This is a genomic window from Paraburkholderia diazotrophica (assembly GCF_900108945.1).
Classification (GTDB): Bacteria; Pseudomonadota; Gammaproteobacteria; order Burkholderiales; family Burkholderiaceae; genus Paraburkholderia; species Paraburkholderia diazotrophica.
Window position 1 is genome coordinate 287,967 of sequence record NZ_FNYE01000001.1, and the last position, 51,131, is coordinate 339,097.

Annotated in this window: 75 protein-coding genes and 1 tRNA gene (1 of these 76 only partly in view); 53 read left to right on the top strand and 23 right to left on the bottom strand. The window is 61.0% G+C overall.

The window, feature by feature from the left end:
* Positions 1-60: 60 nt before the first annotated feature.
* From ssuC to BMW76_RS01275, 3 genes are read left to right on the top strand one after another with little or no spacing between them, the layout of a single operon-like run.
* Entirely contained in the window at positions 61-876 is an 816-nt protein-coding gene (gene ssuC / locus BMW76_RS01265; RefSeq protein ID WP_090861875.1) for an aliphatic sulfonate ABC transporter permease SsuC, read from the top strand.
* A complete protein-coding gene (locus BMW76_RS01270; protein ID WP_245763086.1) occupies positions 873-1,898 on the top strand; it encodes an ATP-binding cassette domain-containing protein in 1,026 nt (341 codons plus the stop codon). The genes ssuC and BMW76_RS01270 overlap by 4 nt, the downstream gene beginning before the upstream one ends.
* Before the next feature lie 57 nt (positions 1,899-1,955).
* A complete protein-coding gene (locus BMW76_RS01275; protein WP_087739191.1) occupies positions 1,956-2,171 on the top strand; it encodes a TOBE domain-containing protein in 216 nt (71 codons plus the stop codon).
* Between the two features lie 98 nt (positions 2,172-2,269).
* On the opposite strand, the gene BMW76_RS01280 is transcribed toward BMW76_RS01275, so the two are convergent.
* Positions 2,270-2,551 carry a hypothetical protein gene (locus BMW76_RS01280; protein ID WP_090862514.1) on the bottom strand — a complete coding sequence of 94 codons (282 nt, stop codon included), beginning with the start codon at positions 2,549-2,551 and terminating at the stop codon, positions 2,270-2,272.
* Between the two features lie 267 nt (positions 2,552-2,818).
* On the opposite strand from BMW76_RS01280, the gene BMW76_RS01285 reads away from it, so the two are divergent.
* Together BMW76_RS01285 and BMW76_RS01290 are read left to right on the top strand one after the other, a co-directional pair.
* A complete protein-coding gene (locus BMW76_RS01285; RefSeq protein ID WP_090861877.1) occupies positions 2,819-3,019 on the top strand; it encodes a hypothetical protein in 201 nt (66 codons plus the stop codon).
* Positions 3,020-3,065: 46 nt separating this feature from the next.
* Complete coding sequence (locus BMW76_RS01290; RefSeq protein ID WP_090861879.1) at positions 3,066-3,317, top strand: hypothetical protein; 252 nt, start codon at positions 3,066-3,068, stop codon at positions 3,315-3,317.
* Positions 3,318-3,621: 304 nt separating this feature from the next.
* On the opposite strand, the gene BMW76_RS01295 is transcribed toward BMW76_RS01290, so the two are convergent.
* Positions 3,622-3,888, bottom strand: coding sequence for a hypothetical protein (locus BMW76_RS01295; RefSeq protein WP_090861881.1), 267 nt, complete (start codon positions 3,886-3,888; stop codon positions 3,622-3,624).
* Positions 3,889-4,266: 378 nt separating this feature from the next.
* Here BMW76_RS01295 and dusA point away from each other — a divergent pair, with 378 nt between their 5' ends.
* Entirely contained in the window at positions 4,267-5,268 is a 1,002-nt protein-coding gene (gene dusA, locus BMW76_RS01300) for a tRNA dihydrouridine(20/20a) synthase DusA (RefSeq protein WP_090861883.1), read from the top strand.
* 92 nt (positions 5,269-5,360) lie between these two features.
* Positions 5,361-5,436 (top strand) — tRNA-His (locus BMW76_RS01305).
* 140 nt (positions 5,437-5,576) lie between these two features.
* Here BMW76_RS01305 and BMW76_RS01310 read toward each other — a convergent pair.
* From BMW76_RS01310 to BMW76_RS01390, 18 genes are all read right to left on the bottom strand, one after another.
* Positions 5,577-6,599, bottom strand: a complete 1,023-nt coding sequence (locus tag BMW76_RS01310) for a tyrosine-type recombinase/integrase (protein ID WP_090861885.1) — start codon at positions 6,597-6,599, stop codon at positions 5,577-5,579.
* Positions 6,596-6,802, bottom strand: coding sequence for a DUF4224 domain-containing protein (locus BMW76_RS01315; RefSeq protein WP_090861886.1), 207 nt, complete (start codon positions 6,800-6,802; stop codon positions 6,596-6,598). Before BMW76_RS01315 ends, BMW76_RS01310 begins: the two co-directional genes overlap by 4 nt.
* Positions 6,803-6,853: 51 nt before the next feature.
* A complete protein-coding gene (locus BMW76_RS01320) occupies positions 6,854-7,225 on the bottom strand; it encodes a hypothetical protein (protein WP_090861888.1) in 372 nt (123 codons plus the stop codon).
* Positions 7,222-8,193: a phage Gp37/Gp68 family protein gene (locus BMW76_RS01325; RefSeq protein WP_090861890.1), complete on the bottom strand. Its 972-nt coding sequence runs from the start codon at positions 8,191-8,193 to the stop codon at positions 7,222-7,224. The genes BMW76_RS01320 and BMW76_RS01325 overlap by 4 nt, the downstream gene beginning before the upstream one ends.
* On the bottom strand, positions 8,190-8,699 hold the full coding sequence (locus tag BMW76_RS01330) for a hypothetical protein (RefSeq protein WP_143062180.1): 510 nt from the start codon (positions 8,697-8,699) through the stop codon (positions 8,190-8,192). The genes BMW76_RS01325 and BMW76_RS01330 overlap by 4 nt, the downstream gene beginning before the upstream one ends.
* Positions 8,700-8,766: 67 nt before the next feature.
* On the bottom strand, positions 8,767-9,027 hold the full coding sequence (locus BMW76_RS40095; RefSeq protein WP_143062181.1) for a hypothetical protein: 261 nt from the start codon (positions 9,025-9,027) through the stop codon (positions 8,767-8,769).
* Positions 9,020-10,126 (bottom strand): hypothetical protein, encoded by a 1,107-nt coding sequence (locus BMW76_RS41740; RefSeq protein ID WP_245763087.1) that lies wholly within the window; start codon positions 10,124-10,126, stop codon positions 9,020-9,022. The genes BMW76_RS40095 and BMW76_RS41740 overlap by 8 nt, the downstream gene beginning before the upstream one ends.
* A gap of 29 nt (positions 10,127-10,155) precedes the next feature.
* Positions 10,156-10,341, bottom strand: a complete 186-nt coding sequence (locus BMW76_RS40100) for a hypothetical protein (RefSeq protein ID WP_143062182.1) — start codon at positions 10,339-10,341, stop codon at positions 10,156-10,158.
* The gene (locus BMW76_RS01350; protein ID WP_090861894.1) at positions 10,329-11,084 is read right to left on the bottom strand and encodes a deazapurine DNA modification protein DpdA family protein; all 756 of its coding nucleotides are present in this window, start codon (positions 11,082-11,084) and stop codon (positions 10,329-10,331) included. Before BMW76_RS01350 ends, BMW76_RS40100 begins: the two co-directional genes overlap by 13 nt.
* 3 nt (positions 11,085-11,087) lie before the next feature.
* Complete coding sequence (locus tag BMW76_RS01355) at positions 11,088-12,056, bottom strand: DNA cytosine methyltransferase (RefSeq protein ID WP_090861896.1); 969 nt, start codon at positions 12,054-12,056, stop codon at positions 11,088-11,090.
* A gap of 14 nt (positions 12,057-12,070) precedes the next feature.
* Positions 12,071-13,192: a phosphoadenosine phosphosulfate reductase domain-containing protein gene (locus BMW76_RS01360; protein WP_090861898.1), complete on the bottom strand. Its 1,122-nt coding sequence runs from the start codon at positions 13,190-13,192 to the stop codon at positions 12,071-12,073.
* Positions 13,193-13,202: 10 nt separating this feature from the next.
* Positions 13,203-14,015: a hypothetical protein gene (locus tag BMW76_RS01365; protein WP_322789256.1), complete on the bottom strand. Its 813-nt coding sequence runs from the start codon at positions 14,013-14,015 to the stop codon at positions 13,203-13,205.
* 99 nt (positions 14,016-14,114) lie between these two features.
* A complete protein-coding gene (locus BMW76_RS01370) occupies positions 14,115-14,468 on the bottom strand; it encodes a hypothetical protein (RefSeq protein ID WP_143062183.1) in 354 nt (117 codons plus the stop codon).
* A gap of 2 nt (positions 14,469-14,470) precedes the next feature.
* The gene (locus tag BMW76_RS01375) at positions 14,471-15,169 is read right to left on the bottom strand and encodes a hypothetical protein (RefSeq protein ID WP_090861905.1); all 699 of its coding nucleotides are present in this window, start codon (positions 15,167-15,169) and stop codon (positions 14,471-14,473) included.
* Positions 15,166-15,396 (bottom strand): hypothetical protein, encoded by a 231-nt coding sequence (locus BMW76_RS01380; protein ID WP_090861907.1) that lies wholly within the window; start codon positions 15,394-15,396, stop codon positions 15,166-15,168. Before BMW76_RS01380 ends, BMW76_RS01375 begins: the two co-directional genes overlap by 4 nt.
* Before the next feature lies 1 nt (position 15,397).
* Positions 15,398-16,075, bottom strand: a complete 678-nt coding sequence (locus BMW76_RS01385) for a hypothetical protein (RefSeq protein ID WP_143062184.1) — start codon at positions 16,073-16,075, stop codon at positions 15,398-15,400.
* Between the two features lie 37 nt (positions 16,076-16,112).
* Positions 16,113-16,286: a hypothetical protein gene (locus BMW76_RS40965; protein WP_177200278.1), complete on the bottom strand. Its 174-nt coding sequence runs from the start codon at positions 16,284-16,286 to the stop codon at positions 16,113-16,115.
* Between the two features lie 143 nt (positions 16,287-16,429).
* A complete protein-coding gene (locus BMW76_RS01390) occupies positions 16,430-16,633 on the bottom strand; it encodes a hypothetical protein (protein WP_090861912.1) in 204 nt (67 codons plus the stop codon).
* Positions 16,634-17,063: 430 nt separating this feature from the next.
* Here BMW76_RS01390 and BMW76_RS01395 point away from each other — a divergent pair, with 430 nt between their 5' ends.
* On the top strand, positions 17,064-17,315 hold the full coding sequence (locus tag BMW76_RS01395; RefSeq protein ID WP_090861914.1) for a hypothetical protein: 252 nt from the start codon (positions 17,064-17,066) through the stop codon (positions 17,313-17,315).
* Here BMW76_RS01395 and BMW76_RS01400 read toward each other — a convergent pair.
* Positions 17,312-18,280, bottom strand: a complete 969-nt coding sequence (locus BMW76_RS01400; protein WP_177200279.1) for a helix-turn-helix domain-containing protein — start codon at positions 18,278-18,280, stop codon at positions 17,312-17,314. The genes BMW76_RS01395 and BMW76_RS01400 overlap by 4 nt on opposite strands.
* A 14-nt stretch (positions 18,281-18,294) precedes the next feature.
* Here BMW76_RS01400 and BMW76_RS01405 point away from each other — a divergent pair, with 14 nt between their 5' ends.
* From BMW76_RS01405 to BMW76_RS01625, 45 genes are all read left to right on the top strand, one after another.
* Positions 18,295-18,612, top strand: coding sequence for a transcriptional regulator (locus BMW76_RS01405; protein ID WP_090862518.1), 318 nt, complete (start codon positions 18,295-18,297; stop codon positions 18,610-18,612).
* 105 nt (positions 18,613-18,717) lie between these two features.
* On the top strand, positions 18,718-19,113 hold the full coding sequence (locus BMW76_RS01410) for a hypothetical protein (protein ID WP_090861916.1): 396 nt from the start codon (positions 18,718-18,720) through the stop codon (positions 19,111-19,113).
* A gap of 1 nt (position 19,114) precedes the next feature.
* On the top strand, positions 19,115-19,306 hold the full coding sequence (locus BMW76_RS01415; RefSeq protein WP_090861918.1) for a hypothetical protein: 192 nt from the start codon (positions 19,115-19,117) through the stop codon (positions 19,304-19,306).
* A 136-nt stretch (positions 19,307-19,442) separates the two neighbouring features.
* Positions 19,443-19,715 (top strand): hypothetical protein, encoded by a 273-nt coding sequence (locus tag BMW76_RS01420; RefSeq protein ID WP_143062185.1) that lies wholly within the window; start codon positions 19,443-19,445, stop codon positions 19,713-19,715.
* Between the two features lie 14 nt (positions 19,716-19,729).
* The gene (locus tag BMW76_RS01425; RefSeq protein WP_090861922.1) at positions 19,730-20,041 is read left to right on the top strand and encodes a hypothetical protein; all 312 of its coding nucleotides are present in this window, start codon (positions 19,730-19,732) and stop codon (positions 20,039-20,041) included.
* Positions 20,038-20,298 carry a helix-turn-helix domain-containing protein gene (locus BMW76_RS01430; RefSeq protein WP_090861924.1) on the top strand — a complete coding sequence of 87 codons (261 nt, stop codon included), beginning with the start codon at positions 20,038-20,040 and terminating at the stop codon, positions 20,296-20,298. Before BMW76_RS01425 ends, BMW76_RS01430 begins: the two co-directional genes overlap by 4 nt.
* A complete protein-coding gene (locus BMW76_RS01435; RefSeq protein ID WP_090861926.1) occupies positions 20,295-21,101 on the top strand; it encodes a helix-turn-helix domain-containing protein in 807 nt (268 codons plus the stop codon). The genes BMW76_RS01430 and BMW76_RS01435 overlap by 4 nt, the downstream gene beginning before the upstream one ends.
* A gap of 13 nt (positions 21,102-21,114) precedes the next feature.
* A complete protein-coding gene (locus BMW76_RS01440; protein WP_143062186.1) occupies positions 21,115-21,615 on the top strand; it encodes a hypothetical protein in 501 nt (166 codons plus the stop codon).
* Between the two features lie 7 nt (positions 21,616-21,622).
* On the top strand, positions 21,623-22,189 hold the full coding sequence (locus tag BMW76_RS01445) for a DUF1064 domain-containing protein (RefSeq protein ID WP_245763088.1): 567 nt from the start codon (positions 21,623-21,625) through the stop codon (positions 22,187-22,189).
* 140 nt (positions 22,190-22,329) lie between these two features.
* A complete protein-coding gene (locus BMW76_RS01450; protein ID WP_143062187.1) occupies positions 22,330-22,752 on the top strand; it encodes a hypothetical protein in 423 nt (140 codons plus the stop codon).
* 34 nt (positions 22,753-22,786) lie between these two features.
* Positions 22,787-23,587 (top strand): DUF4406 domain-containing protein, encoded by an 801-nt coding sequence (locus BMW76_RS01455; RefSeq protein WP_090861935.1) that lies wholly within the window; start codon positions 22,787-22,789, stop codon positions 23,585-23,587.
* Entirely contained in the window at positions 23,584-24,018 is a 435-nt protein-coding gene (locus BMW76_RS41745) for a DUF1364 family protein (protein ID WP_090861937.1), read from the top strand. The genes BMW76_RS01455 and BMW76_RS41745 overlap by 4 nt, the downstream gene beginning before the upstream one ends.
* The gene (locus BMW76_RS01465) at positions 24,015-24,749 is read left to right on the top strand and encodes a metallophosphoesterase (RefSeq protein WP_090861939.1); all 735 of its coding nucleotides are present in this window, start codon (positions 24,015-24,017) and stop codon (positions 24,747-24,749) included. Before BMW76_RS41745 ends, BMW76_RS01465 begins: the two co-directional genes overlap by 4 nt.
* 14 nt (positions 24,750-24,763) lie before the next feature.
* Entirely contained in the window at positions 24,764-25,057 is a 294-nt protein-coding gene (locus BMW76_RS01470; protein WP_090861941.1) for a hypothetical protein, read from the top strand.
* Between the two features lie 38 nt (positions 25,058-25,095).
* Positions 25,096-25,374: a hypothetical protein gene (locus BMW76_RS01475; protein WP_143062188.1), complete on the top strand. Its 279-nt coding sequence runs from the start codon at positions 25,096-25,098 to the stop codon at positions 25,372-25,374.
* Positions 25,371-25,565, top strand: coding sequence for a hypothetical protein (locus BMW76_RS01480; RefSeq protein ID WP_090861945.1), 195 nt, complete (start codon positions 25,371-25,373; stop codon positions 25,563-25,565). The genes BMW76_RS01475 and BMW76_RS01480 overlap by 4 nt, the downstream gene beginning before the upstream one ends.
* Positions 25,566-25,567: 2 nt before the next feature.
* Positions 25,568-25,819 (top strand): phage portal protein, encoded by a 252-nt coding sequence (locus tag BMW76_RS01485; protein WP_090861947.1) that lies wholly within the window; start codon positions 25,568-25,570, stop codon positions 25,817-25,819.
* An 11-nt stretch (positions 25,820-25,830) separates the two neighbouring features.
* The gene (locus BMW76_RS01490) at positions 25,831-26,070 is read left to right on the top strand and encodes a hypothetical protein (protein WP_245763089.1); all 240 of its coding nucleotides are present in this window, start codon (positions 25,831-25,833) and stop codon (positions 26,068-26,070) included.
* 34 nt (positions 26,071-26,104) lie between these two features.
* Positions 26,105-26,539 (top strand): hypothetical protein, encoded by a 435-nt coding sequence (locus BMW76_RS01495; RefSeq protein WP_090861951.1) that lies wholly within the window; start codon positions 26,105-26,107, stop codon positions 26,537-26,539.
* Between the two features lie 239 nt (positions 26,540-26,778).
* Complete coding sequence (locus tag BMW76_RS01500) at positions 26,779-27,060, top strand: hypothetical protein (protein ID WP_245763090.1); 282 nt, start codon at positions 26,779-26,781, stop codon at positions 27,058-27,060.
* Positions 27,061-27,289: 229 nt separating this feature from the next.
* Complete coding sequence (locus BMW76_RS01505) at positions 27,290-27,562, top strand: hypothetical protein (protein ID WP_090861953.1); 273 nt, start codon at positions 27,290-27,292, stop codon at positions 27,560-27,562.
* 7 nt (positions 27,563-27,569) lie between these two features.
* Positions 27,570-28,247: a hypothetical protein gene (locus BMW76_RS01510; RefSeq protein ID WP_245763091.1), complete on the top strand. Its 678-nt coding sequence runs from the start codon at positions 27,570-27,572 to the stop codon at positions 28,245-28,247.
* 176 nt (positions 28,248-28,423) lie between these two features.
* On the top strand, positions 28,424-29,017 hold the full coding sequence (locus BMW76_RS01515) for a hypothetical protein (protein WP_090861954.1): 594 nt from the start codon (positions 28,424-28,426) through the stop codon (positions 29,015-29,017).
* Positions 28,953-31,112: a phage terminase large subunit family protein gene (locus BMW76_RS01520; RefSeq protein WP_322789257.1), complete on the top strand. Its 2,160-nt coding sequence runs from the start codon at positions 28,953-28,955 to the stop codon at positions 31,110-31,112. Before BMW76_RS01515 ends, BMW76_RS01520 begins: the two co-directional genes overlap by 65 nt.
* A gap of 7 nt (positions 31,113-31,119) precedes the next feature.
* Positions 31,120-31,365, top strand: coding sequence for a gpW family head-tail joining protein (gpW, locus tag BMW76_RS01525; RefSeq protein WP_090861956.1), 246 nt, complete (start codon positions 31,120-31,122; stop codon positions 31,363-31,365).
* Entirely contained in the window at positions 31,365-33,053 is a 1,689-nt protein-coding gene (locus BMW76_RS01530) for a phage portal protein (protein ID WP_090861957.1), read from the top strand. The genes gpW and BMW76_RS01530 overlap by 1 nt, the downstream gene beginning before the upstream one ends.
* The gene (locus BMW76_RS01535) at positions 33,050-33,928 is read left to right on the top strand and encodes a S49 family peptidase (protein WP_090861959.1); all 879 of its coding nucleotides are present in this window, start codon (positions 33,050-33,052) and stop codon (positions 33,926-33,928) included. The genes BMW76_RS01530 and BMW76_RS01535 overlap by 4 nt, the downstream gene beginning before the upstream one ends.
* Positions 33,929-33,955: 27 nt before the next feature.
* Positions 33,956-34,627 carry a hypothetical protein gene (locus BMW76_RS01540; protein WP_090861961.1) on the top strand — a complete coding sequence of 224 codons (672 nt, stop codon included), beginning with the start codon at positions 33,956-33,958 and terminating at the stop codon, positions 34,625-34,627.
* A 29-nt stretch (positions 34,628-34,656) separates the two neighbouring features.
* Positions 34,657-35,586: a head decoration protein gene (locus BMW76_RS01545; protein WP_090861963.1), complete on the top strand. Its 930-nt coding sequence runs from the start codon at positions 34,657-34,659 to the stop codon at positions 35,584-35,586.
* A gap of 92 nt (positions 35,587-35,678) precedes the next feature.
* Entirely contained in the window at positions 35,679-36,743 is a 1,065-nt protein-coding gene (locus BMW76_RS01550; protein WP_090861965.1) for a major capsid protein, read from the top strand.
* On the top strand, positions 36,743-37,081 hold the full coding sequence (locus BMW76_RS01555; protein WP_090861967.1) for a head-tail joining protein: 339 nt from the start codon (positions 36,743-36,745) through the stop codon (positions 37,079-37,081). Before BMW76_RS01550 ends, BMW76_RS01555 begins: the two co-directional genes overlap by 1 nt.
* A complete protein-coding gene (locus tag BMW76_RS01560) occupies positions 37,074-37,673 on the top strand; it encodes a hypothetical protein (protein WP_090861969.1) in 600 nt (199 codons plus the stop codon). Before BMW76_RS01555 ends, BMW76_RS01560 begins: the two co-directional genes overlap by 8 nt.
* 10 nt (positions 37,674-37,683) lie before the next feature.
* Positions 37,684-37,872: a DUF2635 domain-containing protein gene (locus BMW76_RS01565; RefSeq protein WP_090861971.1), complete on the top strand. Its 189-nt coding sequence runs from the start codon at positions 37,684-37,686 to the stop codon at positions 37,870-37,872.
* Positions 37,869-39,359, top strand: coding sequence for a phage tail sheath subtilisin-like domain-containing protein (locus BMW76_RS01570; RefSeq protein WP_090861973.1), 1,491 nt, complete (start codon positions 37,869-37,871; stop codon positions 39,357-39,359). Before BMW76_RS01565 ends, BMW76_RS01570 begins: the two co-directional genes overlap by 4 nt.
* A gap of 66 nt (positions 39,360-39,425) precedes the next feature.
* Positions 39,426-39,800, top strand: a complete 375-nt coding sequence (locus BMW76_RS01575; RefSeq protein ID WP_090861975.1) for a phage tail tube protein — start codon at positions 39,426-39,428, stop codon at positions 39,798-39,800.
* Positions 39,801-39,803: 3 nt separating this feature from the next.
* On the top strand, positions 39,804-40,364 hold the full coding sequence (locus BMW76_RS01580) for a phage tail assembly protein (protein ID WP_090861977.1): 561 nt from the start codon (positions 39,804-39,806) through the stop codon (positions 40,362-40,364).
* Positions 40,365-40,527: 163 nt separating this feature from the next.
* Positions 40,528-41,952: a DNA circularization protein gene (locus BMW76_RS01585; protein WP_090861978.1), complete on the top strand. Its 1,425-nt coding sequence runs from the start codon at positions 40,528-40,530 to the stop codon at positions 41,950-41,952.
* Positions 41,953-41,967: 15 nt separating this feature from the next.
* Positions 41,968-43,509 (top strand): phage tail tip lysozyme, encoded by a 1,542-nt coding sequence (locus tag BMW76_RS01590; protein WP_090861980.1) that lies wholly within the window; start codon positions 41,968-41,970, stop codon positions 43,507-43,509.
* Positions 43,509-44,660, top strand: coding sequence for a phage baseplate assembly protein (locus BMW76_RS01595; protein ID WP_090861982.1), 1,152 nt, complete (start codon positions 43,509-43,511; stop codon positions 44,658-44,660). The genes BMW76_RS01590 and BMW76_RS01595 overlap by 1 nt, the downstream gene beginning before the upstream one ends.
* Complete coding sequence (locus tag BMW76_RS01600) at positions 44,660-45,220, top strand: phage baseplate assembly protein V (protein ID WP_245763092.1); 561 nt, start codon at positions 44,660-44,662, stop codon at positions 45,218-45,220. Before BMW76_RS01595 ends, BMW76_RS01600 begins: the two co-directional genes overlap by 1 nt.
* A gap of 3 nt (positions 45,221-45,223) precedes the next feature.
* Positions 45,224-45,670 (top strand): phage GP46 family protein, encoded by a 447-nt coding sequence (locus BMW76_RS01605; protein WP_090861985.1) that lies wholly within the window; start codon positions 45,224-45,226, stop codon positions 45,668-45,670.
* 43 nt (positions 45,671-45,713) lie between these two features.
* Complete coding sequence (locus tag BMW76_RS01610; protein ID WP_245763093.1) at positions 45,714-46,835, top strand: baseplate J/gp47 family protein; 1,122 nt, start codon at positions 45,714-45,716, stop codon at positions 46,833-46,835.
* A gap of 6 nt (positions 46,836-46,841) precedes the next feature.
* A complete protein-coding gene (locus BMW76_RS01615; protein WP_090861989.1) occupies positions 46,842-47,438 on the top strand; it encodes a YmfQ family protein in 597 nt (198 codons plus the stop codon).
* 8 nt (positions 47,439-47,446) lie between these two features.
* Complete coding sequence (locus BMW76_RS01620) at positions 47,447-48,424, top strand: hypothetical protein (RefSeq protein WP_090861991.1); 978 nt, start codon at positions 47,447-47,449, stop codon at positions 48,422-48,424.
* A 217-nt stretch (positions 48,425-48,641) separates the two neighbouring features.
* Positions 48,642-49,805 carry a hypothetical protein gene (locus tag BMW76_RS01625; RefSeq protein WP_090861993.1) on the top strand — a complete coding sequence of 388 codons (1,164 nt, stop codon included), beginning with the start codon at positions 48,642-48,644 and terminating at the stop codon, positions 49,803-49,805.
* 316 nt (positions 49,806-50,121) lie between these two features.
* Here BMW76_RS01625 and BMW76_RS42730 read toward each other — a convergent pair whose 3' ends face one another.
* Together BMW76_RS42730 and BMW76_RS42735 are read right to left on the bottom strand one after the other, a co-directional pair.
* Positions 50,122-50,367 (bottom strand): hypothetical protein, encoded by a 246-nt coding sequence (locus BMW76_RS42730; RefSeq protein WP_143062189.1) that lies wholly within the window; start codon positions 50,365-50,367, stop codon positions 50,122-50,124.
* A gap of 540 nt (positions 50,368-50,907) precedes the next feature.
* Positions 50,908-51,131, bottom strand: the 3' end of a protein-coding gene (locus BMW76_RS42735) for a Rieske 2Fe-2S domain-containing protein (RefSeq protein WP_143062190.1). Its footprint extends 337 nt past the window's final position; only the last 224 of its 561 coding nucleotides appear in the window; the start codon falls outside the window, past its right edge; it ends in the stop codon at positions 50,908-50,910.

Sequence of the window (51,131 nt, forward strand, 5' to 3'; positions counted from 1 at the left end):
TGTTCTGACGCATGCGGGCGACGCGCGATCGAGCGCATCGTCCGCGTAAAGGAGTCGTTTATGCCGACTGTTTCTGGCAAGAACATCGCGAGCCCCGCATTCGCGCGGCTCGCACGCAAGGCAGCGCCGTGGCTCGTGCCGCTTGTCATCCTCATCGCGTGGGAGCTCGCCGCGCGCAGCGGCGTACTGTCGACGCGCGTGCTGCCCGAGCCGCTCGCCGTCGTGAAGGCCGCGTGGTCGCTGATCGAGTCGGGCGAGATGTGGGCCGACGTGAAGGTGAGCACGTGGCGCGCGGTGTCGGGCTTCGCGATCGGCGGCGGCATCGGCTTCATGCTCGGGCTCGCGACGGGTCTCTTCAAGCCCGTCGATATCGCGCTCGACACGACCGTGCAGATGATCCGCAACATCCCTGCGCTCGCGATGATTCCGCTCGTGATCCTCTGGTTTGGCATCGAGGAAGAGGCGAAGGTGTTTCTCGTCGCGCTCGGCGTGTTCTTTCCGATCTACGTGAACACGTACCACGGCATTCGGTCCGTCGACGCCAATCTGATCGAAATGGCGCGCAGCTACGGCGTAAAGGGATTCGCGCTGTATCGCGACGTGATCCTGCCGGGCGCGCTGCCGTCGATTCTCGTCGGCGTGCGCTTCGCGTTCGGGCTGATGTGGGTCACGCTGATCGTCGCGGAAACGATCTCCGCGCAATCGGGCATCGGCTACATGACGATGAACGCGCGCGAGTTTCTGCAAACGGATGTGGTCGTGGTCGGCATTCTGCTGTACGCGGCGCTCGGCAAGCTCGCCGACATGCTCGCGAAAGGACTCGAGCGCGTGTCGCTGCGCTGGCATCCCGCTTATCAGCAAGGAGCGAAAGCATGAGCGCAAGCACATTGCCGGCATCGTTCGGCGGCGCGGCGCGCGCCGATCTCGACGCGCAACGACAGCATCCGCGCGCGCATGAGCGCGGATCGAATGAAACAGTGGCTGCCGCTGTCGACGCTATCGACGCTGCCGAGCGCGATGCAGGTGCGCTGCATGACGTGACCGACCGTTCCCGCGACGCCGATGCGCTCGCGTTGCGCAAGACCACGCGCGACGCAAGCGACGCGTCCGTCGCATTGCGCGGCGTCGGCAAGCGCTATGGCGAGCGCGCCGTGCTCGCGGACTTCGATCTGTCGATCGAACGCGGCAGCTTCGTGTCGATCGTCGGGCGCAGCGGCTGCGGCAAGTCGACTCTGTTGCGGCTGATCGCCGGTCTCGAAGCGCCGAGCTCGGGCACGCTCGACAAACGCGCGGACGGCTCGCAGCCGTTCGACACGCGGATCATGTTTCAGGATGCGCGTCTCCTGCCATGGAAGACGGTGCTGCAAAACGTGATGCTGGGACTTGGCCGTTCATCGCGCGACGATGCGCGCGCGGTGCTCGCCGAAGTCGGTCTGCTCGAGCGCGCGAACGACTGGCCCGCGCGGCTGTCGGGCGGCCAGCGGCAGCGCGTCGCGCTGGCGCGCGCGCTCGTGCATCGGCCGCAGCTGCTGTTGCTCGATGAGCCGCTCGGTGCGCTCGATGCGTTGACCCGCATCGAAATGCACGCGCTGATCGAACGGCTGTGGCGCGAGCATCGCTTCACCGCACTGCTCGTCACGCACGACGTGCACGAGGCTGTCGCGCTCGGCGACCGCATTCTGCTGATCGAAGACGGCCGGATCGCGCTCGATCAACGGGTGCCGCTCGCGCGTCCGCGCGAAAGGGCGTCGGCGGCGTTCGCGAAGCTCGAAGAGCGCGTCTTGCAGCGCGTGATGAAAACACACGCGCTGCATGAGTCCCCGGCAATCGATGCCAGCGCGAGCGCGACGGGGGAACCGGTCGGCGCGCATCCGCGCGACGTCCGCTGGGCGGTGTGAGCGCTGGCCGCTGGAACCTCGCTGGAACCTCTTTATCCACTCACGGAGCCATCCGATATGAGCATTTCCGCCATCAACGTACGTAACCAGTTCAAAGGCAAAGTGAAGGAGATCATCCGGGGACCCGTCGTGTCGGAAGTCGACGTCGACACGCCGTTCGGCGTCGTCACGTCGGTGATCACGACGCGGTCGATCGACGAACTCGAACTGAAGGTCGGCGCGGAAGTCGTTGCGCTCGTGAAGTCGACGGAGGTGTCGCTCGCCAGGCTGTGAACATTGTGCGTGTGTGAGCGGCGCGGCCCGCCGACCGCCTTGTTCGCGGTGAGGTACACGTGCCGTCCACGCTTCCTTCGCCGGCGCGCGACGCCGCGCTATCTCGCGTTCGTCGCGCTGGCGGGCGGGTTGTGCATCATCTTGTCGTTGGTCGGCTTGCGCGGCTTCTTGACGGGCATGTTGTCGGGATTGGTCGCGCTCGCGGTGCCCGATGCTGCCGGGGGCGGGGGCTTCACCATCGGCGCGCTGGATTCGGACGTCGCGTTCTGCGCGAGCGCTGTCCCCGCAACGCCTGCGGACGCTGCGAGCAAGACAGCCGCGCCGATTCGCGCCAATACCTTCCGCCCGAATAGCGTGTGCGTGTTGATCGTGTGAATCATCGCGTTCTCCGTGCTGTTTCTTTTTGGCTCCGTTGCGACGCGCGTGCCAGCCTGCGCGCGACGTGTGCTGTTCTCTTGTAGACCGCGTCCTTGCGTGGAAATTCTGCGTATTTGCGCGGGTTTCGAACCCTTTGCATCCATTTCGCGTCGGCGCCGCGCTTCCAGCAATCCCGGCTGGAAGTGCTAGCATGGATTGAGCGGTGAATCGAGCGCCAGAGGGCGCATCGCCAGACGGGCGGTGCGCCGTCAGCGCGTGCGGAGGCGGCGATGACGAAATCCCTGAGTACGGATGCAATCGATACCTTGCGGCAATTGAACGATGTCGGGACGGGGCAGGCGCCGCCTGCCGTCGAACCCGTCGTCGAGAAGGAACTACTCGGCGCGGGGCTGGTGGCGAAATCGTCGAAAGGCGCGGGTATCGAAATCACCTGTGACGGCAGAAAGTACCTGTCCGGCGATTGCGACTGAGCGTGCACACCGGCGCTAAACGACACTGCGGAAAGAGGGAGGCGCGATGGAGCCGAAAGGCATCGACATGGGCGACTATCAGGAGCGCTACAAGGACTTCGACATGGAGGTCGCCGTCGAGCAGGTCCTGACGGGGGTGAAGGCGCATTTCCGCGTGCTCAAGGGCGAAGCGGTGATGCTGGACTGGCGGCTCGTGCACATCGACCGCTTCTGGCCGACGGAGCACGCCGCTGCCGAAGCGGGCTTTCAGGCCGCGCGGGAAGCGATCAATACCGAGCTGCTTGCCGCCGGCGGATAAGCTCGGACACCACATTCGATCGCGCAAAAACAAAGCCGGATGCTCCGTGGAGAACATCCGGCTCGACTGCACCTGCAACAACGAACTGCGTGGTACTACCAGGGTACGGCAACTACGTGGTACTGGTACTTCGAACTACTGGTACTTCGAACTGCACCATCAACGGCACTTCTTGACTGCTTCGACTGCGGTACTGCCACTTCTGGAACTGCACTACAACACTACCGGGTACTGCCAGAACTGCGTACTGCCTGTGCTGCGTGGTACTGCCTGCTACGAAACCTGCTGCCCGTCCAGCTTCGGCTTAGTGGCCGAAGAACACCGAGCCCGGGCCAGTCTGCGGCTCATGCTTGCCGCCTTGCGACGAACCGTTTTGCACGCCGCCATACGCGACGTTCGCTTGCTGTGCCTGTTCGGCTGCCAGAGTCTGTGCGGTCTGGCCTTGCTGCGAAGCCGGCGCGCCGACCGTCGGGTTGTAATGCGGAGCCGGACCGTAGCCGCTTGCGAAAGCGGGAGCAGCCAGCGTGGCGGAAGCGGCGATCAGAACTGCGGCGATAAGCTTGGTCTTCATGGTGAACTCTCCGTCATATTTGATTCAGTAAGAGACGTTGCGTGGTGCTTGGGTCTGTTCGCAACGTCGATGGAATGCAGTGTATACCCCTACTATCGATTCTTTGTGCCGATAATTTGAAATTACTATTCTTCGATCGGAAACAATGATGAGACGTCCGTCTGGCGGTGATTTCGCGCGTATGCGCCCTGATAAGCCGCTCTTACCGCTTGGAAAAACCTCATGTAAATCATGGGCTTCCGGGAGCGTCGCCACGCGGAACGAGGGGCGGGAGGCCGGCTTGCGGTAGAATGAGCGGTTTGGTTCTTACGCGTTGGCCTGTTCTTACGCGTTTGCCGTTCGCGTTTCCTTCGTCGTTTTCCTTCTGTCTGCCGCCCCATGTCCTCGAAGCCCATTGCCAGTCCCCGCCGCGTGTCCGTCGCGCCGATGATGGACTGGACCGATCGCCACTGCCGCTCGTTTCACCGCACGCTGTCGCGGCACACCTGGCTGTATACGGAGATGGTGACAACGGGAGCGCTGATTCACGGTGACGTCGAGCGCCATCTGGCGTTTACGGCCGATGAGGCGCCCGTCGCGCTGCAACTCGGCGGCAGCGAGCCTGACGATCTGGCGCGCTCGGCGAAGCTCGGCGAGCAATGGGGCTACGACGAGATCAATCTGAATTGCGGTTGCCCGTCGGAGCGCGTGCAGCGCGGTGCGTTCGGCGCATGTCTGATGAACGAGCCGCAACTCGTCGCCGATTGCGTGAAAGCGATGCGCGATGTGGTCTCGGTGCCCGTGACGGTGAAGCACCGGATCGGCGTCGATGCTGTGGAGGATTACACGTTCGTGCGCGACTTCGTCGGCATGATTGCCGAGGCCGGCTGTAACGTGTTCATCGTGCATGCGCGCAATGCGATCCTCAAAGGTCTGAGCCCGAAAGAGAATCGTGAGATTCCGCCGCTCAAATACGACTACGCGTATCGGTTGAAGCGGGACTTTCCGCAACTTGAGATCATCATCAACGGCGGCATCACGACGCTCGACGAAGTCGATGCGCATCTGGAGCACGTCGATGGCGTGATGCTTGGACGCGAGGCGTATCACAACCCGTATGTGCTCGCGGATGTCGATGCGCGTTTCTACGGCTCGACGCAACCCCCGCCGACACGCGAGGAAGCGGAAGCGAAGCTGATCGAGTACTGCCGCGCCGAACTTGCGCGCGGCACGTATCTCGGCGCGATCGTGCGTCACGCGCTGGGGTTGTATCGCGGCGTCGCGGGTGCGCGCGGATGGCGGCGCGTGTTATCGGACAGCAAAAAGCTGGCTGCGCGCGATCTTGCGATTTTCGACGAGGCGCGACAGCATTTGCGCGAGCCCAGCGAAATGTTTGAATAAAGGGCTTTGCAAATACGATTCGTGTTTGTATAATCTCGCTTCTTCGTTGCTGAGCTGGATTCAGCGGCAAGCGGCGAAGGTGTAGGGCAGTGGTGGCTGTAGCTCAGTTGGTAGAGTCCAGGATTGTGATTCCTGTCGTCGTGGGTTCGAGTCCCATCAGCCACCCCAGAAAGAATTCAAGTCTATCAAGGCTTTAGCGAACGGCACTGTGATTTTATCCAGTGCCGTTTTTGCTTTATGTTCCCGCCAAAATTCCCATTTTGGGAATCGAGCGACCCTCGCTCGACATACGCCAAATCACATAGTACTCACAGCGCTCGGCGCTTCACGATCTTCGATCGGTCATAGACTCGAGCGGTAGTCGCGGGATTTGCATGCAGATCGGGCAGTGCGCCGCGCTCCGCTTTGTGCTGGGTGACGTAGTAGGCGCGCAGGTCGTGGAAGGTGAATCGATGCGCGATCACCTCTTTCTTGATCGCCTCGACCATCAGCTTCTGCCACATCGCCTTGAAGCCCGCCTGCGTGTATGCGTTGCCCGATCGATTCGGGAAGACATACAGGCAGTCGTTTTTGCGGACGACCTCAAGGCGGTCGAGCAAGGCCGTGATGTGCGGCGTGATCTCGATCTGCTCGATAACTTCGCCGCGCTTCTTGCCGCGCTGCTTCGCTCGCTTTACCCGGATATGCCCAGCTTTGCGATCGATCTGCGGCCACGACAGGTCGAGAAACTCCACCTTGCGGTTGCCCGCACCGGCCGCATACTCCGCAGCCATGCCGATCATTGCGCGCTGGCCACCCTGGTCAGCGAGCCATTGCGAGAACGCGGCGAAATCGGCCGGTTCAGGAGCTTCCGTGCGTGGCTGCTCTTCGTTGCGCTTCACCTCGCGACACGGGTTGTGTTTCGCCTCCCCGCGCTCGATCGCGAGACCGATCAGGTTCGACAGCAACGCAGCCTCGCGGTTGGCGCGCACGGGCGCGTCTGCGCGCTCCTTCCGCAGATACTTGGCAACGTCCGTCGCGTCGATGTCGGACGCTCGCATGTCACCGAAAATCTCAAGCAGCTTGAGTGAGCACTGCGTGTAATCAGCGCGCGTGTATTGCGAATATCGGTTCCAACCCGGTGTCTCCTGAAACTGCTCCCACAGCCGCCTGATCGTGCCGATGTCATCGCCGGCGCCCGTCATATCCAGCACCTTCCGGATCGCCTCGACACGGTCGCTGCCGAGATTGACTGGCTTGCCGCCCACCGGGTGATAGCGATAGGTGAATCCCTTCTTCGTCCGGCGCGCTTCCATGCGCGGAAGCAGGCCGTCACGCACCGGTTTTCTCATGCTGCGTTCTTCCACTTCGGCGCGGTGCGGCGCTGCTGCGTGCCGGGCTCGCGATTCACCTGCTCCCACGTCAGCAAGGGATGACCATCGACCTTGCGCGGCGCGTCGATGCCCAGCGCCTTCTTAATCCAGCGCTTTTGCGCGGCGCCTTGCGTAAGGCCTCCCGTCAGTTCGACGAGCTGCTCATTCGTCACGATGCTCATTGACACCCCAGTGTTTTCTCGTTGTTTCGATGATTCGTTGTGCTGCTTCAGTCATGCAGTGAGACTCTCCGGCCATGCGTATCCGTGCTCGCGCCAACACCGATGACAAAGTTGCGGTGCGATGCCACCTTCTCGATCGCGATCCCACGAGGCCAGGCCGGCATGCGCGCCAAATGCACGGCCGCAGCCTGTGCAGGTGTCGACGTAGATGTCCTCGTCGTCGCAGATTTCGCAGTTGTCGCAATACAGGCGCCCATGCGGGCATGCGTCGTCGAAATCGTCCCAGCTGTCGTCGTAATACCGCTCGTCATCGTCCCATCCGCCTTCGATGTAGCTGGGATGCCAGTCGAAAGGTTGCTCGAATGCGGCTGCAAGGCGCCGCGAGAGCATCGAGGCGCGCGCTGCGATGTGTCGGACCTTCATGCCGCACCTCGCGGGAATTCGTCATGCGTGCGGCCGTCGAGATGGCGTCCGGCGGCGCGCTTGCCAATTCGATACAAATCGGGCTCGTCATCGACGTGCCCGTAGCTCGCGAGACTTTCTTCGCCGAACATCCAATCGTCTGCGAACCAGTGCGCGGTCTTCACGACACCGGTTTGCCGCCCGACGTTCTCCCCGGGAGTCCATTCGCCCCATTGCTTGAACAGAAACGGCACGCCTGCCTCGGCACACTGATCACGCACATCTCTGGCCCAATTCGGATGCATCGGCCTCGCGCCGGGTCCGCTTTCGCCGCCGCAGATCACCCAATCGATGCCGCTCTGGATCATCCACGGCTGGCAAATCGAAGCACCGCCGCCCTGCGGTAGGTCGGGCCCGGGCATGGGTCGCTCAAGATCGATCGGCCCGAGCATTGGCTCGATGGAGAGGAAGTGCACGCGCGCGGGCACAGCGAGCAGCTTCGGGATGTCGCGGTCGGCCTCTGCCTGATTGACGACCGTCGCGCCGAGCCAGACGTTGTGGCGTCCCGCCAGCCAGTCGTGCGAACGGGCGCGTGCGACCATCTCGAAAACGTTGCCGATGCGCTTCGTCAGCAGCAGCCAGTCAAGATTCGGCGTGAGTTCGATCAGGTCGAACAGATCGCGACGCCAGATCGGATCGACGGCGTTGTCGAAGACGTCGGCGAGCGATGCGCAGAACACACGCTGGCGACGGCCGTGCTGCGCGAAGAACTCAGCGTGCGCCTTGTTCCATTGCAGCGGCTTGCGCCAGTTCGCAACCGACGTGCGCCGGCGCGGCGCGCCCGGCCCCCAATTGATCGCCGTGCCGCCGGCGAAGCGCGCGTTGCGCGTCTCGGCGTAGCAGTGATCGCAGCCGGGCCCGACCTTCTGGCAGCCTTCCCACGGATTGAACGTGTGATCGGTCCATTCGATTTTGCTGTTCTCGCTCACGCCTTATCTCCCTTCTCTGCGGATGCCGCGATAGCAGCGTCGATTGCGTATTTACCAACGTATCCACCACCTAGATTGATAAGCGTCCCATCGTCGCGAACGCGGCAGAATACGAACGGGCCGGAATAGACGTGACGCCAGCGCTCCGCATCCTTCGCCATCGCGCTGTCAGCGACAGGGGCGGCGCCGTCAGTGATGAGCTTGGCGACACCATCAACCTTTTCGCGATCGCCGAAGACCATTAAGCCTGGGCCGACGCGGAGAATCACTTCCTCGGGCTTAACCAGCAGCCGCGTTCCCGGCTCCGCGCCATTGGCAGCGATACGGGCTTCGAGTTCGGCGATGCGCGTTTCGAGCTTCTTCGCGTATGCGCTGATGCCTCGCGCCGTCCAGCCGCCGTCGATCGCGTCTTGCGGCAGGCCGTCGAGAATGCGCTCAAACTCGGCAATGCGTGCGAGAAGCGGCGTGGTCGCTTCGGCTTCGATAGCGTTGGCGAACTCGTACACGCGCGTCGAGTAAATGCCGCCGGCGGCGTTGCGCCGGCCGTCGTTCGCGATCAGGTCGATCAGATCTTCAGTCATGGTGTCCTGCCGGATATATAAAGTTCGGATCAGTCGCCCACATCTTGTGCTGCGCCTGGGCGTTGCCGCTATCGATCTTTGCCTTCAGCGCTGCCGCCGCATCGCATAGCCGGTTGTAAGCCTCGACGGTGCCGAGCTGCGTTTCGAGGTCGCGCATGGTCCCCCACAGTCCGTATTCGCACGGCCGCATGATGCGGCGCGGTGCTGGTCGGCTGGTGGCCCCCTGAACCGGGAGCTGCTTCACGTCAGCCATTGAATTGCTCCGATTCGCGCAGAAGGTCGCGGAGTGCTTCCTTCTCTTCCTCGGCGGTTTCGAGCGCATTGCCGGAATCGAAGACGCCACCCACGAGCGACCATGCCGATGCGAACACCTGCGCTTGTTCCATGATCTTGTCGACCTGCTCGCCAGTCAGACCTTGCTTTTGCACAGGCTTATCCACCGTTTGTGTGGATAACTGCACTGTCGTGGTTTCGCGCAGAACGTTCTGAACAAGCGTGCCGATCACTGCCGTTGCGGTTGGGCTGAAACCCGAGTCTTTGCAGGCGGCAATCAGCAGATCAACCTGATGACCCGTCAGCGACGCATTCGGCTCCCTGGCTACAGGCGTGGTCGACGCGTCGTGATGCCAAAGGAATGCGCAATAGGCCGCAACGTCGCGCGGGTCGCCCTTCTGCACATGCCGCATCAGTTCAGCCCGGCACTCGTCCATCCAGTCATCACGCAGCCAGTTGTTTGAGTAGCCGTACTTGCGCTGAGCCGCCAGCAGTTTGTTCGCAAGCGAGCGGGCGAACCGCCGCACGAGCTTAGCCGTGTCCGGATGCAACTCGTCCGAGATAACCGGCTCACTGGCCGCCGCCAACGATGCACGCGCCTCGGCCGCGCGCTTGATCTCGGCGTTTGCCACATCGTCGATGTGGCGTTCAGCCAGTTCGGCGGCCTTGTCACGCGAAAAATAGTGCTGGTAGTGCTCGCGAACCAGCTCACGAAAACTCAGGCGCGGAACGCCCAGCGTGTCGAATTGCGGTCGCGCATCCCAAAACGCATCGTCGGCCACATCCATCGCATCGACGGCTGGCGCCACTGCTGCGGGAGTGGCGGAAAACACTTCGCCCTCGACCGGTTCTGTGGGTTCTTCGAAGCCTTGGATGCCGCCGCACAACGCAGCGCGCGCAATGCTCCCGTCTTCGATCATCGTGCAGTCGTCGTCGCGCTCACTGAACAGCCAGTTTTGCGGCTCTCCGCTGACCGTATCGAACTGCTGCTGATCGGCGTCGATGTTGAAATGGTGGCCGTGGGCATAAAAGCGGAGCGCGTCGAGCACAGCGGCCGGAATGGTTTGTTTGGTAGTCATGGTTATCGTTGTCCTTGCGGTAGATCAGATCAGGCGCGGCTAGCGCGCTTGACGGCTTCGATAGCGAGTTGCGCCAGCGTGCCTTTCTCGTAGGTCGTCGAGCCCACCTGCACGCGTTCCGTCAGGCGCGGCCCGATCATCGCGCAGTCATGCATCAGCGCGCAGCTCGCGGAGTCGATGCAATCGCTCGGTTGTTTGCACTTCACATCAGACATAGTTCCTCCGCCGTAAAAAGGCCTCGTTGCGCCGGTTCCGGCCGGCTGTTGATTCGCTCGGTCCAGCGCTTTGCCTCGCGCCAGTCGTTTCCGTTTCTTCCCTGCTTGCGCGCCGAGTAGCTCCACGCCATCGAGTCGGCGGTGTGCAGCAGTTCCCGCACAATCCACGACGACAGCGCCGTCGACTTCAGCCCGAACCCGTGAAGCCGCAAATCCGGCCGCACTGCCTTGATCGCCATCAGCACCCGCTCGATTGCGCGGGGGTCACCGTTGCGCTTGCACACCGACCCGACTCCAACCCACGCACCTTGCGCCAATCGATCGCCATACATCTCGATGTGCCGCACGTAATCCTCTGGGTCGTAACCCTGCAACACCGGCAGGATGTAGACGCCGCCGACGTCGCACTTCACCAGCGCGTCATACCGTTCGATCGTGAGCTGCTGGTGTTGCTCGATCGTCATGCCTGTGATCTTCAGCATGTGCGCTTCGCACATATAGTCCTGCGCTACCGCCGCCAGCAGATTCCCGTTCGTCGACCAGCGCTTGATCTCTGCCGCGTAGACCTCGACGCCTTCCGGGTAGCCGCCGTGGGTCAGGATCGTGGTGAACGCGCCGCTGTCCATGATCCAGTCACCGACCGCGAATCCCGACTTGCGCTTCGCCAGCCGATTTTTGCTGATGAACGCCGCGTCGAAGTGCTGTGCATCGGATGGTTGGTGAAGCCCCGTGAAGAACCGCATGCGTCAGATCACTTCGAGTGCCGCGCGGATAAATTCCGCTGCCGGGCGCGGGTCGATGGCGTTTCCGATGGCGCGCAACTTAGCCACTCGGGCGGGTATCCCATTTCCCAGCCAGCGAACTCGGGGTGGAGGGAGCCGCCGCCACTTTCCATCGGGGCATTCGACGTATTGGCAACCGTCGATACCTGCGACGGCAGCGGCGAACCCCCGGCTCCGAAACTCATGTTCGGTCCACCCTTCTCCCCATCCGAAGCCCGGATCGTCGACCACATCGCGAGCACCACGTTCTGGAGCGTCACTTGAGCTTTCGACCCATCCGGGCGGCGTCCAGACATCGACGTTCCTTGAGGAATGGTCTGGCCGCCGCTCGGTGTCGTAGCAGTGGGATATAGAGCCAGCAGGATCTTGCGAATTGCCACTTGTCCCGCGCTGTTGCCGGCCTCGTTGTAGCCGTCGCGCGCCGGCGCGTTGCTGGGCATCGTGGGCCATAAACCAACAACGATCCCGAAAGTGCTCCGCACCTGCGCTCGCGGCTTCGATAGGCATTGCCCCCACGGCGTATCCCAGCGCTTCCAGGTTATGTCGCACGAGACCGAGCCAGTCAGTCGCTGCCGCAACCTGTTCTCCAAAGAGGATTGCAGGGCGTCGCTCCTTGATGAGCCAGTACCACGCAGGCCAGAGGTGTCGCGGGTCATTAAACCCAAGTCCTTTGCCTGCGACGGAGAAAGGTTGGCAAGGACAGGAACCGGTCCAAACAGGTCGGTCATCCGGCCATCCGGCGACTCGAAGCGAACGCGACCATCCGCCAAGGCCGGCGAAGAAATGGCACTGCGTGTAGCCTCGCAGGTCATCAGGTCGGACATCTTCAATGCTCCTTTCGTCTACGTCGCCCGGCGCGATGTGCCCGGCGGTTATCAGGTTGCGCAGCCACTGCGCGGCGTATGGGTCGATCTCGTTGTAGTAAGCGGGCATCGGGTCAAGTCGTATCAGGCGGCGCTGTCGCAGAGTCCGTAGGAGGAAGCGCAGCCCGTTGAATCGGTGACGTCTGCTAGCAGGTCGTATTGCCGGCCGCCGCGCGTGGTCTTCGCCCACTCGACGCGGGCGCGGATGTTCAGGGCGGCATACACCTTCCGGCGATCTGCCGCGTCGTGGCCGTCCGAAAAGAAGGTCGAGAACCCACGCTTCGAGCACATGCCGACGATCAACTCCCAGCCTTCGATCCGGTCGATGTGCTCGGGATCGCGTCGCGAAATCTCACGAAGACCGTCCTTGTTCTCGTTGATGCATGGGTTGCAACCGACGCGCGACCGGCCTTCGCGGTACAGCGGATTGAGCCGGACGCCGCGCTCAAGTGAGAACTGGATAACCTGTGCTGCGGTGTCTTCGACGATCGGCCGATAAATGTACATACCGCGTCCGACACGCTCGAACACGCGCGCATTGCGCCGGTTATGCGATTCATCACGTCGAACACCTTGCCAGCTGACCACGTGGTATCCGGCATCGACCAGATCGAGTTGATAGGCGACGGCCATGTTCCGCTTCAGCTCTTCCGTGCAAAACTGAGCCTTCCGCGAGGGGAAGCGGCCTTTCCACATGCAGAGGTCGAGGAACGCATTCCCGCTGGGGTACATCACCGATAGGGCGCGACGCTTTGCCTTGTTGCTCCAACGCACCTTTCGGCCGCCGTCCCAGCCCATTTTCTGGATCGGCCTCCAGTCGATCGGCTCGCCGTCCTCGTCGTCCTCCGCGTAGACTGGGACCAGCTTGAGGGTGCCGTCCGCATTCTTGAGATAGACCGGCCTGCCGTAGCGATCGACCTTCGGGACACGCTTGTATTCACGTCGGGTACGAAGGTCTCGGGCGATGAACACACGTTTTGCGGCCAGCTGCGCGGTGAAGTCAGCTTTCAGCCGGTCAATGCGCACACCGGTCGTCTGCTCAAGATAGTCAAGGTGCGCATACACATGATGGTGCTCGTTATCGGTGTCGCAGAAGATCGCGCGGATCGACTCACGCGGCACGCGCTCAACAGCCTTTAGCAGCACCTTCTGGCTGTCCTTGCCGGCGGAAATCGAGACCACGTGGATGACGGGCTTTTTGCTCATACCCTTCTCGTTATGCGATTTGTTTGCGGATGGCCGAGGCGCGCGTCTGCGAGCAGCCAAGGTATTTGCGGATCTCAGTCACGGTCGCGCGGAGTCGCCCTGCGGCAATCTCAGCGGCGACGCGGGTAACGTCATCGACGGTCGTTTCGGGCGCCGCTTTCGGTTCGGTCACAGGCTCGGTCACGGCGTTACCGTGTTCGGTGACTACCGTTACTGCCGCGCCAGTATTGGGTTTGAGCGATTCGACCGGGCGCAGCGCGAGCAGCCAGCAGAAGCACGCGACTGCTTCGAGTACTGCCGCGAAAGCGAGACCGGCGAGCAATTCGACGCGACCTGACGGGAGGCCGAACGCGGTCAGCATGCCGGTCACGGGATCGGTTACGGCAGCGGCGCGCGCGGCGTCGGCGCGGTCCTGCGCGGCTTCCTGACGCTTCGCCTGTGCTGCTTCGGCATCGATCGCATCCAGCCGCGCGGCGAGGCTCGCGCGCTCGATCCGAAGGCTCGGGCACGGCTCGGCGCATCGGCGCTCGGTCACACGGGCAAGTTGCGAGACGATGACGGCGCGGTCAGCGGCGATGACTGCGAGACTGCGACCAGTTGTGGCTACTGCCGGTACTGCTGCGGCACGCACCTCGCCAGCATGCTTCTGAGCCAGGAGGAAAAAGACCGCATGCCCGTAGCAGGTAGCCGCCATGCATCCGATCCAGAGCAGGGCGCCGACAATACGGATGCGCCAGCCGTGCGAACGGATCAGGGCAGGGAGCAGGTGAGCGGCGACAACCAGCACGACGCCGACGGCGATCCAGAGCACCCGCTCGATCACGAATCCTCCCCGCTGCCAGCCCGCCATAACGGACAGACACGCAGCAGTCACGGTCGCAGCGCCTGCGAGTAATGCCGGTTGCGCTCTCATTGGCATGACTCAGGCACCCGTAGCTGCAGCGATGGCCGCATCGACACCTATCGCGAGCGCGTGAAAGTCGATACCGCCGAGGACGCCGCCGTGCTGGTCAATGATTCGGCCGCACATTGCCTTGCACGCGTACAACTTCTCCAGCATCAGCGGCGATGCCGCGATCAAGCGTGCGTTGGCGTCGATCTTCGCGTCGTTCCAATCTTCGGAAACAACGAGTGCGACCACTTGGCCGTTTGCGTGCACGGGCGCCGACGTCGTCAACGACACAGAGTCGTTGTTCGCGTGCCAATCGTGCTCGCAGAAATACATGCCGCTTTCGTCTTTCGCCGTCCAAGGGCCCGGTGTGTGTTTTGTGCTCATGCTCAGATCCTTTTGAATTCGACGACCCAGACCCACGGATTGGCCGCCCATGCACCATCGCCGTTGATCCGGTCCCAAAGCGTCCTGAACGAATCGCGGGCATTGATGCAGATCAGTTCGTCGCACCGCTCGGTTGATCGCAGATAGTCTTTCCAGTACTCACCTTCGTTGCGCAGGCTCTCGACGCCTTCTGCGGCTGCATCGGCCTCGCTGATGCTCTGCAGGCGCTCGACGCGTACACCGGTGATTTCGAGGGTGATGCGCGACGCCCATCGCGGCATGTGGATGGACGGCTTCCAACCCTGATGCAGGTTGTCTTCGAAGTCGACGTACTCAGGAATCGGACCGCCGTCGGCCCGGTATTCGCAGAACTCCGGCTTGTGATAGTCGGTGTCTGGGTCCCACGTGCCTTCTTCCCACATCGGCCCTTGCCACGTCTCGCGCACCCAGAGACGGTCGCCGGGTTCGCCGTAGGGACACTTGCTGCCCCATTCGCCGTCGTCGCTGTATGCGCCGAAGATCTCGGCGCCGGGCTCTTCGTCGCCAGTGCGCGTGATGACGGTCGGGTGATAGTGCGCAACGCGGATCGGCGAGACATCAGCAGGCGGCTGGTTCTTCACGATGCGGCGCGTCTGCGTCTTGCTTCCATCGAGCAGAGCACGCACCATCGGGCCGCTGAAGAGGATCGGACGTTCTTTCACGGCAGCGTCCTCCCGGTGACGTCCTGAACGTACTTGCGCATCAGCGCGACTGCCTCGTGCTCTTTTCCGAAGTAGAAGGCGTAAAAGACCTTTTCGAGATCTACTTTCGCCTCGTCCGTATCGCCCGCATATGGGATGTCCCGCTTGCGCATTTCCTTTGCGAGGTCATCGTCCGACATGTCATCCAGCACGTCTTGCGCATCGACATACACATTGACGTAGGGCATGTCAGGCCTCCACCGTGGCCTTAGCCGCGTCGTACTGGCGGATTGCCCAGGCGATGGCGTACAGATTCCAGATGAAGCGGAATGTGTATTCCTTGCAGCTCCACTCCCAGCAGTCTTCGAAAAGGCGCGGGAATTCGTCGTCGTGAAATTCCATTAGCGCATCGAAAGCGCGAACCTCGCCGTCATGCGAATGGTTCAGCACCTCATCGCGAATCCGTTCCATCAGTTCGGCGCGGCGCTCGTCCGTGATTTCGTACCCCTCCAGATGGCTCTCGATGTGATCGCGCACATGCCGCTCGAAGTTTTCTGCGTCGAACTCTCGCGCTTTCCCGTCGCCATAACCATTGCAGTCCACCGCCTGAAGCTTTTCGCACCAGTAGCCTTCGTTGATGTACAGCTTGCTCGGGTCATTTCCTCGATCGGTGCGGAAGAATGCAAACATGTCGGTCAGGCGCGAGAACACGTACGTCCCCATGTCACCCTTGATGCAGAGCGTTCCCGGCCACGTCAGGATTTCGAACCAGTACGCGCTATTGCCCGGCTGACGGAACATGATGTGACGGTCGACGCCGTTGTCGCGCAGGATCGTCATCTCATGGTGCGCGGTGTCTCGTTCGAATCGTTCTTGTGTGCAGGTCATGTCAGTGTCCAAAAAAGAGTGGGCCAGTACTGCACCCACAAAGCGCCGGCTCGGGGGAGCCGCCGTGGTCGGAGATCTATTCGTAGTAGCGCGGGTAGGGCGCTGCGTTGCTTTCGTGCTCGGGGAGGCGCTCGATCGTGAACGCGCTGTCATGCTTCGCGCCAGACTTCACGACCGCGATCGCTGCGACGCATACGCAGATCCCGACACCGCTCAGTACACCTAAAAGGAAAATGATGAACGATTCCATCGGTGAGTCTTTTCGGGATCAGGTGCAGCGAATCACGCTGCAGCGTTGAAATTCGGCCGCGCGCTGATCTGACGCGGAGCACATGAGCAGGTAGAGCACGACGACAGCGGCGGCACCAGCCCAGATTCGAATCTGTTCGCGCATCACCACACCTTAAGCAGGCGGCAGACGCCTTCGATGATGAAGGGCATAGCGGCGAGGGTCGCGAAGCAGAGCAGCGGGCGCTTCGTCGTGCGGCGCGAGTACTGCGCGAGCTCTTCGTCCGTGAGCGGCGGCATGCTGGCGAAGTACTCGACTTCGTCGACCATGCGCGACGCTGCGGAGTGCAGCGGGTGAATGGCTTCCATCTCGATCACCTATCAGCGAGGCACTACGAGTCGGCCGGCAGAGAACGCCACCTGTACGCGCGCCTTCGGGCAATGGGCCAGATCAGAGAGGGTGAGGACTACGGTCGATCGACCGATGCTTGCGACGAAACGGCAATGGCCGTCGAGGCTTTTTGCAGCTGCACGTCGCATCGCTTTTCTGACGTTCATCTCTCACTCCAGACGATCTGGTGGTGTGTGAGATGCGCTCTAAGTACAAGACACTGCTCTGCAATGTCCTGAGCTTAGGGCGCTCCGCACGTCCGCGCTGATGACTCAGCGCTTGAGACGAAGTATAGAAAACCTAGACAACTGTAGTCAAGAAAATCAATACATGAAATTTGTAACAGCGCAATCGGTGCTGTGATGGCGTGGCCGGTGTAACATCTTCGCCACTATAAAGGGGGCCAAAATGTGGACGGCTGTCTGGTGGGGAATCGGGGTTCTGCTCGTCGTGATCGGCTACTTCGCGCTGCGCGAACTGGCCATGTGGATACGAGCTGCGGTGCTGTGGTATTGGAAGGTCGATGAGACCGTCGCGCTGCTCGCGGACATTCGGGATGAGTTACGTGCGTTGAACGCGCGGCAGGCCCGCGAGAGCGGAAACGGGAGAGTTACCCAGCTCCGCGTATCGGATTCTGATGGCAGATTCGAGCCGTATTAATCCGGGCGCCACATGGACGGCTTAGCGATTCCGGCTACGTAGTGAATCTTGTCGATCTCGGTCTCTTCGAGTGTGATCCGTCCATGGGTTTCATTGACTGACAGCAGTGTGTACCGTCCTGCGGCCTTGTATGCCAATTCCTTAATCATCACGCGACCGTCTTTCGATTTAACGAGGACTTCATCGCCCGGCTGAAACGGGTGGTTTGGTTCGATGATCACGAACTCGCCGTGCTTGATGCGGGGCCGCATCGATTCTCCCGAGCACTCGATCGCATATGCGTCCGGGTCCGTTGTCGGCCAATCTATGTACCCATCACCGTGACCGACCGGATATTCAACCTCCGCCCAGAAACCGTTGTCGCCCAGCTGAGCCATTCCCACCACCGCAAGTGCTTTTCTTTTGCCGAGTGCCTTCGGCCGGTACTCGTCGTTGTACTGGATAGCGGCCTTTTTCTCGCCCACGCGGGCTAGCACCCAGGCACTGTTGTAGCCAAAAACATTCTGGATAGCGACGGCTTCCACAATACTGATCGCCGCTCCCTTAAGCCATGACTCCACTCTCTCCAGAGGAATCTCGACTTTAGCAGCAAAAGCTGCTGCGTCCATGCCTGTTTCCGTCAGCATCTCCTGCACACGTTCAGCCACGTCTTTGCTGTCAAGGGTGGCCAACGCGGAGGCGCCTGGCTGAGAGTCCGGCATCGGGTACTTGGTAACGACCGAAATCTCTTGGATCTGAGCATAGCTCGGCTCGTGCCTGCCATTTTCCCAAGCAGACACGTTTCCCTTGGTCACTCCGAGCTTTTCGCCGAGCTGTTCTTGTGTTAGGTCGGCTTTCTTGCGGGCGGACCTTATCCAGTTTCTCATTTCCATGCGCGGAGGGTATAGGAAATCTAAACGCGACGGGTCGTGATTTTCTTTACTTTCAGGTCTAGAATCTCTATACTTGGTTCGGACATCACTCATTGCCCGACCTCCACATGAATAAGCACCCCGTAGCGATTGCCGCAGCCGAAGTAGGCGGCTTTAAAGCGCTTGCTGAAAAGCTCGGCGTCACGAAGGGCGCTGTTCATCAGTGGATGTCTCCGGGCCGCAAGGTGCCCATCGAACACTGTACCCCGATCGAGCAGGCTACCAACGGTATCGTAACTCGCCAGATGCTGCGCCCCGATGACTGGCAATCGATCTGGCCGGAGCTGGTCGAGCCGGCGAAGCAGGATGCTTCCGACGATGTGCAGCCGCCTGTCGGTGGAGTGAAGAAGGGCAGCAAGTTGGCGCGAGCCAGCGCAGTTCAGTAGTTCGGTCATGAAATGAAGGCGTCAATGCGACGCCTTCATTTGAAGTCTCGACCGAGTCGTAATTCCAGTTGGAATCCGGTTGTTTTTTTCTATAGGACCTAAACGATGCAGATGGAACAAACGCCGTATAAGGCCGCTGCACCTGTTCTGGAGCCCATGATGCGCGAAGGCCGTGCGTCGGCGAGGTTTTTGTCGCGCGAGCAGATCGCCGCATGCGCGTCTTTCCGTGATGCCGTTGTGCTCGCCTGGGAGAACCGGGCTGTGCGCGGCATGACGCAAAGAACGTGTGCCGAACTGCTCGACGTGCCGCCGTCGCACATGTCGAACATGCTCAACCGCGAAGCCGTCGATCGTCACGGGAAGCCTCGGCAGGATCTGCCAGCGCGTCTGGTCGCTGACTTCGAGCGTGTTGTGGGGAATCGCGCGGTGTCGCAATGGCTGTCGCGCATGGCGATGCTGACGCTGATGGAAGAGGTGATTCACAGACAGGAGACGCCATGAAATGACACATGACGAGGCTCTTCGCATAGGCCGACAGGCCGTAGAGGAAGCCCGGCAGCAGGTTGGGGGCAATTGCAAAGACGAACTGTTGAAAGGAATTGAAAAACAAGCATCAGAAAAGCCCGAAGTGGCAGAAGCATTCCGAGTTGTGGGCCATCTGCTACTCGATTCACATCAGGAAACGAAGCATTAACAGGGATGGCCGCTGAGATACGCGGTCATCTCGACGGGGATCAGAAGCTGATCTGCAACACAAGGCGATTGGAAAGCCAGCCGCCTTCTGTTTCCGATTAGTAGTCCTACGCGGCAGGCGCCGCAGGAGATCACCCATGAAGAGTGCAGTTATGTCGATTCTCTCGGCGCTGATGTCGGCTGGCGCGAGCTTTACGCCGTATGCAAAGCAGGCGCGTCGCGCCGGCCATCGTGCGGTCGGTGGAAGGCAATCGAGCAACCGCTACGGTTACCCGTTCATCGGCAAAAAAGAGCAGGAGCGCGCGAAGCGCTTCTACATGGTCGACACGCACCCGAGCGGCGCAATGCGCTCGGCGCCGACGATGCAGCAACACAGCAAGCGCTCGCACGCGCTTCGCCCCGTCAAGTAACGACCGGAGTCGCCATGGAGACCGAATTCATCAGCCCGCGCTCGGGCCGTCGCGTCCAGAGCACGCAGCAGGACGCCTATCACGGCCTTTCGGTCAAGGATCTGACTGCGGGCCAGAAGGTCGTGCTCGACGCGTTCAAAGCGGGAATCCCGCCGCTCACGCGTGAAGACATCGCTGCGATCACGAACAAAAAAATGGGCAGCGTCTGCGGCCGAGTGCGTGAGCTGATCGACGCAAAGCGCCTGTTCGTCGTCGGGACCCGCAAGGATCTCGCGACGCAGACGAGCCACCAGCTGCTCGATACCAAACCGGTAAAGGCCCAATGAGTTTCCATCTCGTCAATCTCGCGTGGCAACGCGACCTGCGCGCGGCACAGAAGATCGTGCTGCTGGCGCTCGCAGACTTCGCGCAGCAATCGACGGGCGAGTGCTTCCCATCGATTCGTGTGCTCAGCGCGAAGTGCGGCCTGTCTGCGTCGGCTGTGCGCGCGCAGATCAAGTCGTTGCAGGCGGCCGGTCTGGTCGACGTCGAGGCGCAGGAAGACGGCATCGTTTACCGAGTGAAACTTGGAGCCGCCGCATGAGCATCCAAGCGATGGTCTGGGCGATGGACCAAGAGATCGTCGCGAGCCCGACGGCGCGCCACGTGCTGCTTGTGTTGGCAAACTACGCCGACGTGAATGGCAAGGCGGCGTTCCCGTCCGCCGACACGCTAGTGCGTCAAACGGGCCTGTCCGAGCGCGCAGTGCGCAACAAGCTTGCCGAAATGGAAGAACTCGGCGTCATAACGCGCGGGAATCAGGCAGTTGTGCAGGCCTATATCGACCGTGGCGATCGCCGTCCGATTTCCTACGATCTGGCAATGCCGCAGGAAGAAAAACGGGGTGCATCTGGTGCACCCCGTAAACAACGGGGTGCACGTGGTTCCGTAACGGGGTGCACGTCGTTCCAAGACGGGGTGCACGTGGTTCCAGAACGGGGTGCACCACGTGCACCCAATACGTCCTTTAACCCGTCCATTAATCCGTCAGTTAACCAAGAGCATACGGACGCTGCGCGTCCTACACGCTCGCAACGCGGTTCGACGACGAAGACGGTGAAGACTGAACTGCCCACCGACTTCGCAATCAGCGAACGAGTTCGTGCTTGGGCCGCTGGAAACGGCCACACGCAGCTTGAGCAGCATTTCGCTGCTTTCGTCACCAAGGCGCGCGCAAATGGCTATCGCTACGCGAGCTGGGATGACGCGTTCATGGAAGCCGTTCGTGCCGATTGGGCGCAGCTGTCGCGCCGCGGTGGCCATCAAGGCTCGCGCAATGACCGGAGCGCCGCCGCAGCCGCGATCTTCCCCACACGCACCACGACGCAGGAGTACATCGATGTCTGACGCAATCGACGAAGTGCAGATCCGCCGTTTGTTCATGCTGCTTCACGGCATGTACGGCAACTCGGTACTCGACAAATATCGGATCGGCCAGGTTGACGATGACGGCGAGGACGTCGGTATGAAGTCGGCCCGCTCGGTCTGGCTCAACGGCCTGCGCGAATTCCCGCAACCGATCGTCATGAAGGCGCTGGCGAAGTGCACGGAAAAGCACAAGACATTTCCGCCGACGTTGCCTGAGTTCCGCGACATCTGCAAATCACTGATGCCGCGCCAGTGGACGGCCGGTACAGAAGCGCCGCGACTGGAGATGAGTGAGGCATTGCGCTCCGAACAGGTCCAGCGTGCCCGCCGAGCGATCGCCGAGACGCGCTTGCAACGTGAGGGCGGCATCCGGACGAGCGAGGGCATCAAGGGGCTGCACGTGTTGATTGCGAAGGCAGTCGGCCATGCCGGCGGCGATGAAGCGGCGACGCTCCTGCGTCTCGATGCGATGCCGATGAGGGCGCGGGCATGATCGTGGCGTGCAACCTGACGCCGGTCCGTTGGGAGCCGAAGCAATGACGGCGCGCGCGAATGCTCTTCGCTATCCGGAAGGTACGACGCAAGTCGGCACGGCGCGCGTGCGGGAGTCGGTTCGCGCTCCGATGACGACGGCGCAGCGCCGCATCTACGAGAAGACGGGCGTCCCGCCGCAGACGGCTGCGATCGACGTCGACGACCCGTTCGATCCGTTGCTGATCCGCCAGCAGCCCGCGAAGAAGCCATCGAAGTATCGCAACGAGAAGTGCGAGGCGGGCGGCATCAAGTTCGACAGCCGAGCGGAGATGAAGCGCTGGCATGAGCTCGTGCAAATGCAGGCGCGCGGCGAGATCACGGAACTCGAGCTGCAGGTGCCGTTCGTGCTCGCGCCGGCTGTCGTCATCAATGGCCGGAAGCGGCCGGCACTCCGGTACGTCGCCGACTTCGTCTACGAGAAGGATGGCAAGACCGTGACGGAAGACGTCAAAGGCCGCGTCACAGAGGGATTCAGGATCAAACGACACCTCATGAAGGCGGTGCTTGGTGTCGACATCGTGGAGGTCAAATGAACTGGGTCAAATGGTCGGACGCGGAGAAAGAGCTCGTGCGGCAGATATACGCATCGACACTGTCTGTTGAAGAGCAGATTCACCTGCTGCCGGGACGAAAAGTCAACGACGTCTGCGCACAGGCGCGTCGCCTGAATCTCGTGAAGGTCAAGCAGTTGCCGCTGCGCGATCGAATCATCGAGGAATTGAAAAGTGGCGCGCCGAGATCGTGCGGCGAGCTCGCGGCATCGCAAAAGGGCAAAAAGAAGTTCATCCGCCAGTTGATGAACGAGCTGCACGCCGAGAAGTTGGTGCACATCCATGCATGGACCGATCGCTATATAGAGCCGATCTATGTTTTAGGCTCGGGCGAAGACGCTCCACGCCCGGCATCGCGCACGCAACTGGAGCACCGGATGCGTCGTCTCGCGCGTCAGCAGGTGGAATCTGATCCGTTCGACGACTCGCATGATGAAGAACTCGACTGGCGTCACAGCACGGTTGCCGAATGGTGGCCGCGCGCTGATGCGGTCGTCACGGCCGCATTCAAGTCGATGGTGATGGTCGGGAGGGCTGCTGCATGAAGCTTTACATCGCAGGCCCGATGGAGCGAGGTTGATGCCGGTCCCGAAGGGCTTCAAACACAGCGAAGAATCGCGACGGAAGATGAGCGCGGCGCGTGAGGGGAAGCCGCATAGCGAAGGACGAAAAGCCAAGATCAGCTTGGCGAATGCGGGCAAGGTGCGGGAGCGAAAACACCGGAAAGTTTGCGCGTGCGGGGTTGTGTTCTTAACGGCAGCGCAGAACGCGATTTTTTGCTCGCTCAGATGTAGGCGCGCCGCGAAGGGACATGGCTTGCGACACGCTCCCGCATTCGCTCACTTTCCAAAGCAATGCGCGATCTGCGCGTCGAAACATGAATTGGTTGGTGATCACGATCATGTGACAGGAAAACCGCGAGGAATCCTGTGCCGCAACTGCAATTTGGCGATCGGAAACATGTTTGATGACCCGCAGCGCCTGCGTGTAGCTGCGAAATACTTGGAGGGGCGATTGATGCGCCTATATGTGGCTGGGCCGATGACAGGATTCCCACAGCTAAATTTTCCGGCGTTTCATGCCGAGACTGCGCGTCTGCGCGCAATGGGTTACGAGATCGTCAACCCGGCGGAGATCAACGTCGATCCGTCGGCTGGCTGGCTGGAATGCATGCGCGCGGACATCAAGCAGCTCGTCGACTGCGACGGTATAGCGCTGCTCGAAGGCTGGGCAAAGTCGCGCGGCGCATCGATCGAGCAATACCTTGCTCGCGCGCTCGGTCTGCGCGTGTATGACGCTCGCAACATCATCGGCCTGGCTGGAGACATGCCCGTGCTCAGCACGGATGTGATCGCGCCGGCGGAAGCAGAAGCTGCATGAAGCGCTCCGGATTCAAGCCGCGAACGAAACCGATGGCACGCGGCAGCTGGTCACGGAAGGATGCGCCGCTGCCCGATACGCCGCTGAGGCGATCGCGGATGAAGTCGCGAGTCAAGAAGCCGACGGTCGCAGAGGGTTCGAAGTATCTCGCGGCATGCCAAGGTGAACCGTGCTTTCTGAGGATGCGCGGTTGCCTGGGCGCCGGCGAGACGGTCGTGCCTTGCCACTCGAATCAGGCGAGGCACGGGAAGGGTATGGGGATCAAGGCGAAACACGAATTCACCGTGCCCGGATGCGCGAATTGTCATTCGCTGCTTGATCAGGGGCCCGGCCTGCGCGAGCACAAGTTCGCAGCGTGGGACATTGCTTTCGAAGCATGGGTGCCCGTCAGGGCCAGAAAGATGGGAATTGAACTTCAGGAGGCAGCTTGATCACGAAATACGTTCAGCGCTTTGCGCGCAACGCCGTCGGCCGCGATTTCGTCGTCGGAGACATCCACGGGTGTTTCGCTGCGCTTGAGATTGAGCTCGCGGCTATCCGCTTCGATGAGTGCATCGACAGGCTGTTTTCTGTGGGCGATCTGGTCGACCGCGGTCCGCAGTCGAGCGCCGTCATCGATTGGATCAATAAGCCGTGGTTCCACGCGGTGCAGGGCAATCACGAAGACATGGCGATCCGTTACGTGGAGCCGGGCAATCGCGATCGTGACCACTACATGATGAACGGTGGCGCATGGCTAATCGGAATGCAGCGTCACCAGCAGGTCGAATATGCCGACGCGATGGCTACGCTGCCCTATGCGATTGAGGTCGAGACGGATGGTGGCTTGGTCGGCATCGTGCACGCGGACATACACGGCAAGACATGGGCCGACATGGTCCAGGCATTCGCCTGCGTCGACAGCAACAACAAGCTGAAACGCGTGACGAACGATGTGCTCTGGAACCGTGATCGTATTCAGTCGGAAGATCATTCGGGCGTCCCGGACATGCGCGCGGTGGTTGTCGGGCATACGCCGCTGAGGCGCCCTGCGGCGCTCGGCAACGTCTATCACATCGACACGGGCGGGTGGCTGCGCGGCGGGAGCTTTACCTTCCTGAATCTCGAAACGCTCGAATCGACGCCGCCGCGCACCCGGTCACTGGAATGGGAGGCCGCTTGAGGCTAGCAGTAAGGATGACGCTTGCGTCGATGATGCGCGGCACTCACCGAGTCGACCACTACGAAACATTCGAATGCCAGGTCGTTCGTGTGCGCGGACCGGTTCGCACGCTGCGCGCTGGGAAGTCATGTGCTTCGTGGATCTACGCCGATGCCTACCTGCCTGAGCAATACAGTGCGAAGGCGGTCATAAGTCCGAATCCGGACGGCACGTACACGGTCGAGGCGCCTATCAATTGGAACAGAAAATCGCTCGCCGCGTTTCTCGCGAGCGGCGATCTTGAATGGGATGTGAGGGAGGCTGAATGAAGGGCGTAATTCGACTCACGCCGATTGTGCCGGGCGAGATGCAGCCTGCCGTATTCGTCGACGGTCGTATCCGCGAGGGGTTCTTCAGCGGCAACGCGGCAGAAGGGCGCGGCTTCCCGCAATGGGCGCTGAGGGCATTCGGCGGCAACAAGGTTCATTGGATGCGCGGCGATCTGAATCGCTGGGGTGATCGGCATTCGCTCTGCGGCCGCGTTTCAGCCGTCGATTCTGAACTGTTCCTCGCCGGTAACTATCCGCGCTGCAAGGCCTGCGAGAAGGCGCTGGCGGTGCAAAAACGCAATGGGGTTGCGCGATGAAAACGACGATTCAAGCAAACGGAGCGCTGCTGATCGTGCCCGAGAGCGATCTGGAAGCCTATGCACTCGGGAAGTGGAGCAAAGAGAACCTCGTCCTCACTGGTATCGACGATGCTTCGCGCCCGAAGATCATGATCAACATGACGGAATACCCGGACGCCCTTGGTGTGGTTCTGATGGGAGGCAATTGACGATGAGCGCACACGCATACATCCAATGGGCCGACGTGCCGCAGGCGCTGATCGACAGCAGCCGTCAGCGCATGGACGACAACGGCGCCGTAAAGCTTGTTGCATTCGTCGGTTGCCCGCTGGTCGGGCAGATTGAGGAGCTGAGCGGCGGCCGAATCCAGATCGAGTATCCGTGGCCGCAAGTCCCTGATCTTCGGCATGGCTTGGGCGACTGGCTTTCGCATCACGGGATCAACTACGTGGTGGTGCATTAATGCAGGCGCCAATGAAAGGTGGACCACTCGCCAATCTGGCCGGACGCTGGGCGAACGAGCCGCTGTTCCTCGAATGGATGCGCTCGACGAACCAGCCAGCGAACACGCCGCGCGACGCCGCCGAGTTCATCCGCGCGCGATGCTGCATCGAAAGCCGCGCGCAGCTCGATCACAGTGCGGAGGCAAAGGCGCGGTTCGAACGCTATGTGCGCGGCCCATACGCCAAGTTTCGCGCGGCGGCGCATGCATGAACGTTCAAACGATTCAAATCAGCACGGGGGCTTGATGAGCGAATTTCAAAGCATTGAAGAACGGCTGGACAACTGGGGATTTACCGTGCGCTCCCCGAAATTTCAAAGCGGCGTGTGCGCGCAATGGGCGCACATGTACGTCGCAATGCGCGATGCGGCAGCGGAAACACCGTCGAACGTGACGCCGGTCGAGAAAGACGGCTGGCTGATCGAGGCAGCATGGTCGGCGATGCCCGACCATGTGTCGAAGTGGGTGTTGAAGTACACATACGTTTTGCGCATGTCGCCTGAGCAGGTGCAGACGAGGATGCGCAAGACGCATCGCGCGGTGCTGCGCGGCCGACGCTTCGAGATCGTGCTCGCCGAAGCGCACGCGGCAATCTCCAAACGGATCGCTGCGTTGTCCGCGCAACAGATCATCAAAAATATTCGAACGGACGGTTGTAAACCCGAACCGTTTGTTCTATGATCGCGCACAGATGACCGAATCCGCCTTGCGCGTGAGCTTTCGCTTCCCGACTGGGAGGCGAAGTCGTCGGTAGAGAAAGCCGCCCACTGAGGCGGCTTTTTGCATTGGAGCGCCGAAATGTGCATGAACCCCGTGACTGCATGGCTGCTGCTCCTGAGCACGATCTGCCTCGGTTTCAGCAAGACGTACATGGATCTCGCCGAACAGATCGAAGGCGACGAATAAACAAGGAGCAGGACATGAGCACGACGATGCGCGCAAAGCTGCAAGTCAGCATGGTGCAAGAAAACTTCGGGTGGGCGCCGGAAGGCCAGCCGAAAGAGAAGTCGACGGAGACTCTGACGATGCACGCCGTGTGCAAAGCGACACCGTACGACGAAACGGGTCTCGACGAAGACAACACCTTCGCGAAGTATTCGCCCGGCGCCACGCTGCAGATCCACATCGCCAATCCCGCGTTGTGGGGCAAGTTCAAGCACGGCGACAAGTTCTACGTCGACTTCACGCCCGCCGAGAAGTAAATCCCGTTCAAGCCAGCCACGCGGCGGTCGGCGCCGCAGCTCACATCCGGGCTGGCACTCTCATCCGAGCCGAAGACTGCTGGCAAGGCTGGCTGAGCGCGCCAATATAGACGGCGAACGGGTTGTCGGCTTCGATGAGAGTGAGGTCGAAAGAATGTCTCCTCCGTGATGAGAGTCGCGGATTCGCCCGCGCCCAACGGCAGCGGGCTTTTTTATTTCCGGTGACTGAATGGCACGTGCCACCAAGAAAATCGATGCGGACGCCCTTGTGGGCGAGATCGCATTGATGCGTTCGTCGATCTGGCAGAACGGCAAGCGGAAGGTGGCGGCGATCATCACCGATGCGACGACCGATGCAGCGCTGTTGCCTGAGAAGGCGATCGCGCTCGTGTCGGTCACCGCTTTCCCTGCGGGCGCGCCATCGCGTCTGATGCTCGATGTGCCGTTATACGACGGTCCGCAAGACGGTGAAGCGCTTCCCGCCGCTTGGCTAAAACGCTGAGGCAATCGTGTTCCAGATCAGTGTTTCGGACGACCTGAAGCGACTGACAAAGTCGCTGAACGATCTGGAAAAGCAGCAACTGCCATTTGCGACAGCGAAAGCGCTGACTGCCGTGGCGAAGAATGCGCAGGCGGCAGAGAAAGAGGCGATGCCGGCAGTGTTCGACCGGCCAACGCCATTCACCGTCAATTCGGTTGCGGTGAAGGGCGCACGCAAGAACGACGTCGAAGCGCGCGTGTTCATTAAGGACATCGCCGCGGCATATCTTGAACCGTTTGAGTTTGGCGGCAACCACAAGCTACTCGGATCCGGCCGGACCTGGCTCAATCCGAAAGACAAGACGCTGCTCAACCAATACGGCAACTTCAGCAAGACCGCGCTCAAACGGTTGCAGGCCCGACCAGACATCTTCATCGGCAACATCAAGACATCGTCCGGCGAGACGATCGGCGGCGTTTGGCGCCGCCCTCCATCCGCTCGCGTGACGAAGGTGCGAGGCAAGCGTGGCTCAGTCGTGCAAGGCAGTCCGCGAGGGCATCTCAAACTGCTCGTCCGGTTCGGCGATGCCCGTCCGGTCCGGCAACACATGGAATTCGGCGAGCGTGCTTTCGAGGTTGTAGACGCAACGTTCGAGCGGGAGTTCGACATCGCGATGCGACAGGCGATCGCAACCGCGAAGCTCTGACGGTGTTGCGAACGCGCAACGAAATGATACAAATGTTGCGTAAAAGCAACGAAAAGCGGCCGGATAGGGGCCCGACGGGTCCTTCCGGCGCCCTTCCGAATGCGCGGGCACTGCGCACTGCGGTTTTCGACCAGCGCTGAATTTTCAAAATTGGGTAACAGGTAACAGATCGCGCAATGAATCAGAGCGAGTTCGCAGCACTCCACGGCGTCAGTCGCAAGACGGTCACGAAGTGGAAGGAGCGCGGCTGGCTTGTCTTTGCGGGCGATCAGGTCGACGTCGAGGCGTCGAACAAATTGCTGAAGCGCTATCGCCGCGACGGCGTGCCCGCTGTTACCGAACCCGCGTCGAAAGCGCCGAGGGGTAACAAGCGGCAGCCTGTTACCCAGGCAGCGAAAGGGGTAGCTCTCGATGCTGGCGAAAGCGCCGGCGACATGGCGAAGCAGATCCTTTCCGGCGACGTCGAGCTGATGGATTTCGACGAGGCTCGCTGCTTCAAAGAGAACTACCTCGGGCTGATGGCTCAGCTCGAGTACGAACGCAAGTCCGGTTCGCTTGTCGAGCTGGACACCGCAACAGCAATCCTCTTCGAGGAGTTCCGGGCGCAGCGCGATGCGTGGCTTAACTGGCCGACCAGAGTGGGTCCGATCTTGGCGGCCGATCTAGGCGTCGAGGCCGACCGAGTTGTCGAGGCTCTAACCGCGCATGTCCACAAGCAAATCGCCCAGCTCGGCGAACCTGAAGCCAATTTCTCCGAAAGGGAAGGCTGACAGGCTCCGTGCGTCTGTTCGGCGCGCATGGACGCCACCGCCGCGCATCAGCGTACCGGCATGGGCTGACAAGTTCCGCAAGCTGGCGAAGGAGGCCGGGAGCACGTCCGGCAACTGGGAAACATCGACGGTGGAAGTCGCGCGCGGGCCGATGCTCGCAGTGACAGAGCCCGGTGTGCACATCATTACCACGATGGTGAGCACGCAGCTGCTGAAGACTGCGTTGCTCGAAAACGTCTTTGGGTACTTTGCACACCTCGATCCGTGCCCGATTCTGCTGCTTCAGCCGAAAGAGGACGCTGCCGAGCAGTTCAGTAAGGAACGTATCAGTCCGCTGATCCGCGTGACGCCCGCGCTGCGTGAACTGGTGGGCACGAGCAAGACACGCAATGCCGATGAGACCCTGCTGTTCAAGGCGTTCCCCGGCGGCTTTCTCGCGCTCGCGGGCGCCGGTAGCCCTGACAACCTTGCACGTCGCCCGGTGCGCGTCATCCTCGCGGACGAGGTCGACAAGTATCCTGTGACGCGCGAGGGCGAGCCTATCGCGCTGGCTGAAGAGCGGACGGCAACGTTCGGCGTCAACTGGCTATCGATCCGCGCGTGCTCGCCGACGGTCGAGGACGAGAGCCGGATCGAGGCTAGTTATAAGGAATCGGATCAACGCCGCGCGTCGATCGCATGCCCGCATTGCGGGCATCGCATGTTCCCCGACTTCTTCAAGCACGTCGACTGGGACAAGCGTCGCGACGAAAGCGGCAACGTCGTTGAGCATTTCCCGAAGACGGCGCGGATCGCGTGCGAATCGTGCGGTGAGATCTGGTCAGAAGGTGATCGGCTGCGAGCGCTGCAGACAGCACGATGGCATCAGACGAGGCCTTTCGAGTGCTGCGGATCGCGGCATATTCCGCTCGATGCCTATGAGCGAGCGTGGCGCGGCCCGGAAGACTCGCGCCAGGCGACGACCGATGCCGCGATCGCCGAGGTGTGGGACTGGTGGGAAAGCGACCGCCACGCGGTGTATCGCGCCAAGTGCCCGGAATGCGGCGAATGGAAGGTCGACAACGAGCACGCTGGATTCCAGGCGAGCAAGCTCTATAGCCCGTGGCAGAAGGACAAGCCTTCAGACATTGCAGCGAAGTGGCTGAAGGCGCACGGCGACGAAGAGAAGAAACAGACCTGGTGGAACACGCAGGCCGGCATGCCATATCGGCCGAATTCCGGAAAGGTGTTGAAGCTGGACGCGCTCGTCGCGCGTGGTGAGCGCTGGGCCGCAGAAGTGCCTGATGGCGTCGCGGTGATCACGATCGGCGTCGACACGCAGGACTATCGCTTCGAAGTCGAAGTCGTGGGTTGGGGGCGCAACGAAGAGAGCTGGTCGATCGCTTATGAAGTGATCGAAGGCGACATGGAAACGCCCGATCCATGGGAGCGGCTCGACGCGTTGCTGAATCGCATATGGCATCGCGCGGACGGGCGACCGTTCGAAGCGATGGCGGTGTGTATCGACTCGGGCGGCCACCACACGCAGAAGGTCTACGACTTCTCGAAAGCCCGTCTCGGCCGCAAGGTATGGGCGATCAAGGGTGAGTCGGCGGTCAGCGGTAAGCGCAATCCGATCTGGCCTGTGAAGAGGCCGACGCGAAAGACGAAAGCGTCTTTTCGGCCGGTGATCATCGGCGTCAACGCGGCGAAGGACACCATCCGGAACCGGCTGCACGTCGAAGAGCCTGGCGCGGGATTCATGCACTTCCCGAGCGATCGCGACATTGGCTACTTCGAGCAGCTCACATCGGAGCGTTCCGTCGTAAAGGTCTCTGGTGGCCAGAAGTATCGCGTCTGGGAACTGCCGTCGGGGCGTGCGAACGAAGCGCTCGACTGCCGCGTGTACGCGTACGCGGCGCTTTGCGGTTTGACGCATCTGGGCCTGAAGCTAAACCGGCGCGCGGATCTCGTTGCGCAACCGCTCGACTACGACGCGTCGCAGCAGGCATGGGTGCCGCAACCCGCAGCGCAGCCAGTGGCTCAGCCTTCGCCGGTACCGGAACCAGTTGGCGCTAAACCAGCCCGAAAGAAACTGACAGGGCGACTCGCTTAGGAACGAAATGGCTATCACGGACGGAATGAGCACTGCGGACATGCAGGCGAGGTTGACCGCTTTGCAGGCGGCCTATTTCGACCTGTCGTCGGGCGCGAAGATCGTGACGGCCACCTACAACCAGGGCGACGGCGCGAAGTCGGTCACGTATCAGCTGAGCGACATTGCACAGATTCAACGCAGCATCCTGATGCTCCAAAAGGCTCTCGGGATCATTTGCCACTATCCACGCGCTCGCAGGATTTATTTCTGATGTCACTCATCGTCGATTCGACTGGCAAGCCGTTTGCGGACATGCCAGCCGGCGGACGTGCGCGCGCGGATTCTGGATCGGGCACTCCGCTGACCATTCCGGGCAGCGTGACGCAGCCATACGGGAGCGCCTTTCCCTATGAGGCGTCGCGTGTTGACACGCCCGAGATGGGCAATTGGTATCCGTGGATCCGTTCGCCGGACTCGGAAATCAATTATTGGCGCGACCGCATGGTCGCGCGTTCGCGCGATCTTGCGCGGAATGATGGTTGGTCGAGCGGCGGTGTCACTCGCATTCTGGACAACACCGTCGGCGCGCAACTGCGCTTGTCGGCAAGCCCTGACTGGCGTGTGCTGCGCCGATTCGCGAAGGGGTTCGATTCAACTTGGGCTGACGATTTCCGGCAGGCTGTTGAAGCATTGTGGCGCCTGTACTCGGAAGATCTCGGCCGCTACAACGACGTGTCGCGCCAACTGACAGTTTCTCAGCAACTGCGGCTTGCGTTGCGTCACAAGCTGGTCGACGGTGAGGCGCTTCTCGTTTCCTACTGGAAGCCGGAGCGCGTTGGAAGGGGCGGCGCTCAGTATGCTACGTCGTTCCTGGTTGTCGACCCCGACCGTCTTTCGAATCCGTATCAGATGGTCGATACGAAATATCTGCGCGGCGGCGTCGAGATCGATGACGACGGCGTGCCGCTCGCATACCACATCCGCAAGGTGCATCAGAACGACACCTATAACGCACCCGAGTCGATGGTATGGGAGCGCGTCGAGCGCGAGGATGAGGACGGTTGGCGTCGAGTAATCCACGACTTCGAGCGCGATCGCGCGGGCCAGAACCGCGGCATCGGCGTATTCACGCCCGTGCTCGCGCACGCAAAGATGCTTGCGCGGTATTACGGCGTCGAACTGCAGGCAGCGACCGTCGCGACGATTTTCGGCACGTACGTCACGAGCCCGTACGATCCCGCGATGATCGAAGCCGCGATGGATTCTGACGGCGGCGAGCAGGAAATGGGCTACTACCAGGAACTGCGCGCTGACTGGGCGAAAGAGCGCCCCGCGATGCTCAACGGCGTTCGTGTCCCGACGCTCGCTCCAGGCGAAGAAATCAAGCAGGTCGCCGCAGCGCATCCGCATAGTGGTTTCGGCGAATTCGCGCACGAAATGCTGCGCTCGATCGCGGCCGCGCTCGGCGTCTCTGCTGAGCAGATCACTCAGGACTGGAGCAAGACCAACTATTCGAGCGCGCGCGCTGCGCTGCTCGAAAGCTGGAAGACGCTCAGCCGTCGCAATGCTGAATTCAAGGTCGGCGCGGCGACGCCGCTGTTCGCGACGTGGTTGCAGGAAGCAATGGAGCGCGGCGACTTTGACGACGTATTGCCAACAGGCGCGCCGGACTTCATCGAAGCCGCCACTGCGTATTCGCGTTGTGACTGGCTCGGTGTGGCACGTGGATGGGTCGATCCTGTCAAGGAAAAGCAGGGTGCCGTCCTAGGCATGGATGCCGGTTTGTCGACGCTCAAACGCGAGTGCGCTGAGCAAGGTCTCGACTGGGAAGAAGTTCTCGCTCAGCGGGCAATCGAACTCAAGGCGTTCGAGCGTCTTGGCATGAAGCCGCCGAGCTGGTCTGGTGTCGAGAATGCCACCGAGGCGTCTACGCCTGAAGAGGAACCCCAAGCACAATGAAAACCTATCCATTCGCAGCGGCGCGTGTGTTTGACGTGCCGCTGGCGATTCACCCTACCAAAGGACAGGTGATAGCGAGGGTGCTCGCGAACCGGTTCGGTGTCGGTGAAATCAATTTCTCTGGAGAGGATTCCGGCGCGCTCAAGCCGATGGCGTTTATGGGTGGTGAGCCTGGCGCACTTGAGAAAGATCTGAACGAACCATACGACGTCATAAATGGCGTCGCTGTGATTGATGTGTCCGGAACGCTTGTGCAAAAAAGTAGCTATCTCCGACCTTATTCGGGGATGCTAGGCTATAACGCTATTCGAAACAACTTCATAGAGGCGTTGTCGGACAAGGCCGTCCGGGCGATTGCGTTGCAGATCGATTCGCCCGGGGGTGAGGTCGCGGCGTGCTTCGATACCGCCGACCTGATCTACCAATCCAGAAAGATCAAGCCCACTCTCGCGATTCTCGACGAATCGGCATACAGCGCAGCATACGCGCTGGCGAGTGCGTGCGAGCAGATCACGGTACCTCGCACTGGTGGAACAGGCAGTGTGGGAGTTATCTGCATGCATGTCGATCAAAGCAAGGCGATCGACAAAGCTGGGTTCGCGGTCACGATCATCAAATACGGCGATCGCAAGGCCGATGGCAACCAGTTCAATCCGCTTTCGAAAGAGGCGCTCGAGCGGTACCAGGCCGACGTCGATGAAATGGGCGAAATGTTCGTCCAGACGGTCGCTCGAAACCGCAACCTTTCAGCCGACGTCGTTCGTAAGACGCAGGCAACCACCTTTCTCGGCGCCGCTGGCGTTGAGATCGGCTTCGCTGACGCTGTGATGGCGCCGGATGAGGCGTTCCAATCCCTGCTCGCCGAGCTGGGCTGACATTTCCCAAACCCAAGAGGTTCAAATATGAGTATTCGCACCCTCGCGGCGCGCGGGCTCTCGTTCGCCTATCTCGGCGGCAGCAAATCCCGCGCAGCACGTGCCGAAGACGACGATCGCCGCGACGATGACGAACGCGCGGAAGACGATGAGATGGACGAGCAGGACCGAGACGACCGCGACAGCGGCGATTCGAAGGGCAAGAAAGGTCGGCGCGCTGAAGAGCGCGATGACGACAAACCCGATGCCGAGGACAAGAACGACGACGAAGTCGAAAAAGACTCGGGCAAAGGCAAGAAGGGCCAGCGCGCCGAAGACGACGACAAGGATCCGGACGCCGAAGAAGACGACGACAGCGATCCCGACGCGGAAGACGACGAAGGCGAGATGCGCGGCAAGAGCGCTGCAGCTCGCGCGCGTCGTCGCGAGCAAGCGCGTTGCGCTGCGATCATGGGTTCGAAGGCTGCCGCACGCAACCCGGTGCTCGCTGCGAACCTCGCGTTCAAGACCCGCATGACGCGCGACGAAGCGATTGCCACGCTGGAGGGCACGCCCGCTCCGGCGTCGGCAGCGCATTCGAACCGCGCAGCGCGGAACCCGAACCTTGGCGCCGATGGCGGCACCAAGCCGTCTCGTCAGCAGGCTTTGGCGGCACGCTGGGACGAGAACCTCAAGGCTGCAAACCCGTCCCGCCGTTAATCAACCATCTGCCCCAAAGGAACTGAACCATGGGTAACCCGACTTACACGCCGTTTCAGGAAAACTGGCACAACGGTGGCTTTCTTGTCTCGCAGGCGAACGGCCACCAATCGATCGAGCAGGGCACGCTGACCGGTGGCGTCAAAGTCCTGGCAGGTACGGTGCTTGGCACCATCCTGTCGGCGCTGACGGCAGTCGCCGCAGCGCTCGGCACGAACACCGGCAACGGTACGTTCGGCGCGATCACGCCGCAGGCTGCGCCGGCGACGATGATCGGCGCATACCTCGTGTCGCTCACGAGCTCGTCCGCATTCACGGTCACGGCACCGGACGGCCAGACGGCGACCGGCACCGTCGGCAGCGCATTCAGCGGCCTCGGCATCGGCTTTACGATCACCGCCGGCGGCACGCCGTTCGCGGCAGGCGACTCGTTCACGCTGACGACCACAGCGACGCCGGGCAATCCGTCGATCGCCTCGGCGGCCGGCACGAACACGGGCAACGGCACCATTGGCTCGCTGAGTGTGCAGGGCTACGCCGCGAAGGCTGGCGTCTACTCGGTCGAGTTCGACGATGCGACGCACTTCGTCGTCACCGATCCGACGGGCGCTGAAGTCGGCCACGGCACGACGGGAGTGGCATTCAAGGCTGGCGGTCTCTCGTTCACGATTACCGCGGGCGGCACCGCCTTCGTGCCCGGCGACAGCTTCACGGTCACGGTCGCGGCTGGTTCGAGCAAGTACAAACCGTTCGATCCCGCCAACGTCGACGGCTCGCAGGTGCCGAGCGGCATCCTGTTCGCGACAAAGGATGTCACGAGCGCGGATAAGCCATGCGCTGTGGTCGTGCGTCTCGCCGAAGTCAACGCATCGGAACTGGTGTGGCCGACGGGCATGAGTGCCGCTGCGATCACCGCCGCGCTCGCGCAACTGAAGGCACTGACCATCATCCCGCGCTGATCGCCACCTGATCAGACGCCGCCGCGAGGCGGCTATTCGTGAATGCATTGAGGCCGCCACCAAGGCGGCTTTTCTTTTTTAAGGAATAAGCCATGGCTGGCGAAATCATCGATATTTTTAACGGCGACGCATTCAGCGCGCTGACCCTCACGCAGGGTGTGCAACGCAACCCCTACCAGCCGAGCGCGCTGGGGCAACTGAACATTTTCGATCCGAACCCTATCCGCACGACGGCTGTGTCGGTCGAAGAGCGCACGGGTACGCTGAAGCTGATCGGCTTCAGCGAGCGTGGCACGGAAGGAACGCAGCGCACGACCGAGAAGCGCAAGATGCGCTACTTCGACGTGCCGCGTCTGATGCATGACGACACGATCCATACATACGAAATCCAGAACATCCGCGAGTTTCCGGAAGGCCCGACGGGTCAGATCGTGACTGTGCCGATGCAGCTCGAGCGCGAAGTTGCGCGTCGTCTCGCGGGGCCGACCGGCCTGCTGGCGAGCGTCGAGTACACGAAGGAATATCTGCGTCTCGCCGCTGTTCAGGGCATGGTGCTCGATCCGAAGGACGGCAGCGTTCTCTACAACTGGTTCGACGAATTCCAGATCACGCAGGCGACGGAAGTTGCCTTCAATCTGGCAGCCGGCACGGCGAACAGCCTTCGCCCGATCATCAATGGTGTGAAGCGCTACATGGCTCGGAAGGCGCAAGGCGCGTTCACGAACCAGACGAAGATCATGGCGCTGTGCGGCGACGTGTTCTACGACCAGTTCTCGAACCATCCGGACGTAATTCGTACGTTCCTGAACTGGGAAGGCGCGAAGGACATCCGCAACGATGCATTCGGCGACGCCTTCAGTTCGTTCGATTTCGACGGTGTCACCTGGGTGAACTACCGCGGCTCGGACGACAACTCGACCGTCAAGATTGCGGACGACAAGGTCAAGTTCTTCCCGGTCAATGCCCCTGGCATCTTTCAGGAGGTGCTGGCCCCGGGCGAATCGGCAGAGTTCATCAACCAGCCCGGCGCGCCGGTCTACGTGCTGCCGATCATCGATCGTGATCGTCGCATGTGGTGGAAGATGGAGGTCTACTCCTATCCGCTGTACCTCTGCACGCGCCCGGAAGTCCTGGTCGGCGGCCGCTCGGAGGCTTAATGCCCATTGACTGGAATGCGGTGGTCATCGGCCCGCTGCAGGGCGTCTTCGGCGAGCCGGTGTCATACACGTCGATCCTCGGCGGGTCATTCCAGATCACAGGCGTCTACGACAAGGCGTTCTTTGCCGTCAACGTCGAGACCGGATCGCTGGTCTCGACATCTCAGCCGACGCTCGGCGTGCAGCTTTCGCAATTCCCTTCGAACTATCTCCCCCAACAAGGCGATCAGCTTCTGATCGTTGGCACAGGGGAACAATGGGAAGTGCGCGAGGTGCATTCGGATGGCAAGGGCGGCGCCCGACTGATGCTCAACGTAACGGGGCAAACCGATGTCTGATCAGGCCGCGCGCGCGGAATTCCGCGCGGTGCTGCTGTCCGCGCTGAGCACCGTGAGTGCACATCTTTATTCGCCTGGTGACTGGAACGTGACAGCGTCGAAGCTGCCGGCGATCAAGGTCCGGTATGGCGGCGAAGAGAAGAAGTCGCTCGGCAATGCTGGTCAGACGGCCTTCGATACGACGAGCGTCTTCGAGATCCGCGTCGAGGTGTCTGCTATCTCTGGTCCGGCTGCGTTGCTCGCGCTCGAAGGCCTGCAGGCTGACATCGAGGCGGCGATCTTCAAGAGTGTGCCGCTACGCAACCTCGCGCAGGACTTCCCGTTCATGCGGACGCAGACGGACGTCAGCGCTGATGGTGAGACGCACATAGGCGGAATGCTGGTCTCGCTCGGCGTGCAGATGTACGAGACGTTCTATCCGGACGTCAACGCGCAGCTCGCCGAGATCGATCTGACTGCCGACCTCGTGAACGTGTACGACCCGACGGGCACGTATGCGAACCCGCCGTTCCCCGATGCCGTGAAGCCGGCACCGCGCACCGAAGGCCCCGATGGACGGGCTGAAGGCTTCGTCAAAGCAACATTCTCCTAAGAGGTGACGAATGATCGTCAAACCTGCACCGGGCCTCAAAGTGCGGCATCCGGTCACGAAGCAGTTTCTGCCGCCCGAAGGCATCGAAGTGCCGGATGGCGATATTTTCTGGACGCGCGTAGCGAACGACGGTGATGTCGTGATCGAAGCGCCGGCGCCCGCAACCGCAACGAAGAAGGCTGGGGGTGATGCGCAATGACCGTTCCGTTCAAACAGATCCCGCAGAACCTGCGCACGCCGCTGTTCTTCGCTGAGATCGACAACTCGCATGCGAACACCGCTGTCGCGAATCAGCGCGCGCTGCTGATCGGTCCGATGACGACGGGCGCGGCCGCCGCTAACGTGCCGCTGCTGTCGGCCGGCACGGGCGATGCAAACACGCAATTCGGCGCGAACTCCGTGCTCGCGCTCATGACGGCCGCATATCGACAGAACGATCAGTTCGGCGAGCTGTGGTGTCTGCCGCTGGCTGATGCCGGTGGCGCGACCGCCGCAACTGGCTCGATCGCGATCACCGGCGCACCGACGGCCAATGGCACACTGTCGACGTATATCGCAGGCCAGCTCGTCTCGGTCGCGGTGACGTCGGGGCAGACCACGGCACAGGTTGCAACCGCTCTCGCTGCGGCTATCAACGCGATTCCGGGTATGCCTGTGACGGCGGTTGCGTCGACCAGCACGGTCAACCTGACGGCTGATAACAAGGGCCTCGTCGGCAACGACATCGACATCCGCTTCAACTATCAGGGCGCAGCGAATGGGGAAGTGTTCCCGACCGGATTCGCCGCGACCATCACGGCGATGTCCGGCGGCGTTACAAACCCGACGCTGACGACGGCGCTCGGCAATCTGCTCGACATGCCGTTCGATTTCATCGCCTGCGCGTTCACGGACACGACGTCGATGGATGCGATCAAGGCATTCCTGAACGATTCAACCGGTCGTTGGAGCTGGCAGCAGCAGGTGTTCGGGCATGCGTTCTATGCCTACCGTGCGACATGGGCGAATCAGACGACGTTCGGCACGGCGCGGAACAATCAGCACGAAACGGTGATGGGCTTCAACGATTCGCCGACGCCCCCGTGGCAGTGGGCATCGGCAATCGCCGCAGTCACCGCCGTGAGCGTGCGTGCAGATCCGGGTATTCCGATGCAGACGGTCGCGCTGACAGGCGTGCTGGCGCCGCCGCTGCAATCGCGCTTCAACTTGAGCCAGCGCAACACACTGCTCTATGACGGCATCTCGACATTCACCGTCGCCGACGATGGCACGGTGGCGATCGAAAACCTGATCACGACGTACCAGACGAACGCGTCGGGCCAGCCGGACAACAGCTATCTCGAAATCGAGACGATGTTCCTGCTGACTTACGTGCTGCGCCGGCTGCGCACGATGGTCACGACGAAATACGCGCGCGTGAAGCTCGCGGCCGATGGCACGCGCTTCGCGCCGGGCTCCGGCATCGTCACGCCGAAGATCATCAAGGCCGACCAGATCGCGGAATACCGCGCGATGGAGTACGAGGGCTACGTGCAAGGCAGCGACATCTTCGCGCAGTCGATCATCGTCGAGCAGAACGCATCGAATCCGAATCGCGTCGACGTGCTGTGGCCGGGAACCCTCATTAATCAGCTGCGCATCTTCGCGCTGCTGGCGCAGTTCCGTCTGTCGACCACGCAGTCCTGATCTGTCCGTCAAACGCAAAGCGCCGTCCGCTAACCCGGGCGGCGTTGTCATTTCTGGGAGCCATAGATGGCGAACAACACAGGCCTCATTGCCGGCACCGCGTATCTGACGGCAGACGGGGTGAATTATCAGCTCGAAGGCGAGCTGAAGTACGACGTCGGCAGCGTGACGCGCGAGTCGAAGTCCGGCCAGGACACGGTGCATGGTTTCAGCGAAATGCCGAAGCCGCCTTACATCAGCGCTTCGATCCGCGACTCCGGCGGCCTCAGCCTTGCCGCGTTCAACGCGATGCGCAACGTGACGCTCGTGCTCGAGCTTGCGAACGGCAAGACGGTCATCGGCCGCAACATGTGGACGGTGGAGGCGCAGGAAGTCGACACGGTCGAAGCGAAGTTCACGTGCCGATGGGAAGGGTTGCAGAACGCGGTCACGGAGCAATAAGCGATGAGCGATACGAAAACGATCGTCCTGCGCAAGCCTCTGAAGCACGGCAAGGACGATGCGGAGACGGTGGTCAGCGAGATCACGCTTCGCGAGCCGCTGGCTGGCGACTACGAGAAGGCAGAGCAGTCGGCTGGCGTGTACGGAACTTCGATCGCCTTGATCGCGCTGCTCAGCGGCGTTCCGATCGATGTGATCGACCAGATGTATGGCAGTCAGATCGACGAGGCCGAAGACTTCATCGCGTCGTTCGGCCATGAAGCTGCGCGGAATCCCGAGCGAAGCGCTGACGAGATCGTCATTCAGTTGACGAAGGCGGTTCAGATCACGAAGGAAGACAGCGCTCTGAACATTGCCTCGCTAAGCCTTAGCGAACCGACGAACGCGCAGAAGCGCAAAGCCGAAGCGGCGGGTGGCCCGTTCGCGCGCATGGTCGCGCTGATCAGCCTGATCGGCAAGGTGCCGAAAAGCTCCGTGCGAGCGCTATGCGCTCGCGATTTCCTCGAAGCCGCGGCGTATTTCAACGGTTTTCAGGTTCGGCGATCACCGGACTCGGACGACTGATCGCCGCACGGGTCTCGATTCCGGAGTGGTGGGATGACCGTCTCGCCGAGCTGACGCACATGATGCGTTGGCCTCCGGACGCGGTCGAGCAGATGACAGAATCCGAGACCCTGCGCTGGCTCGAAAGAGCACGGCGCCTGGGCAAACGCATTGGAGTTGGCGCATGAACATCGGTGGCGGCGCAGGCGCCGTGCTCAGCACCGCCTCGGGGATTGGCAATCTGGCGAGTTCGCTCGCCGCGCGGCTCGGCGGCTCTGCTGCGTCGTATTTCGAACAGTTGCGCCCTGCATCATATCGAGGTGTGCCGTTCGTATCGCTCGGAAGTGAGGCGGCATTCGGTCGTCGCAATCAGGTTCACCAGTATCCGCAGCGTGACACGCCGTGGATCGAAGATCTCGGGCGCGGCGCGCGGCGCATCCGCATGTATGGCTTCGTCATCGGTGACGACGTCATCATGCAGCGCGATGTGATGATCGCGGCAGTTGAGACGGCCGGTGACGGCGAGTTGATTCATCCGACGCTCGGCAGGCTGAACGTCAACCTGGACGGCTTCCGCAGCATCGAGCATTGGGAGCGCGGCCGATACTTCGAATTTCAGTTCGAATTCGTCGAGGCAGGGCAGCGCACATACCCGACCGCCGAAACGGCGACGACGCAGTCGGTGCTGAATGCGGTGACGGGTCTGAACGTCGCGGCCGCGTTGAATTTTGCTAAGACCGCGTTGAACGCGATCGCGTATGGCGCCGCAGTGCTCGGAACCGTCGTCAACACCGCGCTCGGGTGGTACACGTACGCGAAAAACATCGTCGGCGACGCGCGGAACCTGTTTCAGCTGCTGTTCAACCTGCCCGGCGACTTCGGTCGCTTCGCTGGTAGCGCGACGGTGCCGACGTTCAGCAAGTATCCAAGCTCGTCGGTGCAGTCGAATCAGACGACGCAGTCGATGATCGAAGCGGCGACGACGGCGCGCGCGAACGTCAGCACCGCAGCCGACACGATGGCGGCCGCCGCAGCAGGTTTCGACGCGACGACGGTCGACACCTTCACCGCGTCGGTTCAAGGCGTCACGTCTGCCGTTCTGGCGGCAACGAACGACCCGAACGACTCGATTCGGCTGCTGTCGTCGCTCTCGACGTTCGTTCCGGATGCGGGCACGACGACGTCTGTGATTGGTACGGCGATGGGCGATATGCAGTCAGCGTGCAGCGATCTGTTTCGACGCACGTCGATCGGCGCGGTCGCGCAGGCCTCGTCGACGTATCAGCCGACGTCGAGCGACGACGCAGCGCGCGTGCGCGATCTCGTGACCGATCTGATCGACGCCGAGATGACGGTTGCTGGTGATCAGGGCGAGGACGAGACGTATGAGGCGCTCTCGACGCTGCGCGCGGCGGTCGTCGCCGACTTGAACAAGCGCGGCGCGGGACTGTCGTCCATCAAGACGTTCAATTTGCCTGCGCCCATGCCGTCTCTCGCGTTGGCAGCGCGGCTCTATCGCGATCCGACGCGTGCTGATGATCTCGTCGCGCAGGCGAATCCAGTGCATCCTGCTTTTATGCCCACGACTTTCAAGGCGTTGGCAAACTGATCCTCGAGCGGTTTCATGGCAAGCAAAATCTCCATTGCGATCACCGCGAAGAATCAGGCATCTGGCCCGATCGGGCAGGTGACGAACAGCCTTTCGAGGCTGCAAGCGCAGGCGAACAAGGGCAAGTTAAATAGCCTCGGCAGTTCAATCGCAGCTGGCTTCAATTCGAACAGTGGCGCGATTTCGGAGATTGCCAGCTTCGTCGGCAAAGCGGGCATCATCGGCGGCATCACGGCGCTGACGGTGAAGATCGCCCAGATGGAATCGCAGTGGGCATCGTCGGTGCGATCGATGAGCAATCTCGCGGTGCGAAGCGGGTTGTCGACGACAGGCGCGTTCGGCGTGCAGTACGCGGGACGCCTCGCCGGTCTGTCGCCGGAGCAGGCAAACGCTGGCATCGAGCAGGTGCGGCAGACGTACAGCGATGCGCTCAACAACCGCAATCCGGAGGCGCTCAAGCGCTTTCAGGCTGCTGGCATCTCAACCGATCCGAACAGGCTGGAGTCGATCGAGTCTGTACTGACGAAGCTTGCCGCATATGCGGAAGCGCTTCGCGGGCAAGGTAAATATGGCGGTGCACAGAACTTTCTGAACGCGGCTGGCGCAGGCTCGCTCGTCGACTTTCTGAATCGCGGGCCGGCACAGGTTGCATCCGATCTCGCGACCGCAAAGGCTTACATACCGGACGAGCAGGACATCCAGCGCGCTCGTGAATATGCCGACGCGTCGGCGAAGCTGAGCATCACGTACGACCGCCTGAAAACGACGGTCCTGAGCGGTGTCGAGCCTGCACTGAATTCGTTGCTCAACGGAATCCAGTTCTTTTTCGATGCGGCGAGCGGACGAGGCAGGCCGAAGGCGCAGCCGAACGGGTCAGATAGCACAGAGCAGCGGATCTGGAATGGCTTCGAGCGTTTCGGCAACGCGCTGCGCGGTCGCGGCGCAGTGACGATGTCCGAGGCGCAGGGCGGCGGTGCATCGTCTGACACGGCGCGTTCGATGGTCGAGTGGTATATGAATCATGGCCTCTCGCGCGCGCAGGCGATCGGCATGGTCGCCAACGCAACGCGGGAAAGTGGGCTCGACGAGCGCGCGATCGGAGATAACGGCAAGGCCGTTGGACTCTATCAATGGCATCCGGATAGACAGGCGCTGTATGAGCGCACGTTTGGGCGGCCACTCTCGCTCGCTACACGCGAAGAGCAGATGGGCTTGTCGCTCTGGGAACTGCAAAACAATGAAGCGGCGGCCGGAAAAGCTCTGCTCTCGTCTACGCGTGCCGACGAGTCCGCGGCGCGCGTCTCGTCGCTGTATGAGCGGCCGAAGGATTCGGGCGAAGCGAACCTTCGCGCGGGCATCGCGCGGCAACTCGACGAGCAGCTCGGGCAGGGAACGGGAGAGCCCGGAAAGGTTCGGGTGGAGATCGTCCATAAAAATGCGCCGCCCGGCACGAGCACGAACGTCACGTCGTCGCCAAACGTGGATACGCAACTGAAAACCGATCGCCAGCAGGCCTCGTTGGGCGATCAATACGCCTTCTCACCTGGTAATTTCTGATGCCGAATGCAGATCGCATTGTCGACGCCGTAGGTGCGAAGCCCGGCGCCGATGAAGTGCGTGTGCTGATGACGCAGGATGGTCTCGTGCTGACCGGGTGGAAGGCGGTGCGCATTACGCGATCGATCGAAGTCGCGACGTCGGCGTTCATCCTTACCTGCTCGGCTGACGCGAACACGTTGAAGCTGATAGGCAAGGAAGGTGCGCCGGTCACGATTTCGATCGGCGATGACATCGTGCTTTCCGGGTATGTCGAGACGATCGAAACCATCCTGACGCCGGAATCGGACGACATCACGATCACCGGCCGAGGAAAGCTGGCCGATCTAGTCGACTGCTCGTGCCGAATTGACCGCGTCAATGCGAACGTCGGATTGCAGGATCTATGCAAGAGCATCGCGAGCCAGTATTCGATTGACGTTTTTGTGCCGCCGAACGGAACTCAGGCTGCGCTTAACCAGCTGAAGCCTTTGCCGCGTCAGATCATCAGCATCACTGAGACAGCGTGGGAGGTCATCGAGCGGTATGCGCGCTATTGCGGCCTTCTCGTGTTCGAAAGCGAGCAGGGCGAGCTGACGATCTCTCAGGCGGGAACGGAGCTTGGTGCATCTGGTGTAGCAGTCGGCAACAACGTCGAGGCGCTCGTCTGCACGAAGAGCACGCTCGGCACGTTCAGCACCTACAACGCAGTGCTGAGCGCATACAGCGCGGGCGCTGATGACGAAAGCATTCCGAATCTGCCTGTCATAACGGTAGTCAACAACGCGACGACGGCGAACGCGCTCCGGTTCAGGCCGACGTATTTCGTATCGGAGCAGAGCGCGACGGATCGCGATTTCGTCACAAAGCGTGTGAACTGGATGGCCTCGCGTGCTTACGGGCGGTCTCGGCGCGTGCGCGCGCTGGTGGATAACTGGCGCGACGCGAGTGGCTCGCCATGGTTCGTGAACGTCAACTACCCGGTGTCGGCGGAGAAATACGGCATTCCGGCGAACACGATCCTGCTGCTCGCCGAGGTGACCTTCATCCTCAATAAAAGCGGCACACATGCGGAGCTCGTATTCGGGCCGCGTCAAGGGTTCCTGCCCGAGCCGATCGCGCTCGATGTCCTTCCGATGGACGAATCGACGCAAACACCTGCGGAGCAATAGTGCTGAGCGATTTGAACAGGCTGGCGCGCCGGATTCTGTTGCTTATGGCGCGCGGCGCGATCGCGCTCGTCGACGATACGAAGAGCGTGCAGACACTGCAGGTCCGTCTGAATGCGCTCGAGTTGATCCCCGACGTGCCGCGCTATGCCGAATACGGTTTCACGTCGAATCCGCCGAGCGGCACGCAGGCGCTCATTGCCTTCAAGAATGGCGACCGCAATGACGGGTTCGTGATCGCTACGTCGAATGCCAAATATCGCATGACGGGGCTTGCGTCCGGCGAGGTCGCAATCCACGACAACCACGGCCAGTCCGTCTATCTGACGGCGACGGGAATCGTAGTGAATGGCGGTGGCAACCCAATCCGCATGACGAACCTCACGAAGCTGCGCGTCGAGGCACCAATCGAGAGCACTGGCGACATCACCGACAACGCGGGCACGACGGGGCGCAGCATGGCGGCGGATCGAGCGATTTTCGACGGCCACCATCACGTGGTGAAGAACGTTCAGAGTGGCAGCAGCAACATCACGTCGGAAGTTCCGACGGAACAGGAGTAACGCATGTCCGACATCTCCGTCATCTGGGACGTCGACAACAGCCGCGGCGACTGGCGATTCGTCGCTCCGGTTCTTGCGACCGGCAACGATCTGCAAACCGCTGTGCTGGTCAGCATCTTCACGGATCGCGCGGCGAATCCCGACGATGTGATTCCCGACGGCACGGGCGATCCGCGCGGCTGGTGGGGTGACATCGGAGAAGACAAGCCGATCGGCTCGCGGCTATGGCTGCTCGACCGCTCGAAGCAAACGCAGGAAGTGCTGAACAACGCGCGCGACTACATCAACGAGGCGCTTCAATGGCTAATTGATGACGGAGTGGTCGCGAGTATTGATGTGCAGACGCAGTGGGTGCGCGACACGTTTCTCGGCGCGCAGATCACGCTCTATCAACCGACGGGCACGCAGATCTCCATGACCTACGCGTGGGCCTGGCAACAGCTCTCCTGACATGCCATTCCAAAGAAAGACGCTCACCACCTTGATCTCAGAGGTGGCGGCAGACATTTCGTCGGCGCTGCAGGGTGCAGACGCGCTGCTGAGGTTTGCCGTGCTGACCATCGTCGGCAAGGTTCAGGCGGCGATGTGCAATCTCCAGTTCGGTTACCTCGACTGGATAGCGCGCATGTCCGTGCCATTCACCGCCGAGGACGAGTACCTCGAAGGCTGGGCCGCGCTGAAAGACGTCTATCGGAAGGCGGCGACGAAATCGCAATTGACGGCGCAGTTTCCCGGAACGGTCGGCAAGGTGCTCAGCGCAGGGACCGCAGTCGCGCGCGGCGATGGCGTGACATATACAACGTCGACGACGGGCACCGTCGACGGAACCGGCAATATGTCAGTGACGATCGTCGCTGACGTTGCCGGTTCGGCGGGCAATGCCGACAACGGCACGACCGTGTCGCTGAGCGTCGCCGTCGATGGCATCCAGCAGGCCGGCACGATCACGGGGACCGTATCGTCTGGCGCCGACATCGAGGACAACGATGACCTGCGTAGTCGCATGCTCGACGCGTATCAGAGCACGCCGCAAGGCGGCGATGTCGAAGACTATGTCGAGTGGGCGCTTGCCGTTGCTGGCGTCACGCGCGCTTGGTGCGCGCCGAATGGCTTCGGTGCGGGTACGGTCGTCGTCTACACGATGTGGGACAACGCGGAAGCGGCGCACGGCGGCTTTCCGCAAGGCACGGATGGGGTTTCGCAGAACGACAAGGGGCCCGGCGGCCTGCCGCGCGGAACTGTTGCGACTGGCGATCAACTCGTCGTTGCGGATTCGATAGTCACGAAGCAGCCCGTCACGGCGCTCGTTTATTCGTGCGCTCCGATCGCTAACAACTTGACGATCACACTTTCAGGCCTGATGTCGGCATCGACGGCTACACGCAACGCGATCTCCGCAGCCATTGCTGATGTGCTGTTTCGCAACGGCGATCCGCGCGCGGGCACGATCAATCGAGATGACATCTCGGCGGCAATCCGTTCCGTATCTGGCACGAGCGGCTTCCTGATCACGCTGATTCAGGGCGTCGTCGGCGTGACGACCACTACCTATTCAGGGAACATCACCAGCGGGTTCGGGCAGCTTCCCGTTCTCGCGGGCGTGAATTACGTCTGAGGCTCCATGCTCGCACCGAATTACAAGGCAGCCGACTTCCTGAAAGCGCTGCAAGGGCTGATGCCGCGCGGGCGAGTCTGGCCGCGCGATCCCGACGCGGTGCAAACGCAGGTTCTATCAGGGTTAGCGCCGAGCTACGAGCGCGCGACTGCGCGCGCGAACTACCTGCTCGTCGACGCCTTCCCGGCGACGACGTATGAACTGCTTCCCGAATGGGAATCGACGCTCGGTCTTCCGGATCCATGTGCAGGTGTTGCGCCCACGATCGCGCAGCGGCAGGCGCAAGTGCTAGCGCGATTCGTTGGGGTGGGCGGCCCGACGATTCAAAGTCTGACGGCGTTCGCGGCAAACCTCGGCTACACGGTCACGATCACGCAGTTCGTGGAGGCCAGGGCCGGCCAGATGCGAGCGGGCGATGCTTGCAACGGGACAGCGTGGTCATACGCGTGGCAGGTAAATGCGCCGCTCAACACAGTCACGATCGCCACGGCCGGAGCGATGGCCGCCGGTGACCCGCTCGCATCGTGGGGCAATTCAGTTCTTGAGTGCGAAATGAAGGCAGTGATGCCTGCGCACACGATTCCAATCTTCTCTTACACGTAAGAGGCCACATGTATCGTATTGACGACGCGACCGCAGCGACTTCCATTCCGACACCCGAAACGGCAGGGACGGAAGGGTACTTCACCGAAGGCAATCCCGCTACGAACACGCCCGCAACGAAAGTTCGCGGGTCGTGGCTGAACATGATTCAGGAAGAGCTGTGCGCGATTCTCGCGGCAGCGGGCATTGCGCGATCGAAGACGACCTACAACCAGGTCAATACCGCGCTCCAGAAACTGTATTCGCCGGTCATCGGCACCGCGCGTAATGTTGCGATGAGCGTAACGGCGGCATCGGCAACTGCGACGCTCACTGCGGATGAGATTGTCGTCGGCGCGGCGTTGGGCGGCCAGAAGTACATGCTGCCGAGCTTCAACAAGACCATCAACCTCGCGACGACTGGTGCGGGCGGGATGGATACGGGGACGGCTCCGGTTTCGGGTTGGGTGGCGATCTATGCGATTTACAACCCGGCGACGGGGGTGAGTGCACTGCTCGCAAAAAACGCAACCTCCGTTTCCCCGACAGAGGTATATAGCGGTGCGAATATGCCGAACGGATACACGGCGTCAGCGCTTGTCTCAGTGTGGCTCACGAATGCGAGCGGCCAGTTAATACCTGGCCAACTCAGCGGTAGGCGCGTTTCTTATCAAAGTCGGACGGAAATCAGCACAACCGCAACTACTGCCGGATACACGGCGTTTGCGGTTACTGGCGACATTCCAAAAAACGCGAAGCGTGTCTTCGGGTACATGGGTGTTTCGCAGAGCACTAACGGGACGATCAATCTCTTTCTGGCTGGTGATTCGAACGGCTGCGGTGCTCAGGAATGCTCTTTGGGAACTGCCGCATCTGGCAATACGAATAGCACTGCATGCTCGTTCGCAGTCGATGTGTTTGTTAGCCAAAACGTCTATTACAGCATCCAGTACAGCGGTTCCGGGACATTCACAGCAACCGCCAATTTCACCGGTTACGAATTCTGAGGAAGACCAGACATGGCAAGTCTAGTCGTGCAATTTTCCGATTCAACGCAGAAAACCATCGTGTCTTATTTCGGCTCGCTGCAGGACGAATCCCAAATTCCGAATCTTGGGAGCGTCCAGGCCTCCGATCCAAGATGGGGCGCCCTCGTCAATCTGTTCCCGCCTAGCGCGCAAGCGGTGCTGCCAACTCCATCGGTTTAACTTCATCTGCTAAGACATGCGACAACTTATTGCTTTTATTGCCGCCCTGGCGCTTTCCTGCTCGGCGCAAGCGCAGGTTTCTGCATTCACGGCCGGCCCTCTGGGGATCGGTGTAACCAGCCCCAATGCCGTACTCGACGTCGAGAGTGCAGGTGCCGTTGGTGGCGGTAACGCAAACGGCACTCTGGCGCGGTTCTATGCGGGCAGCAATGCCTCTCCGATTACTGCGATCACGCCCACCTTCGCGATCTCTCGCTATGAGACCATCAACCAAGATACCGAAGGTGGTCAGAATGCGGCGCTTTACGTCGAAGACGTCGGCAACAATGTTTCAAGTGGCAGTACGGTCGCGCAGGTAAACGGCATCACCGCCAATGTCTTTCAGAATGGCACTGGTGATTCGGTTGGCATGTTCGCGTACTCGACGAACTCCAGCACTAACGCAGGCCATACTGCATACGGCGGTTTCTTCGATGCGATCGCCAACAGCCTGGGAACTCATGCTTTCGGTTTGGAGATCGATAGCACGAACAACACGGGCGTAGACGTTGGGTATAGTGGTCTTGCGCCGTATCCTGCATTGGTTGGAATTCATGTGCAGGCCCTCGGCAACAATCTCAACACTGCGGGTATCTGGATTGGGAATGTATCGTCGACGCCATCGTATGATGTTGGGATTGCATTCACGAATGACATTAAGACGACTTCGATCGAGGATGATTCCAGTTCCATTCAAGCAATCAATATCGCCGGATCACATTCTTACGGGCTTGTCCTAAGCAGCGGCACCTATACGGGCAATGCAATCCAAGCCACTGGGTGGCAGTTGTCGCCGTCTGGCATGGTGCGCACGTCGACCAATCCGGCGGCTACATGGAATACTGATTCGACGGGTTCGACCGTCACGATCGCAAATGGTGGAAATGCCAGTCTGCCGGGCGGAAATGGGCTGATCGTCGCCGAGGATTCGGTCAATTCAAATGCTGCCATCTACCTGTGCAGCGTCGGATCATGCGTTTTGATTGGCACCGTTGGCTCAACTTGGGTAACTCCGACTACGACGCCCGCTGCCGGCAAGATGTCGATTGCGTGGAGTGGAACCGCCTATGCAATCTATAACAACCAGGGATCTGCTGAAACTGTAACCCTGAATCTGCTGAAGATGAAGGCCAGCAATTAATTGCTGGCCTTCTTATGGGCTCGGCAACAGATAAATTGAAATGAGCGCAGTCAGTCCAACGACCACGATCAGCGCGATCGTGTTCGCCCTCATGAAGGGTTGCTCAGACATGAAGTGCTTGAATTTGTCAAGAGCTTTCATTTTTTAAATCCTGTTTGGTCGACGCGCGAGTTTGCCACACTTGCGCGGAAAAGGTTAATTCAACCGATCTGCCCTACACCCTTTGGTATGATTCACGTCGTCCGAGGAGAGGTGAATGGTGGCGGAAAATATGGCTTTGCGTGCCGGAATTGAGAATGCCGAACGCGTTTCCAGTTCATTTTTGAGTAAACTTGCATCGCTGACCGCTGTTGCGATTGGTATTTTTATCGCCGTAACGACGGTCTATGGGGTATTCCATTTCTATTCGCCCATACCATGGTGGGATGAATGGGATGGATACATCGGGTTTTACAAGGCTATCACCGATGGGCAGGGCTTTCATGCATGGTGGTTCCCGCATATGGAGCACCGCATCCTGACGTCTCGTGCGCTTTTCTTTATGGACCTGCATTTCTTCCATGGGGATCACATTATTCTGTTTGCCGCGCAACAGGCAATGTATGCGGGAATCGTGGTCTTAATGGCGCGGGCCGCGCGCCGATCAGAAGATAGCGTTTCCATGTGGTGGGTTGTCGGCATTGCTGCTGCCCTGATGTTTTCCTGGGTGCAGTCCGAAATCATGACATGGGGCTTCGAGACGCAGGTCATCGGAGCGTACTTTTTCGCTACGTGGGCACTTTTCGAATTCACACGACCGGAATCCAGTGATGTGCGCCGATTCGTCGTGGGATTTATTCTCGCGGCGTGCGCAGAATTCACGATGGGAAATGGTATTGCGGCGCCTTTTGCGCTCGTTGTGGTCGCAATTTTCGCCCGACAATCTCTGAAGATCGTTGCGCTGACTCTTGTGATTGCGATCGGTCTCGCAGCTGTCTATGCGATTGGGTACGTTAAGCCCGATGTACCGCCTCCAGTCGTGCACGGTTCCCCATTGTTGAATCGCCTAGCGTTTATCTTTGCCTTCCTGGGCAATCCGTTTGCAATTCTTGGGATGCGCGCTTCAGTCTGCATTGCCGCCGGCGTCGTTTCCGCCTTGACCATGGGCGCGCTGACGATCTGGTTGTACGCGACGCACCGCGGGACGCCGTATCGCGCCTTCCTGATCGGCCTGTGTGCGTTCGTCGCCGCTTCGTCGATCGCCGCAATGTATGGGCGTGGCGCAGCTGGCGCAGGGGCGGCGTTTGCCAGCCGTTACACGACCGGTGCACTGGTTATGTGGGCAGC

Excerpts from the sequence above, each read along its gene's own strand:
- BMW76_RS01290 (WP_090861879.1), top strand. The coding sequence starts at position 3,066 with ATGGAGCCGAAAGGCATCGACATGGGCGACTATCAGGAGCGCTACAAG.
- BMW76_RS01615 (WP_090861989.1), top strand. The coding sequence starts at position 46,842 with ATGCTCGCACCGAATTACAAGGCAGCCGACTTCCTGAAAGCGCTGCAA.
- BMW76_RS01590 (WP_090861980.1), top strand. The coding sequence starts at position 41,968 with ATGGCAAGCAAAATCTCCATTGCGATCACCGCGAAGAATCAGGCATCT.
- BMW76_RS41745 (WP_090861937.1), top strand. The coding sequence starts at position 23,584 with ATGAAGCGCTCCGGATTCAAGCCGCGAACGAAACCGATGGCACGCGGC.
- BMW76_RS01295 (WP_090861881.1), bottom strand. The coding sequence starts at position 3,888 with ATGAAGACCAAGCTTATCGCCGCAGTTCTGATCGCCGCTTCCGCCACG.
- BMW76_RS40100 (WP_143062182.1), bottom strand. The coding sequence starts at position 10,341 with ATGTCTGATGTGAAGTGCAAACAACCGAGCGATTGCATCGACTCCGCG.
- BMW76_RS01395 (WP_090861914.1), top strand. The coding sequence starts at position 17,064 with ATGTGGACGGCTGTCTGGTGGGGAATCGGGGTTCTGCTCGTCGTGATC.
- BMW76_RS01565 (WP_090861971.1), top strand. The coding sequence starts at position 37,684 with ATGATCGTCAAACCTGCACCGGGCCTCAAAGTGCGGCATCCGGTCACG.
- BMW76_RS01595 (WP_090861982.1), top strand. The coding sequence starts at position 43,509 with ATGCCGAATGCAGATCGCATTGTCGACGCCGTAGGTGCGAAGCCCGGC.
- BMW76_RS01400 (WP_177200279.1), bottom strand. The coding sequence starts at position 18,280 with ATGAGTGATGTCCGAACCAAGTATAGAGATTCTAGACCTGAAAGTAAA.
- BMW76_RS01515 (WP_090861954.1), top strand. The coding sequence starts at position 28,424 with ATGAATCAGAGCGAGTTCGCAGCACTCCACGGCGTCAGTCGCAAGACG.
- BMW76_RS01625 (WP_090861993.1), top strand. The coding sequence starts at position 48,642 with ATGCGACAACTTATTGCTTTTATTGCCGCCCTGGCGCTTTCCTGCTCG.
- BMW76_RS01520 (WP_322789257.1), top strand. The coding sequence starts at position 28,953 with ATGTCCACAAGCAAATCGCCCAGCTCGGCGAACCTGAAGCCAATTTCT.
- BMW76_RS01620 (WP_090861991.1), top strand. The coding sequence starts at position 47,447 with ATGTATCGTATTGACGACGCGACCGCAGCGACTTCCATTCCGACACCC.
- BMW76_RS01490 (WP_245763089.1), top strand. The coding sequence starts at position 25,831 with ATGAAAGGTGGACCACTCGCCAATCTGGCCGGACGCTGGGCGAACGAG.
- dusA (WP_090861883.1), top strand. The coding sequence starts at position 4,267 with ATGTCCTCGAAGCCCATTGCCAGTCCCCGCCGCGTGTCCGTCGCGCCG.
- BMW76_RS01475 (WP_143062188.1), top strand. The coding sequence starts at position 25,096 with ATGCAGCCTGCCGTATTCGTCGACGGTCGTATCCGCGAGGGGTTCTTC.
- BMW76_RS01545 (WP_090861963.1), top strand. The coding sequence starts at position 34,657 with ATGGGTAACCCGACTTACACGCCGTTTCAGGAAAACTGGCACAACGGT.
- BMW76_RS01570 (WP_090861973.1), top strand. The coding sequence starts at position 37,869 with ATGACCGTTCCGTTCAAACAGATCCCGCAGAACCTGCGCACGCCGCTG.
- BMW76_RS01430 (WP_090861924.1), top strand. The coding sequence starts at position 20,038 with ATGAGTTTCCATCTCGTCAATCTCGCGTGGCAACGCGACCTGCGCGCG.
- BMW76_RS01390 (WP_090861912.1), bottom strand. The coding sequence starts at position 16,633 with ATGGAAGCCATTCACCCGCTGCACTCCGCAGCGTCGCGCATGGTCGAC.
- BMW76_RS42730 (WP_143062189.1), bottom strand. The coding sequence starts at position 50,367 with ATGGAAGAAATGCAGGTCCATAAAGAAAAGCGCACGAGACGTCAGGAT.
- BMW76_RS01355 (WP_090861896.1), bottom strand. The coding sequence starts at position 12,056 with ATGCCCGCTTACTACAACGAGATCGACCCATACGCCGCGCAGTGGCTG.
- BMW76_RS01580 (WP_090861977.1), top strand. The coding sequence starts at position 39,804 with ATGAGCGATACGAAAACGATCGTCCTGCGCAAGCCTCTGAAGCACGGC.
- BMW76_RS01350 (WP_090861894.1), bottom strand. The coding sequence starts at position 11,084 with ATGCGGTTCTTCACGGGGCTTCACCAACCATCCGATGCACAGCACTTC.
- BMW76_RS01485 (WP_090861947.1), top strand. The coding sequence starts at position 25,568 with ATGAGCGCACACGCATACATCCAATGGGCCGACGTGCCGCAGGCGCTG.
- BMW76_RS01425 (WP_090861922.1), top strand. The coding sequence starts at position 19,730 with ATGGAGACCGAATTCATCAGCCCGCGCTCGGGCCGTCGCGTCCAGAGC.
- BMW76_RS01285 (WP_090861877.1), top strand. The coding sequence starts at position 2,819 with ATGACGAAATCCCTGAGTACGGATGCAATCGATACCTTGCGGCAATTG.
- BMW76_RS01530 (WP_090861957.1), top strand. The coding sequence starts at position 31,365 with ATGTCACTCATCGTCGATTCGACTGGCAAGCCGTTTGCGGACATGCCA.
- BMW76_RS01405 (WP_090862518.1), top strand. The coding sequence starts at position 18,295 with ATGAATAAGCACCCCGTAGCGATTGCCGCAGCCGAAGTAGGCGGCTTT.
- BMW76_RS01540 (WP_090861961.1), top strand. The coding sequence starts at position 33,956 with ATGAGTATTCGCACCCTCGCGGCGCGCGGGCTCTCGTTCGCCTATCTC.
- BMW76_RS01535 (WP_090861959.1), top strand. The coding sequence starts at position 33,050 with ATGAAAACCTATCCATTCGCAGCGGCGCGTGTGTTTGACGTGCCGCTG.
- BMW76_RS01270 (WP_245763086.1), top strand. The coding sequence starts at position 873 with ATGAGCGCAAGCACATTGCCGGCATCGTTCGGCGGCGCGGCGCGCGCC.
- BMW76_RS01480 (WP_090861945.1), top strand. The coding sequence starts at position 25,371 with ATGAAAACGACGATTCAAGCAAACGGAGCGCTGCTGATCGTGCCCGAG.
- BMW76_RS01455 (WP_090861935.1), top strand. The coding sequence starts at position 22,787 with ATGCCGGTCCCGAAGGGCTTCAAACACAGCGAAGAATCGCGACGGAAG.
- ssuC (WP_090861875.1), top strand. The coding sequence starts at position 61 with ATGCCGACTGTTTCTGGCAAGAACATCGCGAGCCCCGCATTCGCGCGG.
- BMW76_RS01550 (WP_090861965.1), top strand. The coding sequence starts at position 35,679 with ATGGCTGGCGAAATCATCGATATTTTTAACGGCGACGCATTCAGCGCG.
- BMW76_RS01470 (WP_090861941.1), top strand. The coding sequence starts at position 24,764 with ATGACGCTTGCGTCGATGATGCGCGGCACTCACCGAGTCGACCACTAC.
- BMW76_RS01560 (WP_090861969.1), top strand. The coding sequence starts at position 37,074 with ATGTCTGATCAGGCCGCGCGCGCGGAATTCCGCGCGGTGCTGCTGTCC.
- BMW76_RS01505 (WP_090861953.1), top strand. The coding sequence starts at position 27,290 with ATGGCACGTGCCACCAAGAAAATCGATGCGGACGCCCTTGTGGGCGAG.
- BMW76_RS01555 (WP_090861967.1), top strand. The coding sequence starts at position 36,743 with ATGCCCATTGACTGGAATGCGGTGGTCATCGGCCCGCTGCAGGGCGTC.
- BMW76_RS01415 (WP_090861918.1), top strand. The coding sequence starts at position 19,115 with ATGACACATGACGAGGCTCTTCGCATAGGCCGACAGGCCGTAGAGGAA.
- BMW76_RS01575 (WP_090861975.1), top strand. The coding sequence starts at position 39,426 with ATGGCGAACAACACAGGCCTCATTGCCGGCACCGCGTATCTGACGGCA.
- BMW76_RS01370 (WP_143062183.1), bottom strand. The coding sequence starts at position 14,468 with ATGAGCACAAAACACACACCGGGCCCTTGGACGGCGAAAGACGAAAGC.
- BMW76_RS01585 (WP_090861978.1), top strand. The coding sequence starts at position 40,528 with ATGAACATCGGTGGCGGCGCAGGCGCCGTGCTCAGCACCGCCTCGGGG.
- BMW76_RS01360 (WP_090861898.1), bottom strand. The coding sequence starts at position 13,192 with ATGAGCAAAAAGCCCGTCATCCACGTGGTCTCGATTTCCGCCGGCAAG.
- BMW76_RS01435 (WP_090861926.1), top strand. The coding sequence starts at position 20,295 with ATGAGCATCCAAGCGATGGTCTGGGCGATGGACCAAGAGATCGTCGCG.
- BMW76_RS01495 (WP_090861951.1), top strand. The coding sequence starts at position 26,105 with ATGAGCGAATTTCAAAGCATTGAAGAACGGCTGGACAACTGGGGATTT.
- BMW76_RS40965 (WP_177200278.1), bottom strand. The coding sequence starts at position 16,286 with ATGGAATCGTTCATCATTTTCCTTTTAGGTGTACTGAGCGGTGTCGGG.
- BMW76_RS41740 (WP_245763087.1), bottom strand. The coding sequence starts at position 10,126 with ATGACTACCAAACAAACCATTCCGGCCGCTGTGCTCGACGCGCTCCGC.
- BMW76_RS01280 (WP_090862514.1), bottom strand. The coding sequence starts at position 2,551 with ATGATTCACACGATCAACACGCACACGCTATTCGGGCGGAAGGTATTG.
- BMW76_RS01410 (WP_090861916.1), top strand. The coding sequence starts at position 18,718 with ATGCAGATGGAACAAACGCCGTATAAGGCCGCTGCACCTGTTCTGGAG.
- BMW76_RS01315 (WP_090861886.1), bottom strand. The coding sequence starts at position 6,802 with ATGAGCATCGTGACGAATGAGCAGCTCGTCGAACTGACGGGAGGCCTT.
- gpW (WP_090861956.1), top strand. The coding sequence starts at position 31,120 with ATGGCTATCACGGACGGAATGAGCACTGCGGACATGCAGGCGAGGTTG.
- BMW76_RS01605 (WP_090861985.1), top strand. The coding sequence starts at position 45,224 with ATGTCCGACATCTCCGTCATCTGGGACGTCGACAACAGCCGCGGCGAC.
- BMW76_RS01420 (WP_143062185.1), top strand. The coding sequence starts at position 19,443 with ATGAAGAGTGCAGTTATGTCGATTCTCTCGGCGCTGATGTCGGCTGGC.
- BMW76_RS01500 (WP_245763090.1), top strand. The coding sequence starts at position 26,779 with ATGAGCACGACGATGCGCGCAAAGCTGCAAGTCAGCATGGTGCAAGAA.
- BMW76_RS01310 (WP_090861885.1), bottom strand. The coding sequence starts at position 6,599 with ATGAGAAAACCGGTGCGTGACGGCCTGCTTCCGCGCATGGAAGCGCGC.
- BMW76_RS40095 (WP_143062181.1), bottom strand. The coding sequence starts at position 9,027 with ATGGCTGACGTGAAGCAGCTCCCGGTTCAGGGGGCCACCAGCCGACCA.
- BMW76_RS01275 (WP_087739191.1), top strand. The coding sequence starts at position 1,956 with ATGAGCATTTCCGCCATCAACGTACGTAACCAGTTCAAAGGCAAAGTG.
- BMW76_RS01320 (WP_090861888.1), bottom strand. The coding sequence starts at position 7,225 with ATGAAGGTCCGACACATCGCAGCGCGCGCCTCGATGCTCTCGCGGCGC.
- BMW76_RS01380 (WP_090861907.1), bottom strand. The coding sequence starts at position 15,396 with ATGCCCTACGTCAATGTGTATGTCGATGCGCAAGACGTGCTGGATGAC.